The sequence below is a fragment of the Pacificibacter maritimus genome (assembly GCF_003814915.1).
GTDB classification, from domain to species: Bacteria; Pseudomonadota; Alphaproteobacteria; order Rhodobacterales; family Rhodobacteraceae; genus Celeribacter; species Celeribacter maritimus.
This window is the reverse complement of record NZ_RKQK01000004.1, coordinates 229,035-285,758: the sequence shown is the minus strand read 5'-3', so window position 1 is coordinate 285,758 and position 56,724 is coordinate 229,035. Positions and strand designations below refer to the sequence as shown.

The 56,724-nt window shown below is 51.7% G+C and carries 58 protein-coding genes (2 of these 58 running past the window's edge); 28 read left to right on the top strand and 30 right to left on the bottom strand.

Translation table 11 applies throughout. The features are described from left to right. The 8 genes from mutL to EDD53_RS12860 all read right to left on the bottom strand — a co-directional run. Positions 1-666: the beginning of a DNA mismatch repair endonuclease MutL gene (gene mutL, locus EDD53_RS12895; protein ID WP_123793896.1), read on the bottom strand. The gene continues 1,263 nt to the left of window position 1, outside the view; 666 of the gene's 1,929 nt are visible here — the first part of the coding sequence; it begins with the start codon at positions 664-666; its stop codon lies off the left edge, out of view. A gap of 45 nt (positions 667-711) precedes the next feature. Next, positions 712-2,031 (bottom strand): M16 family metallopeptidase, encoded by a 1,320-nt coding sequence (locus EDD53_RS12890; protein WP_123793894.1) that lies wholly within the window; start codon positions 2,029-2,031, stop codon positions 712-714. Further along, the gene (locus EDD53_RS12885) at positions 2,028-3,365 is read right to left on the bottom strand and encodes a M16 family metallopeptidase (RefSeq protein WP_123793892.1); all 1,338 of its coding nucleotides are present in this window, start codon (positions 3,363-3,365) and stop codon (positions 2,028-2,030) included. Before EDD53_RS12885 ends, EDD53_RS12890 begins: the two co-directional genes overlap by 4 nt. Positions 3,366-3,450: 85 nt before the next feature. Next, a complete protein-coding gene (locus tag EDD53_RS12880; protein WP_246002390.1) occupies positions 3,451-3,954 on the bottom strand; it encodes a DUF3035 domain-containing protein in 504 nt (167 codons plus the stop codon). Between the two features lie 53 nt (positions 3,955-4,007). Continuing rightward, the gene (lspA, locus tag EDD53_RS12875; protein ID WP_123793890.1) at positions 4,008-4,481 is read right to left on the bottom strand and encodes a signal peptidase II; all 474 of its coding nucleotides are present in this window, start codon (positions 4,479-4,481) and stop codon (positions 4,008-4,010) included. Between the two features lie 18 nt (positions 4,482-4,499). Then, positions 4,500-6,089, bottom strand: a complete 1,590-nt coding sequence (gene purH, locus EDD53_RS12870; RefSeq protein ID WP_123793888.1) for a bifunctional phosphoribosylaminoimidazolecarboxamide formyltransferase/IMP cyclohydrolase — start codon at positions 6,087-6,089, stop codon at positions 4,500-4,502. 60 nt (positions 6,090-6,149) lie between these two features. Then, positions 6,150-7,895 (bottom strand): heparinase II/III family protein, encoded by a 1,746-nt coding sequence (locus tag EDD53_RS12865; RefSeq protein ID WP_123793886.1) that lies wholly within the window; start codon positions 7,893-7,895, stop codon positions 6,150-6,152. Between the two features lie 97 nt (positions 7,896-7,992). Next, positions 7,993-9,276 (bottom strand): RsmB/NOP family class I SAM-dependent RNA methyltransferase, encoded by a 1,284-nt coding sequence (locus EDD53_RS12860; protein ID WP_123793884.1) that lies wholly within the window; start codon positions 9,274-9,276, stop codon positions 7,993-7,995. A gap of 47 nt (positions 9,277-9,323) precedes the next feature. Between EDD53_RS12860 and EDD53_RS12855 the strand changes: the two genes are divergently transcribed. Next, positions 9,324-9,530 carry a DUF1674 domain-containing protein gene (locus tag EDD53_RS12855; protein ID WP_123793882.1) on the top strand — a complete coding sequence of 69 codons (207 nt, stop codon included), beginning with the start codon at positions 9,324-9,326 and terminating at the stop codon, positions 9,528-9,530. 8 nt (positions 9,531-9,538) lie between these two features. On the opposite strand, the gene EDD53_RS12850 is transcribed toward EDD53_RS12855, so the two are convergent. Both EDD53_RS12850 and dapB read right to left on the bottom strand, forming a co-directional pair. Beyond that, complete coding sequence (locus EDD53_RS12850) at positions 9,539-9,892, bottom strand: dihydrodipicolinate reductase (protein ID WP_123793880.1); 354 nt, start codon at positions 9,890-9,892, stop codon at positions 9,539-9,541. Positions 9,893-9,972: 80 nt separating this feature from the next. Beyond that, entirely contained in the window at positions 9,973-10,782 is an 810-nt protein-coding gene (gene dapB, locus EDD53_RS12845) for a 4-hydroxy-tetrahydrodipicolinate reductase (protein WP_123793878.1), read from the bottom strand. Positions 10,783-10,885: 103 nt separating this feature from the next. Between dapB and rbfA the strand changes: the two genes are divergently transcribed. From rbfA to EDD53_RS12830, 3 genes are read left to right on the top strand one after another with little or no spacing between them, the layout of a single operon-like run. Next, the gene (rbfA, locus tag EDD53_RS12840) at positions 10,886-11,311 is read left to right on the top strand and encodes a 30S ribosome-binding factor RbfA (protein WP_123793876.1); all 426 of its coding nucleotides are present in this window, start codon (positions 10,886-10,888) and stop codon (positions 11,309-11,311) included. Beyond that, positions 11,311-12,216, top strand: coding sequence for a tRNA pseudouridine(55) synthase TruB (truB, locus tag EDD53_RS12835; protein ID WP_123793874.1), 906 nt, complete (start codon positions 11,311-11,313; stop codon positions 12,214-12,216). The genes rbfA and truB overlap by 1 nt, the downstream gene beginning before the upstream one ends. A 49-nt stretch (positions 12,217-12,265) precedes the next feature. Further along, positions 12,266-12,775: a DUF1643 domain-containing protein gene (locus tag EDD53_RS12830; protein WP_123793872.1), complete on the top strand. Its 510-nt coding sequence runs from the start codon at positions 12,266-12,268 to the stop codon at positions 12,773-12,775. 10 nt (positions 12,776-12,785) lie between these two features. On the opposite strand, the gene EDD53_RS12825 is transcribed toward EDD53_RS12830, so the two are convergent. Next, entirely contained in the window at positions 12,786-14,108 is a 1,323-nt protein-coding gene (locus EDD53_RS12825) for a calcium-binding protein (RefSeq protein ID WP_211331622.1), read from the bottom strand. Between the two features lie 194 nt (positions 14,109-14,302). On the opposite strand from EDD53_RS12825, the gene EDD53_RS12820 reads away from it, so the two are divergent. The 3 genes from EDD53_RS12820 to EDD53_RS12805 all read left to right on the top strand — a co-directional run bounded on the left by EDD53_RS12820 (position 14,303) and on the right by EDD53_RS12805 (position 16,205). Beyond that, positions 14,303-14,596, top strand: coding sequence for a DUF5665 domain-containing protein (locus EDD53_RS12820; RefSeq protein ID WP_123793868.1), 294 nt, complete (start codon positions 14,303-14,305; stop codon positions 14,594-14,596). Positions 14,597-14,748: 152 nt separating this feature from the next. Then, positions 14,749-15,018 (top strand): 30S ribosomal protein S15, encoded by a 270-nt coding sequence (gene rpsO, locus EDD53_RS12815; RefSeq protein WP_123793865.1) that lies wholly within the window; start codon positions 14,749-14,751, stop codon positions 15,016-15,018. A 410-nt stretch (positions 15,019-15,428) separates the two neighbouring features. Then, positions 15,429-16,205, top strand: coding sequence for an SDR family NAD(P)-dependent oxidoreductase (locus EDD53_RS12805; protein WP_123793861.1), 777 nt, complete (start codon positions 15,429-15,431; stop codon positions 16,203-16,205). 21 nt (positions 16,206-16,226) lie between these two features. On the opposite strand, the gene EDD53_RS12800 is transcribed toward EDD53_RS12805, so the two are convergent. Then, positions 16,227-16,895, bottom strand: a complete 669-nt coding sequence (locus tag EDD53_RS12800; RefSeq protein ID WP_246002389.1) for an SGNH/GDSL hydrolase family protein — start codon at positions 16,893-16,895, stop codon at positions 16,227-16,229. 355 nt (positions 16,896-17,250) lie between these two features. Here EDD53_RS12800 and pnp point away from each other — a divergent pair, with 355 nt between their 5' ends. Then, positions 17,251-19,380: a polyribonucleotide nucleotidyltransferase gene (gene pnp / locus EDD53_RS12795; RefSeq protein ID WP_123793859.1), complete on the top strand. Its 2,130-nt coding sequence runs from the start codon at positions 17,251-17,253 to the stop codon at positions 19,378-19,380. A gap of 85 nt (positions 19,381-19,465) precedes the next feature. Here the strand turns inward: pnp and EDD53_RS12790 are convergent, their stop codons facing one another. The 3 genes from EDD53_RS12790 to EDD53_RS12780 all read right to left on the bottom strand — a co-directional run bounded on the left by EDD53_RS12790 (position 19,466) and on the right by EDD53_RS12780 (position 22,179). Continuing rightward, on the bottom strand, positions 19,466-20,650 hold the full coding sequence (locus EDD53_RS12790; RefSeq protein WP_123793857.1) for a capsular polysaccharide export protein, LipB/KpsS family: 1,185 nt from the start codon (positions 20,648-20,650) through the stop codon (positions 19,466-19,468). A gap of 137 nt (positions 20,651-20,787) precedes the next feature. Beyond that, complete coding sequence (locus EDD53_RS12785; protein WP_123793855.1) at positions 20,788-21,441, bottom strand: peroxiredoxin; 654 nt, start codon at positions 21,439-21,441, stop codon at positions 20,788-20,790. Between the two features lie 90 nt (positions 21,442-21,531). Next, positions 21,532-22,179 (bottom strand): RluA family pseudouridine synthase, encoded by a 648-nt coding sequence (locus EDD53_RS12780; RefSeq protein WP_123793853.1) that lies wholly within the window; start codon positions 22,177-22,179, stop codon positions 21,532-21,534. 199 nt (positions 22,180-22,378) lie between these two features. Here EDD53_RS12780 and EDD53_RS12775 point away from each other — a divergent pair, with 199 nt between their 5' ends. Then, positions 22,379-22,723: an STAS domain-containing protein gene (locus EDD53_RS12775; protein ID WP_123793851.1), complete on the top strand. Its 345-nt coding sequence runs from the start codon at positions 22,379-22,381 to the stop codon at positions 22,721-22,723. After that, positions 22,713-23,204: an ATP-binding protein gene (locus tag EDD53_RS12770; RefSeq protein WP_123793849.1), complete on the top strand. Its 492-nt coding sequence runs from the start codon at positions 22,713-22,715 to the stop codon at positions 23,202-23,204. The genes EDD53_RS12775 and EDD53_RS12770 overlap by 11 nt, the downstream gene beginning before the upstream one ends. 24 nt (positions 23,205-23,228) lie before the next feature. Here EDD53_RS12770 and hspQ read toward each other — a convergent pair whose 3' ends face one another. After that, positions 23,229-23,555, bottom strand: a complete 327-nt coding sequence (gene hspQ / locus EDD53_RS12765) for a heat shock protein HspQ (RefSeq protein WP_123793847.1) — start codon at positions 23,553-23,555, stop codon at positions 23,229-23,231. 85 nt (positions 23,556-23,640) lie between these two features. On the opposite strand from hspQ, the gene EDD53_RS12760 reads away from it, so the two are divergent. Next, positions 23,641-24,522 (top strand): AEC family transporter, encoded by an 882-nt coding sequence (locus tag EDD53_RS12760; RefSeq protein ID WP_123793845.1) that lies wholly within the window; start codon positions 23,641-23,643, stop codon positions 24,520-24,522. 88 nt (positions 24,523-24,610) lie between these two features. After that, the gene (locus EDD53_RS12755; RefSeq protein ID WP_123793843.1) at positions 24,611-25,195 is read left to right on the top strand and encodes a transglycosylase SLT domain-containing protein; all 585 of its coding nucleotides are present in this window, start codon (positions 24,611-24,613) and stop codon (positions 25,193-25,195) included. A 16-nt stretch (positions 25,196-25,211) separates the two neighbouring features. On the opposite strand, the gene EDD53_RS12750 is transcribed toward EDD53_RS12755, so the two are convergent. The 4 genes from EDD53_RS12750 to EDD53_RS12735 all read right to left on the bottom strand — a co-directional run bounded on the left by EDD53_RS12750 (position 25,212) and on the right by EDD53_RS12735 (position 31,495). Next, entirely contained in the window at positions 25,212-25,823 is a 612-nt protein-coding gene (locus EDD53_RS12750; RefSeq protein ID WP_123793841.1) for a LolA family protein, read from the bottom strand. A gap of 79 nt (positions 25,824-25,902) precedes the next feature. After that, complete coding sequence (locus tag EDD53_RS12745) at positions 25,903-28,842, bottom strand: DNA translocase FtsK (protein WP_123793839.1); 2,940 nt, start codon at positions 28,840-28,842, stop codon at positions 25,903-25,905. A gap of 13 nt (positions 28,843-28,855) precedes the next feature. Continuing rightward, entirely contained in the window at positions 28,856-30,037 is a 1,182-nt protein-coding gene (locus EDD53_RS12740) for an aminotransferase class I/II-fold pyridoxal phosphate-dependent enzyme (protein ID WP_123793947.1), read from the bottom strand. A gap of 129 nt (positions 30,038-30,166) precedes the next feature. Then, positions 30,167-31,495, bottom strand: coding sequence for an amidase (locus tag EDD53_RS12735; RefSeq protein WP_123793837.1), 1,329 nt, complete (start codon positions 31,493-31,495; stop codon positions 30,167-30,169). Positions 31,496-31,590: 95 nt separating this feature from the next. On the opposite strand from EDD53_RS12735, the gene EDD53_RS12730 reads away from it, so the two are divergent. Beyond that, on the top strand, positions 31,591-32,814 hold the full coding sequence (locus EDD53_RS12730) for a UbiH/UbiF/VisC/COQ6 family ubiquinone biosynthesis hydroxylase (RefSeq protein ID WP_123793835.1): 1,224 nt from the start codon (positions 31,591-31,593) through the stop codon (positions 32,812-32,814). On the opposite strand, the gene EDD53_RS12725 is transcribed toward EDD53_RS12730, so the two are convergent. From EDD53_RS12725 to EDD53_RS12705, 5 genes are all read right to left on the bottom strand, one after another. Then, positions 32,815-33,003 carry a Trm112 family protein gene (locus tag EDD53_RS12725; RefSeq protein WP_123793833.1) on the bottom strand — a complete coding sequence of 63 codons (189 nt, stop codon included), beginning with the start codon at positions 33,001-33,003 and terminating at the stop codon, positions 32,815-32,817. Then, positions 33,003-33,638: an LON peptidase substrate-binding domain-containing protein gene (locus EDD53_RS12720; protein ID WP_123793831.1), complete on the bottom strand. Its 636-nt coding sequence runs from the start codon at positions 33,636-33,638 to the stop codon at positions 33,003-33,005. Before EDD53_RS12720 ends, EDD53_RS12725 begins: the two co-directional genes overlap by 1 nt. A 26-nt stretch (positions 33,639-33,664) precedes the next feature. After that, a complete protein-coding gene (locus tag EDD53_RS12715) occupies positions 33,665-34,570 on the bottom strand; it encodes a thioredoxin family protein (RefSeq protein ID WP_123793829.1) in 906 nt (301 codons plus the stop codon). Between the two features lie 56 nt (positions 34,571-34,626). Next, complete coding sequence (locus EDD53_RS12710) at positions 34,627-35,415, bottom strand: exodeoxyribonuclease III (RefSeq protein WP_123793827.1); 789 nt, start codon at positions 35,413-35,415, stop codon at positions 34,627-34,629. A 192-nt stretch (positions 35,416-35,607) separates the two neighbouring features. Next, the gene (locus tag EDD53_RS12705; RefSeq protein ID WP_123793825.1) at positions 35,608-36,294 is read right to left on the bottom strand and encodes a response regulator transcription factor; all 687 of its coding nucleotides are present in this window, start codon (positions 36,292-36,294) and stop codon (positions 35,608-35,610) included. Positions 36,295-36,460: 166 nt separating this feature from the next. Between EDD53_RS12705 and ribA the strand changes: the two genes are divergently transcribed. Continuing rightward, on the top strand, positions 36,461-37,573 hold the full coding sequence (ribA, locus tag EDD53_RS12700; protein WP_123793823.1) for a GTP cyclohydrolase II: 1,113 nt from the start codon (positions 36,461-36,463) through the stop codon (positions 37,571-37,573). After that, complete coding sequence (locus EDD53_RS12695) at positions 37,573-38,070, top strand: L,D-transpeptidase family protein (protein ID WP_123793821.1); 498 nt, start codon at positions 37,573-37,575, stop codon at positions 38,068-38,070. Before ribA ends, EDD53_RS12695 begins: the two co-directional genes overlap by 1 nt. Here EDD53_RS12695 and EDD53_RS12690 read toward each other — a convergent pair. After that, positions 38,067-38,726 carry a YggS family pyridoxal phosphate-dependent enzyme gene (locus tag EDD53_RS12690; protein ID WP_123793819.1) on the bottom strand — a complete coding sequence of 220 codons (660 nt, stop codon included), beginning with the start codon at positions 38,724-38,726 and terminating at the stop codon, positions 38,067-38,069. The genes EDD53_RS12695 and EDD53_RS12690 overlap by 4 nt on opposite strands. A gap of 217 nt (positions 38,727-38,943) precedes the next feature. On the opposite strand from EDD53_RS12690, the gene EDD53_RS12685 reads away from it, so the two are divergent. From EDD53_RS12685 to holA, 5 genes are all read left to right on the top strand, one after another. Further along, entirely contained in the window at positions 38,944-39,972 is a 1,029-nt protein-coding gene (locus EDD53_RS12685) for a porin (RefSeq protein ID WP_170162760.1), read from the top strand. A gap of 156 nt (positions 39,973-40,128) precedes the next feature. Next, entirely contained in the window at positions 40,129-40,695 is a 567-nt protein-coding gene (locus EDD53_RS12680; RefSeq protein WP_123793815.1) for a DUF3576 domain-containing protein, read from the top strand. 105 nt (positions 40,696-40,800) lie between these two features. After that, positions 40,801-43,362, top strand: a complete 2,562-nt coding sequence (leuS, locus tag EDD53_RS12675; protein WP_123793813.1) for a leucine--tRNA ligase — start codon at positions 40,801-40,803, stop codon at positions 43,360-43,362. A 13-nt stretch (positions 43,363-43,375) separates the two neighbouring features. Further along, entirely contained in the window at positions 43,376-43,834 is a 459-nt protein-coding gene (lptE, locus tag EDD53_RS12670) for an LPS assembly lipoprotein LptE (RefSeq protein ID WP_170162759.1), read from the top strand. Further along, positions 43,831-44,853: a DNA polymerase III subunit delta gene (gene holA / locus EDD53_RS12665; RefSeq protein ID WP_123793809.1), complete on the top strand. Its 1,023-nt coding sequence runs from the start codon at positions 43,831-43,833 to the stop codon at positions 44,851-44,853. Before lptE ends, holA begins: the two co-directional genes overlap by 4 nt. Here the strand turns inward: holA and EDD53_RS12660 are convergent. Together EDD53_RS12660 and EDD53_RS12655 are read right to left on the bottom strand one after the other, a co-directional pair. Further along, positions 44,822-46,018, bottom strand: coding sequence for a TIGR03862 family flavoprotein (locus EDD53_RS12660; RefSeq protein ID WP_123793806.1), 1,197 nt, complete (start codon positions 46,016-46,018; stop codon positions 44,822-44,824). The genes holA and EDD53_RS12660 overlap by 32 nt on opposite strands. A gap of 31 nt (positions 46,019-46,049) precedes the next feature. Next, on the bottom strand, positions 46,050-46,805 hold the full coding sequence (locus EDD53_RS12655; protein ID WP_123793804.1) for an SDR family oxidoreductase: 756 nt from the start codon (positions 46,803-46,805) through the stop codon (positions 46,050-46,052). A 112-nt stretch (positions 46,806-46,917) separates the two neighbouring features. On the opposite strand from EDD53_RS12655, the gene EDD53_RS12650 reads away from it, so the two are divergent. The 6 genes from EDD53_RS12650 (at position 46,918) to lpxK (ending at position 53,253) form a co-directional block, all read left to right on the top strand. Further along, entirely contained in the window at positions 46,918-48,432 is a 1,515-nt protein-coding gene (locus EDD53_RS12650; RefSeq protein WP_123793803.1) for a hypothetical protein, read from the top strand. 57 nt (positions 48,433-48,489) lie between these two features. Beyond that, positions 48,490-49,836: a TldD/PmbA family protein gene (locus EDD53_RS12645; protein WP_123793801.1), complete on the top strand. Its 1,347-nt coding sequence runs from the start codon at positions 48,490-48,492 to the stop codon at positions 49,834-49,836. Beyond that, positions 49,823-50,608 carry a 3'(2'),5'-bisphosphate nucleotidase CysQ gene (locus EDD53_RS12640; RefSeq protein WP_123793799.1) on the top strand — a complete coding sequence of 262 codons (786 nt, stop codon included), beginning with the start codon at positions 49,823-49,825 and terminating at the stop codon, positions 50,606-50,608. Before EDD53_RS12645 ends, EDD53_RS12640 begins: the two co-directional genes overlap by 14 nt. Positions 50,609-50,704: 96 nt before the next feature. Then, the gene (locus EDD53_RS12635; protein WP_123793797.1) at positions 50,705-50,950 is read left to right on the top strand and encodes a DUF4170 domain-containing protein; all 246 of its coding nucleotides are present in this window, start codon (positions 50,705-50,707) and stop codon (positions 50,948-50,950) included. 12 nt (positions 50,951-50,962) lie between these two features. Further along, complete coding sequence (locus EDD53_RS12630; protein ID WP_170162758.1) at positions 50,963-52,264, top strand: 3-deoxy-D-manno-octulosonic acid transferase; 1,302 nt, start codon at positions 50,963-50,965, stop codon at positions 52,262-52,264. After that, on the top strand, positions 52,261-53,253 hold the full coding sequence (gene lpxK / locus EDD53_RS12625) for a tetraacyldisaccharide 4'-kinase (protein ID WP_123793793.1): 993 nt from the start codon (positions 52,261-52,263) through the stop codon (positions 53,251-53,253). Before EDD53_RS12630 ends, lpxK begins: the two co-directional genes overlap by 4 nt. A gap of 2 nt (positions 53,254-53,255) precedes the next feature. On the opposite strand, the gene EDD53_RS12620 is transcribed toward lpxK, so the two are convergent. Together EDD53_RS12620 and EDD53_RS12615 are read right to left on the bottom strand one after the other, a co-directional pair. Continuing rightward, a complete protein-coding gene (locus tag EDD53_RS12620; protein WP_123793792.1) occupies positions 53,256-53,927 on the bottom strand; it encodes a DsbA family protein in 672 nt (223 codons plus the stop codon). Beyond that, complete coding sequence (locus EDD53_RS12615; protein WP_123793790.1) at positions 53,924-54,487, bottom strand: DUF721 domain-containing protein; 564 nt, start codon at positions 54,485-54,487, stop codon at positions 53,924-53,926. Before EDD53_RS12615 ends, EDD53_RS12620 begins: the two co-directional genes overlap by 4 nt. 104 nt (positions 54,488-54,591) lie before the next feature. On the opposite strand from EDD53_RS12615, the gene mutY reads away from it, so the two are divergent. Both mutY and EDD53_RS12605 read left to right on the top strand, forming a co-directional pair. Beyond that, positions 54,592-55,653 (top strand): A/G-specific adenine glycosylase, encoded by a 1,062-nt coding sequence (gene mutY, locus EDD53_RS12610; protein ID WP_123793788.1) that lies wholly within the window; start codon positions 54,592-54,594, stop codon positions 55,651-55,653. A gap of 20 nt (positions 55,654-55,673) precedes the next feature. Further along, positions 55,674-56,724: the 5' portion of an alkane 1-monooxygenase gene (locus EDD53_RS12605; protein ID WP_123793786.1), read on the top strand. 89 nt of this gene lie beyond the right edge of the window; the window shows 1,051 of its 1,140 coding nt (coding positions 1-1,051); its start codon is at positions 55,674-55,676; the stop codon falls past the right edge of the window.

The window sequence follows — 56,724 nt, the reverse complement described above, 5'->3', positions numbered from 1 at the left end:
ACCAGATTGCGGGTCCGCACGAAACGTTACACGCCCTTCGCCACCACCAGACACATCGCGCAGCGTGAACCCGACAAATGGCTCTGCCATGGCCAAGCGTTTGACCACATCAGAAATGGCCTGCGCTTCAGCGCGGTCTGTGCGCAGAAATTTCAAGCGCGCAGGCGTGGCGAAAAACAGATCGCGCAGCTCAACCACTGTGCCTTTGGTCAATGCGGCGGGTTTGAGCGGTTCGATATGACCACCAGAAACAGATAAAGTCACCCCGTCATGACCTTCGGCCCGTGAGGTGATTTTAAGACGCCCAACAGCGCCAAGCGAAGGCAAGGCTTCGCCCCGAAATCCAAACGTGTGAATGTCTAGCAGGTCAGACCCATCGATCTTCGATGTCGCGTGACGCGACAAAGCCAAGGGCAAATCATCGCCCGTCATCCCACAGCCATCATCCGTGATACGGATTAAGGTTTTCCCCCCGTCCGCATAGTCAACCGTGATGCGGCGCGCGCCAGCATCGATGGCGTTTTCAACCAGTTCCTTAACCGCAGAGGCGGGGCGTTCAACCACTTCGCCCGCTGCGATACGGTTGATTGCCCCCTCATCCAATTGGCGAATGACAGGGCGTTGCGGCGTGGCGGGTTGGCTTATATTGAGGTCTGTAGAGTTCATACTACTAGAAATAGCATGAACTCCTCCGATTCGACCATGCGCAAATCATTCAGATTTTAGGCCTTCGGGTTGCCCAACAACAAAGAAAGTTAATTCGTCGGGCTTGTAGAGATCTTGAATGACAGCATTGATCTCATCCACAGTCACCGCGTTGATGAGATCGTTGCGATGCAAGATATAGTCGCGCTCTAGCCCAGTCATTTGCATACCGACTAGAATGCTGGCAATCGGCGCATTACCGTCAAACCGCAGCGCGTAGGCGCCTGTCAGGTAAGTCTGAGCCGCTTCAAGTTCCGCTGCAGACACACCTTCACGTGCGAGGCGCGCCCATTCTTGTTGGACCACATCAATAGATTCACGCACGACGGAATTGCTGGACGAAAACTGCCCCAAGACCACTTCGGAATGATCATAGGGGACAAGATAAGCCCCGATACCGTAGGTCAAACCCCGCTTTTCACGCACCTCTTGCATCAAACGCGACTCGCGCGTACCGCCTAGTATTTCGTTTGCAATATAGGCTGGGATGAAGTTGGGATCATCGCGGGGGATACCCGAATGCCCGAACATGACAACAGATTGCGGCGTGTCGAATGGGATAACGTTGATCCCACCCTGCAAATTTGGTGTGATCTGTTCTGGTAGATCGGGGCCGCCCTCAGGCAGGTCTCCCAACAATTTATCGAGCAAGATCGCAAGCTCCGACCCAGTAATATCGCCAACAGCGGCCACATAGAGACGATCTTTAACTAAGGCGCGTTTATGCGCCGTGCGCATATCGTCTGGCGTTAAGCTGGCGACCGTTTCAAAGGTGCCATTGCTTGAGGTCCCGTAAGGGTGATCCCCAAAGGCCTGCGCATTCAAGGCCTTTGAAGCGATATCATTGGGCGATGTCATATTGGATTGAATGATTGATTCAACCTGCCCGCGCACGCGATCCACCGCAGTTTCGTCAAAGCGGGGCTCTAACAAAGCTGTGCGTAACAAAGCCATGGCTTCGTCGCGGTTTTCAGTGAGGAATTTGGCTGAGACTGAAACACTGTCGGCATAAGAATCGAATGTAAATCCTGCCGCGAGACTGTCGCGCGCCTTGGCGAAACCCTGTGCATCTAAATCGCCCGCGCCTTCTTCCAAGGTCGCCATCATGAGGTTGATTTCGCCACGCTTGCCTTCACGGTCTAAGGATGTGCCGCCCCTAAAACGCAATTCCAAAGCCGTGAACGGAATTGTATGATCTTCGACCAACCAAGCTGTGATGCCCGAATCAGATGTAACTTCTTGCACCTCATTCATTGCGACCGCAGGATTGACAAGACTGGCACAAAGCAAGGCTGCGCCTAGAATAGGTTTGAATATCTGTCTCATTCGCCTGCCTCCTGAGATGTTTCATCTGGCAATAAGAAACCTGTAACAGAATTCGATTTGTCGAATACCCGCTGCGCAGCTTTCATCACATCATCGGGCGTCACGGCCTCCAAAGCATCAGGCCAAGACTGCACATCATCAATCGACAAACCGATGGTCAATTCTGCGCCGTAGCGGCGCGCCAAGCTTTCCACGTTATCAAGTTGATAGATCCGTGATGCGCGCAATTGCGTTTTGAGGCGTTCGAATTGTTCTAGATCCACACCTTCAGACAGAAATGTTTCAATAGCATCATCGACAGCGATTTCAGCATCTTCTAACGACACGCCAGGAACGGGCGCGATGACCAGACCAAATGATCCGATATCTAGCGATGCGCCATTGTAGAAAGCAGACACAAAAATCGCTTTTGGATCGTCAAACATCAGCTTTCGCCCCAAATAAGATGTTGCACCATCACCGCCCAAAAGGCTTGCTAACACCTCTAACGCGGCAGCTTCTGATTGATCACCAGGATTGCGTTCTGTCGCTAGATAGCTGCGCGTCATGTAGGGCTGAGACACTTGCGGGTCGATCATCGTCATACGGCGTTCAACAAGTTGAGGTGGCTCCGTCGGGCGCATGCGTTCGGGCAAATCGACGGTTGGCTCTATTGGTCCATAGTGGGTCTCGGCCAGCGCCTTGACCTCTTGCGGGTCAACATCCCCAGCAACAACCAAAATCGCATTATTCGGCGCGTAATATTGGCGATAGAAAGCAAAAGCGTCATCACGGTTAAGTTGCTCGATCTCATGGCGCCATCCGATGATCGGCGTTCCATAAGGGTGATTTAGGAACTGTGCTGCGCGCATTTGCTCTCGAAACAGCGCACTTGGGTCACTATCGGTGCGTTGATTGCGCTCTTCGAGGACAATATTGCGTTCTGTGGCAACATCATCTTCGGTCATTTGCAAACCGCGCATACGATCGGCTTCCATTTCCATCATGAGAGGCAAACGATCTGCGGCTACACGCTGATAATAGGCCGTATAGTCCCAACTTGTGAAGGCATTGTCGGATCCGCCATTGCGCGTCACCGTGGCAGATAATTCACCAGCATCAAGGGTATCAGTTCCTTTGAACATCAGATGTTCTAGAAAATGCGCAATACCACTTTTGCCTGCAACCTCATCTGCTGCACCAACTTTATACCAGACCGTGTGAACAACCACGGGGGCGCGGTGATCTTCGATCACCACCACATCCATGCCATTTTCGAGCTCGAAGTTTGTTACATCCGCCGCCAGCGCTGGCGCGCTTAGCCCCAGAACAATAATACTCAAAAGAGATTTCATGCCGTTCCCTTACACCTTTGTTGTGCACATAGTTGCGCTTGAAAGGACTAAGGGCAATAGGTCATGACGGGGACGTGATCACAGGTCAGCGCTGCGAGGGGGCAGAGGGCACGGAAACGCCCTTGGCTTGCAAGCGCTCAAGCTCTTTCCACGGGTCTAAAGCAAGGCGACGGTACGCGCGCTCGTATAGGTTTTTAGTCCATGGAAACCTTGGGGCCGCAGACTTGCGTTTCAAAAAGCGCTGATCAGCCTGAGCGAGATCAGAACGGATCGCAGGATCGACACCGTAACGCGATGCATAGGTCACAATCCCCGCATCGGCGCCTGATTGCGTAGGTACACGTCCACCCAAAGCAACCACAGCATCCGCTTTTGGTGTCGCATCGGTGCGATTGCTGCCACCAGGTGTTGGGGTCGGAAGGCTGGCAAAGCTATTTGGCGCCTCCAAAGGTTTAGCCACCGAAATGGCGAATTCATCGGGACCAACACCATCTGAGTTCGGCGTCAAGTTTGCCTTAGGCGAACAGGCGCTAACTGTCATCACAAGCGCCGCACAGATCACCATTTTCATTTCAGTTCGATGCAACATTGCTCACCTCTGGCCCATTCGTAAACTGTTTCTAACGCAAGACCGCGATAAGGTCACGTAGGCTTTTTCGCTTCGCCTGTGAAAAGAATAAGGCCAAAAGCGCCTGCAAAAATAGATATGTCGGCGACATTGAACGAATACGGATTGGCAAACCCGCAACACGACATGTTGAGAAAATCAGCAACAGCCCCGTACAGGATACGGTCAATTGCATTCCCCAAGGCCCCGCCGACCAACAGACCTGCGCTAATCATACCCGTTTTGCCGAACTGGTCTCGACGCACCCACGACAACACCCAGATTGACATAACGATCGCCAAAGCCACCCAGCCCCAGCGCAGCATAGTCGCATATTGTGAAAACAGACCAAAATTGATGCCTGTATTCCACGCCATACGAAACACAAGATACGGGGGGAACACTTCGATTTCCCCCACTGAACGCAGGTTGAATGCATGCACCACCACCCATTTCGAAAGCTGATCGATCACAAAAATGATGAAAGCAGTCAGAGCAGTGGTGCGCATGTTTGGTCCTAACTTAGATTAGTGGCGGAAGTGGCGCATGCCGGTAAAGACCATCGCAATACCCGCTTCGTCAGCCGCATCGATGACTTCTTGGTCGCGCATTGAGCCACCAGGCTGGATCACACAGGTCGCGCCAGCAGCAGCAGCTTCTAACAAGCCATCCGCAAATGGGAAGAACGCATCAGACGCGACAGCAGAACCGATTGTCAAAGGCTCATCCAAGCCCATTGCATCGGCCATACGTTTTGATTTTGCCGCTGCAATCAACGCAGAATCAAGGCGCGACATTTGGCCAGCACCAACACCAACTGTTGCTTGATCTTTCACGTAAACAATTGCGTTAGATTTGACGTGTTTAGCGACTTTCCATGCAAACAATAGATCTTTCATTTGCTCAGGTGTTGGCGCTTTTTTGGTCATGACTTTCAAGTCATCCATATCAACAAAGCCTGCATCTTTGTTCTGCACCAATAGACCGCCAGCCACTTGGCGCACGGTGTGTGAAGCTTCCAAAACATTCGGCAAGCCGTCAGTGGTCAACAAGCGCAGGTTCTTTTTCTTTGCAAAAATTGCTTTTGCTTCATCAGTCGCACCGGGCGCAATCACAACTTCGGTAAAGATCTCAACAATCGCTTCGGCTGTTTCAGCATCCAGTTCTTTGTTTAGGGCAACGATGCCACCAAACGCGGATGTGCGGTCACAATCGAACGCGTTTTTATATGCCTCAAGCAGCGTCGCACCTTTCGCCACACCACACGGGTTGGCGTGCTTGATGATGGCAACGGCAGCTGTTTCAGCTGGATCAAATTCCGCGACCAGCTCAAACGCCGCGTCTGTGTCGTTGATGTTGTTGTAAGACAGTTCTTTGCCTTGATGCTGGGTTGCTGTTGCTACACCTGGACGGTTTGAGCCATCTGTGTAGAAAGCAGCAGACTGGTGTGGGTTTTCACCATAGCGCAGAGTTTGCTTGATGGTGCCTGCAAAAGCACGACGACGCGGAGCGGTTTCGCCCAAAGCATCAGCCATCCAGTTGGAAACCGCCGCATCGTAAGCGCCTGTGCGCGCATAGGCGATTTGTGCGAGTTTTTGACGGAAGGCATATGAAGTCTGACCATCATTCGTTTCAAGTTCTTCCAGCAAGGCATCGTAGTCTTCAACGTCGACCACAGTCGTTACAAAACCGTGGTTTTTCGCAGAAGCGCGGATCATCGCTGGGCCACCGATATCGATGTTTTCGATCATCTCATCGTATTCAGCGCCACGCGCCAAAGCTGCCTCAAATGGGTACAAATTCACAACCAATAGGTCGATGCCGAGTATGCTATGATCGGCCATTGCTTTAACGTGGTCATCGTTATCGCGTAGGGCCAAGAGGCCGCCGTGAACCTTGGGGTGAAGTGTTTTCACACGACCGTCCATCATTTCTGGAAAGCCTGTGACCTCGGCCACGTCTTTCACATCCAAACCAGCGTCGCGCAGAGCTTTAGCTGACCCGCCAGTGGACAGCAGCTCCACACCGCGTGCGGCAAGCGCCTTACCAAGGTCAACAAGACCCGTTTTGTCAGAAACAGAAAGAAGTGCGCGGCGCACAGGATAGAGATCGGTCATTTAGAAGTCCCCAGATTGGCAGTCATTTGGGTGATCCAGCAAGCCAGACCACAATTTAGATCAGGTCATAATGTCGTCGTCTCGTTCGAGATCTCGCAGTGTTGTCGGCGTTTCTTGTGCCTTTGCCAGAGTCCAACGGACGCGCGTCGCATAATCCATTGCGACGGCAGATAGAACCACTTGTTTGCTTGCGCGGGGCTTTAATCGCCCTTTTTCCAGATAAACCGACCGATCTAGGCTTAGTTTTGCCTGACCGTCGTGGCGAAACACCCAAATTTCACCAGATTTAAGCGCCATCGACACCGCAGCGCCCCCCATGTCCAGCTCGACATCGACATCAGGATGCAGGTGGAACCGTACGTGAAATGGGATACCTTGCAGCTTGCGTTTATCCATCATCTTATCGAACTGCTGCTCATTGGCGCGCGTAATGGTGGCAAGGGTATCTTCGCCAGCGATGCCGCGTCCATCGGCTGAAAGATCTATTTGTCGAATATGCGTCAGACCGTGCGTCGATAGATATCCATCGTGGGCCGCAACGAATCCGACATCCAAATCGCTTGATCTCATTTCCAAACGCACGTCGCGCGGCGTGTCGATCAACAGTTCGCGCAGGTGGCCGCGGATCAAACGCTTTGGCCCAAGACGAGAGGACGAGAAACCTTCAACGCCAAGTGTAGAATGTGACGGCGTAGCACGCCCAGCGCGGCGCCAATCCTCACCAAAACTAGACCCTGCCCCACAATTCACGATCAAAGGCCGACGTCCTGATGTGAGTTCAAAGGCCAAAGTGGAGGCATGGGCGTTAAAAGAATTCTCGCGGGCAGGCGGGGCTGAGACATCTGTAACAATCGACGTGCGTCCAGCGCTTTGACGCAAATACCCCATGTGCAAAGTATCATCGGGGCGTGACGTATTGCCCGAACTGGCCAAGGCTTGATCCAAACGCCCCTCTAGCCCGCGCCCTCCACCATGAAACCGCGCCAGCCCACCATCAGAGTGACGCAAAGCGCGTAAGGTAGGCGCGATTCGCGCGATGGCATTGGAATGCGCTTCATCGACGATTCTGCCCCCTTCTGATAAGGCGGCGGCGGCCCATGTCAAAAGAGTGAAAACTTCTAGCAGCTCCTCGGGATTGCGCGTGGGCAAGCCCCCGTCTGCATCAATGCTGTCAACACACTCTGCGGCCAAAGCTTCGACGGCTGGCCCGACATGGTTTGCCATTCCATCAAGTGACAAACCTGCGTAAATAAGTCCTGCCAAAGCTTCAAAACGCGCAAGGCCTTGCGATGCGGTGTGCCAACGTTTTGATAGAAAAACCGTTTGATGACCAAGTGTTTTGTAAAACGCCTTTGATGTGTCGACATCAAGTCCCGATAGGTAAAACAAGGCATGGTTGATCCAGCGAATAAGTCGCCGCCCCGTCAGGTCTGGCGTCCATCCTGCCCCACCGCCTTTGGCATATAGGCGAACCCAGTCTGTCATCCAATCTTGTGCAGTTTTACGCGCTTTGGCATCGCCTACCGCGGCCAAATCATCAAGCCATGTACACCCTTGAATTTCTTCAACGAAGGCCGTCGAGCTGCCTTCTAACGTCCAGATTGAATGTTGGGGTGCCTCAATCAGCTGACCTGCGAATAAATAATTCCCTGCAATTAATTGGCGCCCCTTGGCGAAAGAACCCATCGACTTTGGTTCTGGCTGCCATCGAAACCCCGTTGCAGCTGGTCCACGCGTGGCACGCCACGCATGAAACTTGTTCATGCGGCGTGTCATCTGTGCGCGCCAGTCTTCGGATTGGGACATTCTAGGCCTGCCTCGCCCTGTTTCGCTCAACGTGTTCTTATTCGTTCAAGTGATACAACCTCAGGCCAAGACTGTCATCGAAGATTTTCGGCAAAAATTATGAGCGGCGGAAAAGCGTTACAAAAAATCCATCCATACCGCCCGCTTCAGGCCAGAAATCAGGCCGTGTGCGCAACCCTTCAGGGCCAATCCAGTTCGGATCAACGCCCGGAATCTTTAGAGCCTCAAGGTCAACGCGAAGATCAGGATGACGCGCCAGTGCATCGCGCACTTGCTCTTCACCTTCGTCGATCAGCAACGAACACGTACAATAGACCAAGCGCCCTTCGGGCTTCAAAAGAGACAAAGCCCGATCAATCATAAGTTCTTGCAACTCAAACAAGCCCGGAAAGTCAGAACCGTCCTTTGCATAGGGCAAATCAGGGTGGCGGCGAATGGTCCCTGTTGCGGTACAAGGCGCATCCAGCAAAATTGCATCGAACAGATCCTTAGTTTCATACTCGAGCGCATCCATGACAACAGGGATCGCAGGCAGGTACATGCGCTGCAGGTTTTCCACCACGCGCTTCATGCGACTTTCCGAGATATCCAAAGCCGTCACTTCAGCGCCAGCGGCTGAAATTTGCATGGTTTTGCCACCTGGCGCGGCACACATATCCAAGATGCGTTCACCTTTTTGCGGTGCCAAAATACGCGCTGGCAAAGCGGCAGCAGCATCTTGCACCCACCAATCGCCATCTTCAAAACCAGCCAACTTGGTGACCTGCGATACATTTGGCACCCGCAGACTGCCTGTTGGCAATAGGTCTGCAGAAAGCGCCATCAGTGTATCCACATTGGTGTTCTTCAGCGTCACGTCCAAAGGCGCACCTTGAGCGTGAGCCGCCTCGATTGCGACAACTACCTCTTTTCCGTAGTCAGCCAACAGTGGTTTTCGCAACCACTTCGGTAACATAGGTGCAGGCAGACGATCCCACTTCGCACCTTCATCTACGACTTTGCGCAAAACAGCGTTGACCAGCCCCTTAAAGTGGCTCGATTTTTGGCGCTCTTGCATCAAGGACACGTAGGAATTGACCACACCATGTGACGCTTCGCCAGCTCCGCAAATTTCATACACCCCTAAGCGCAGCGCATTCATAACATGCGGCGCAGGGCGTTTCGATAAATGCGGCCCGAGCATACGGTCACACCGGTCCAAAACACGTAAAGCTTCAGTCACCAGCCGTTGCGCACGTGCGCGATCACTTGGCTCGAGGCGCGCCGTTTTTGCAGGCAGCACTTCGGACAGCAAACGATTTTCGATGGTCACTGCATCCAGCAGGGCAAGGGCGGTGCGGCGCGCATCAAGGCCCGCGTCTTTTGAAGAACTTGTTTTCATGGCTTTGCGTCGTATATCACTCTTGTGAACCGAACAAGGATTTACCGATGTCAGATGACACTTCACCGAATGTAACCCGTGATATAAGCGAACTTCCCCCCGCAGCGCAGCGCGCACTGGCGGAAGCCGAAGAGCGCCGCATGAAACGCGACGCCGAACTTAAAGCCATGCCACTTGAACTTGGCGGGCGGGACGGACCAGAGCCCGTACGCTATGGCGACTATGAGAAAAAAGGAATCGCTGTTGATTTCTAGGTGTTTTCTTATCGCAGTTTGAAGCCTGCCGATTGGCCAGCACCACGGTCAGATGTAAATCTGATAGTGTCTTTATGCGCTGATACCAGTTGACAATTTGGACCTAAATTTTCGTCACCAAAATAAAGATCACGACAAAAGTAGCCGTCTTGCCAACGCCATGTTCCGACAACAGGTTTACCAAAAGCGTGGCCACGAATGTCGCCTGATGGGGAGACTGTGAGCTTGATCCCTAACCGCGTCAATTCTCGCCCTTCGACGGTTTCGACGAAGCCTTCAACAGATGAAACACGTTCCAAGGATTGAGATACAGCTGGGGCTGAGCTCAAAAGTAGCGACAAAACAACGAATACGCGAAGCATCTATCTCTCCTTTTAATCATTCAAAGGAGAATACGCTTAAGACGTAAAAACAGTTTAAATTTAGATTCAGAAAGTAGACTTTAGAGGCCCAGAACATCCATCATGTCATATTCACCGGGTTTTTGCGTTTGCCCCCAAAGCGCCGCTTTTACAGCGCCTTTGGCGAACAAAGATCGGTCTGAGGCCACGTGACGCAAAACGATTCGCTCACCATCACCTAGAAACATGACATCGTGTTCGCCCACAACATCGCCGCCACGGATTGCAGAAAACCCGATATCCCCACGTTTGCGTGCGCCTGTGATGCCATCACGGCCAGAATCCGTAACCTCTGACAGTTTAACACCGCGTCCTTCGGCTGCGGCTTCGCCCAACATCAAAGCTGTCCCTGAGGGCGCATCCACCTTGCGGTTGTGATGGGACTCGACGACTTCAACATCAAAATCTGCATCCAAGGCTTGAGCAACCATCTTGGTCAATTTCGTTAAAAGGTTCACGCCCAACGACATATTGCCAGCACGGACGATCGTACAATGATTTGCCGCATCACCCAATTTGGTGATATCTTCATCGCTCATACCTGTAGTGCCAATTACATGGACACAGCCTGCCTGCGCTGCCAATGCTGAAAAGGCCACTGTTGCTGCGGGCGCTGTAAAGTCGATAACCGCCTGTGCTTTTGAAAACGCCTCAAGTGCATCATCCGTCACGGTTATCCCATTGCTCGCGCCCCCCATGGCGAGCCCGACATCTTGACCAATCCAGTCATGCCCAACACGCTCAACAGCACCCACAAGCTTACATTTGTCGGATGCCAACACTGTATTGATGAGCATCTGCCCCATACGTCCAGATGCGCCAGTGATTACGATACCGGGAAGATTGGTCATTTGGGTGCTCCTATGCATAAATTTGCGCCGAGGTTTACCCTGCCTTTGCAGCTTTGGCAAAGCCTCGCTTGCAACGCAGTGCAATCAATACTATTTCGCTATCATGGCTAAACGTACAAATTCAGGCGGACAAAATGGTTCGCACCGCACCCTTCGCGTTGGCGAAGCTATCCGCAGACGTTTGTCTGAGATGCTTGCACGCGGTGAAATTCATGATCCAGCGATCTCATCACTGTCGATCACTGTAGGTGAGGTGCGCGTAACAAACGACATGCGTATCGCCACCGCATATATTCTACCGCTAGGTGGTGAAGGCGCTGATGAAGCCTTGGCTGCTATGCGCAAACGTCAGGGGCTTATTCGGCACCACATCGGAAAAGCATTGACCATCCGTCATATTCCAGAATTACGGTTTGAATTGGATGACACATTCGACCGCATGGATGCGACGCGAAAACTGTTCCAAGACGAACGCATTCAACGCGATCTGAACAAACCTGACACAGATGAAGAAAGCGGCACGGAATAATGGCTCGGACTAAAAAAGGCCGCGCCCTACATGGTTGGTTGATCGTTGATAAACCTGCAGGCATGACATCCACCGCAGTCGTGAACAAAGTTAAGTGGGCAATGGATGCGCAAAAAGCAGGTCACGCTGGTACACTTGATCCCGAAGCAACTGGCCTTTTGGCCGTCGCCTTGGGCGAAGCGACAAAGACCGTGCCTTACATTACCGACGCGTTAAAATGCTACCGCTTTTCTGTACGCTTGGGTCAAGCGACGAACACAGATGACGCAGAAGGCGAAGTGGTTAACGAAAGCGACCTGCGCCCGAGCACCGCTGACATCGAAGCCGCTTTGCCGCAGTTCGTTGGTGACATCATGCAGGTTCCCCCAAAATTTTCTGCCGTGAAAATTGATGGCGAACGTGCATACAAGTTGGCACGTGACGACGAAGATTTTGAAATCGCGGCGCGACCTTTATATGTCGATGAGATGCTCGTCATAGAGCGTACAGATACGGATCATGTGCTTTTAGAAATGACTTGCGGCAAGGGTGGCTATGTTCGCTCTATCGCACGGGATTTAGGTGAAGCTTTGGGCTGTTTCGCTCACGTTGAATGGCTGCGTCGCGAATGGTCTGGCCCTTGGGAAACTGATGATGGTGTGACAATCGACGTCATCAACGACTTAGCAAAAACCGAAAAGCTAGATGAATATCTCTTGCCCGTCAGCGAGGGGTTGGGCAGCTTAGAAGAGTTGCGCGCAACGCCCGAAGGCGCTGCTAAACTGCGCAACGGGAATCCAGGCATGGTTTACAACGGCAACGCGGAATTCGGCGATGAAGTCTGGGTTTCCTTCGAAGGTCAGCCAGTAGCGGTGGGTATTTACAGGTCAGGCGAGGTGCACCCTTCGCGGGTTTTCAACCTGTAACGGGTTGATTGTTTGGGCAAGGCAGCGTTTGGAAAGCATAGTTCGCAGCATGATTGTACGTTCTCACACCAAAGGTGACGCACCTTCAACCGCCTACTATTCAGACTGCGAATCGTATCGCTATGCCTTAACGCGTGAATGGGATCCCGCGGGTCGCAAAGTTCTGTTTGTGATGTTGAACCCCTCGACCGCCACTGAAATTCAGAACGATCCAACAGTTGAACGCTGTGAACGACGCGCACGCAGTTTAGGATTTGGCGCGTTTTGCGTTACTAACATATTTGCGTGGCGGGACACTGATCCACGTAAAATGCGGTTAGCCGCAGATCCAATCGGGCCAGAAAATGACACAACTATTCTGAAATACACAGACTGGGCTGATGTGATCATTTGTGCGTGGGGAACTCACGGCGCACATCGCGGACGTGGAGCAGATGTTGAGGCGCTTTTGCGAGGAACAAACCGCCCCTTGTATCACTTGGGGTTATCCAAAGCGGGGCACCCCAAGCACCCTCTTTACATCGCTTACAGCGAGCACCCACAGCATTGGGAAACCTGATGGTCGTTATTTAAGCGTTAAAATCAACGATGATGTCGCTGGCAACAATATTGGAAACACCATGCAGCAAGGCAATCGTTTCGCCGTTAACCGTGACTTGCGATGATACACCATCTTCTGCCAGCGTCACCTGAACATCAACACCTGAACTCAATTCAGAACTTGCTGGCATACTGACGTGTAACATGTCTTGCCCTTGCTGAAAGTCAGTGATCTGCGCAAAGTCTGTGCCCGAATCCGATGTGTCGTAAACCCAAAACGTGTCTACGCCAGCACCACCTTCAGCGACATCAAACGAGTCAAGAACGAGCGTATCATCACCAGCGCCGCCGACCAATGTATCGGTCCCCTCACCGCCGACCATGAAAGCTGCAGCTTCACCTGCAGCCAGAGTATCATTTCCCTCACCACCATTGAGAAGATAGTCAGAGCCTGTGTCATTACCCCCAACAAGCAAATCATTTCCTGCTCCGCCAGATAGAATGGCAGTGCCATCGCCAGAAAATACTTGATCATCGCCAGCCCCAGCATCGACAATGGCCGCTGCATCACCAAGCCCGACAGCATCAGCACCATCCGTCCCAGTGATCCGGTGCACTGACGACGTAGCTTCGATGGTGACGATCCCGTCAACATTGACGATTGACGCATCAGCGCCCCCCTCAAACGGGCTGTCAGGCAAAACAAGCGTCGTATTATCGGCAGTCATCACATGATCGACAAAACGAGGTTGCGGTGAATCGTCAGGCTCATTGGGCGCAAGTACAACATCGTCCTCATTGCCTGCAACAGCTGTCGCAGGTTCTTCAGGGTCGGAAGGCGCCAAAACTTCCTCATATAAATCCTGCGATGGAGTCGCTGTATCTGGCTCTTCAGGGTCATTGGGTTCAATAGCCCCAAAATCTCCTAGTTCAGTGAGCGAGTAGAGCGTTTCAAAGCCTGTATCTTGCGATGTAATACCGACTGAAATATCGTCGGCAGGGACTTCGTTCATCCCAAAGAAGTTCAGTGTGGTTTCGGTATCGCCATCAAGGTAGCTCAAACTCACACCTATTGCGTCACCCGATTCATCTTGCATCGGCTCCACAATAAATTCACCACTACCGCCGTCCGTGAGATGCAATGTTAGGGTGTCTTCGCCCGCAACGAAGCCTTCAATGTCAGTCTCTTGCCCATCGGTAACAAAATCAAAAGGTTCATCCTCTTGCGTGTCGTCATTAGAGGTGGTGGATTGCCCTTCATCGGAGGCATCCAAGGCTTCCGCTTGAGATATCTCTGAATCAGCTTCAGTGCGGTCTTCCGCGTCTTCACTCTTTTCAGACTCCGTGAACATGCCCTCGCTGAAAACGAAAGCTGCCGGCAACATACCTAGGAGCGCTAATGCAATTAGCATTTCTCACCTCTTTAAAATACACGTTTGACGTTTAGCACGAATCATCCACTACTCAAAATAAATTGTTTGGACAGTTTTATCTAAGCATTTACAAATAAAGGTTAATTCCAAAACCGATTACACAGAAAGCGCATATGACCACACCACAAGACACTTTTGAAACTCTCGCAAACCAAGTGACGAGCTTGAATGCCGAGCTTTCTCGATTGAACCAACATCGGTTCGTTCAACTGCACGACTCGACATGGAAACTTATGTGGTTCAATATGTTACGCGGTTTGGCCTTTGGCTTTGGTTCGGTCGCAGGGGCCACTATTGTGGTGTCTATTGTTGGGTTTTTCTTAAACCAAATTGAAGTCGTTCCCATTATTGGGGAATGGGCCAAACAGATCGCAGCAGAAATTATGATAGAAGTGCCTGACCGGTGACATCGCGCAGGTACGATCAAATGACTTCCCTTTTATAGAGAATCCGCCTATACGCCCCCATCCGCGTAGAAATGCACGGATAATTCATGGGCCTTGCTGGACGACATCCCGGCACGTGCCGTCTTCGTACCCTAACCTAAAAGGAGATCCCGATGTCGATCACTGCAGAAGAAAAAGCACGCGTTATCAAAGAATTCGGAACGAAAGAAGGTGACACTGGTTCACCCGAAGTTCAAGTTGCGATCCTTTCCTCACGCATCGCGACACTTACTGAGCACTTCAAAACACACAAAAAAGACAACCACGGTCGCCGTGGCCTTTTGAAAATGGTTGCGTTGCGCCGTAAGCTTCTCGACTACGTAAAAGCAAAAGACGTTGCACGTTACCAGTCGCTCATCGAGCGCCTCGGCCTACGCCGCTAATCGGTCTGCTTTACAGCAATACGACTACGAAAACGCGTCCCTTGGGGCGCGTTTTTTGCATTTGTATTTCACAATTTTTCCTACCCAGCCGTGCGTTGTGATACCCCGTCTTTGCAACTTTTACACAGCTTTGTGGCGCGTGTTTGCAAAAGTTTAAACCTTTCGGCCTGCCCCACTTTACATGTTTTAAAGGCATTTTAGCGCAAGCGCCCTGCCCTTTGAGCTACCCCGAGGGCTGGTTTGGACAAGCTTTGACGGCGGAAGGTGCCGCGCCATTCCAAGGCGCAAGCACATCTGTGCCAGCGCTCAATGCTCCAGATTTGTGGTAAGGCGTATCGCATGTGTTGAGCCGTTGAAATAATCTGATTTGCACCCAGATATAGGATGTCCCAATTAAGAAAGTTCGCATCATGCCCCATACTGCTCTCATAACAGGCGCCTCCTCTGGCATCGGTAAAGAACTCGCGCGCTATCATGCCTCTTTGGGGGGCGATCTGATTTTGACGGCGCGCCGCAAGGGCGAACTTGAGGCGCTGAAATCTGAACTGGAAGCAAAGCACAGCATCACCGCGGATGTGTTCGCCATCGATCTTGGCGCCAAAGGCGGCGCAGAGGCTTTGATCAAAGCTGTTGGTGACGCGGGGCTACAAGTCGATATCCTGATCAACAATGCGGGATTTGGCGGGCATGGACTGCACGTTGAGCGCGATCTCGATGCCGAACAGGCAATGATCGATTTGAACATCCGCGCGCTGGTCACCTTAACCCATACATTTGGCAGAAAGATGTGCCAGCAAGGCAGTGGAAAGATCTTGAATGTCGGCTCAACCGCAGGGTTTCTACCTGGCCCCAATCAAGCGACCTACTTTGCGACCAAGGCTTTCGTAAATTCCTTTAGTCAAGCTATTGATCAAGAACTGCGCCCAAAGGGGGTCACCTGTACTGTACTCGCGCCAGGCTATGTGGAAACAGGATTTGCAACGGCCGCGAATTTAGAAGGAACACAGATGGTCAAGGGGGGCGGTGCCTCCGCTGCAAGCGTTGCAAAGCATGGCTATGACGCGATGATGAATGGCAAGCTGGTTACGGTCAACGATCCAAAATTCAGCTTTTTGGTCAACTGGATCGTTCCACTGCTCCCACGACGCCTTGTGTTAAAACTGGCGCAGAAATCCCAATCAAAATAGCTTTAGGTTCAGGGTGTTGGCTTACCGCGTTTTGTCTGCTTTTTGGATAAGCCGCGCGATGTTTTCCCCGATGATTTTAGACGCTTTACGAGATGGGTGGATCATATCTGCGCCATGCATTGAACGATCGCCTGACGCCGTAAAGCCATCTAACGATAGGAAATGAACCCCAGAGTCGCGTTTGGCCATCAAGGCTAGACGCGCTTCAAGTTCATTGCCCATAGGCAGGCAAGCGTCGATCAGGGAATCCACACCAGGACTGCGCAAATAGCCGATATAGACGACGCGCGCCCCTGTTTGTCGGATCTGCGACACTAAGCGCGGAATTTCACCAGCCGCACCCTCGGGATTGATCATCCGCGCCATACGGCGATCACAGGCATTGCACCCACAGCCTAGAAACAGGTCATTGCCGCCGCCATTCATGATCACCCAATCTTGTGGGCCAAATCTTTTAGAAGCATTTGAAAATTGGCTGGCAATTTTCATGCCAAGCGCACCTGTGATGGGCAGCGCATGAATGATTTTGGCGCCGCCGACAGATTTGTTGATCACGGGTTCGCCCAAAACCTCGGCTGCGGCATCGGCAATAGATGCACCAGAGGCCATGTGCCAAGCCATCAATGAGTCGCCAATCGCTAGGATTCTGCTTTCAGCTTGAACTGCCTGAGCCTGCGCGAAAAGGGGCATGAAAACGCCCGTGAATAGCACGCATAGGCACAACACCATCGATCGCATAAACACAGATTCCTTTCAATGAAGACGAACAGCTCAAGTCGTATTCTAAGCTAAAGGTCTTCTATCAAGCTAGAGTATAGATCAAAAACAGATTGTTTATCGGAACAGGGCCATGCTCCTTAGCCCCTATTGGCATAGATTACTTCCCAAACCGCATGAATTAGTATAAGGGCGACAGTATCTGAGACGTAGCGCGACGGTCCCCGCGCTGTGAAGTAAAGATAGAGGGATCGGCGGCAATGGGGCCGCCATATATAACGGGAGACCTGACAGGGGTCAGGGCACTCCCAATTAGGATGCTGAATTCATGTTCAATGAAGTGAAAAAATCAATCCAGTGGGGCGAAGAAACGCTGACACTGGAAACAGGTAAAGTTGCGCGTCAGGCTGACGGCACAGTGATCGCCACTTTGGGCGAAACATCTGTCATGGCCAACGTGACCTTTGCTCGCAAACAAAAGCCTGGTCAGGATTTCTTTCCTCTGACTGTGCACTACCAAGAGAAATACTACGCGGCTGGTAAAGTTCCAGGTGGCTTCTTCAAACGCGAAGCACGCCCAACTGAAAAAGAGACTTTGACAGCGCGTCTGATCGACCGTCCGATCCGTCCTTTGTTCGTTCCAGGCTTCAAAAACGAAGTTTTGGTGATGTGTACAGTTTTGTCACACGATCTTGTCAACGACCCTGACGTTGTTGCGATGATCGCGGCCTCTGCTGCTTTGACAATTTCTGGCGCGCCGTTCCGTGGCCCGATTGCTTGTGCGCGTGTTGGTTTTGAAGATGGCGAATACATCTTGAACCCGACAGTCGACGACATGCAGGACCTACGCAACAACCCTGATCAACGTCTTGATCTGGTTGTGGCTGGTACCAAAGATGCCGTGATGATGGTTGAATCCGAAGCTTACGAGCTGAACGAAGAAGAAATGCTCGGCGCTGTGAACTTTGCCCACGAGCAAATCCAGCCTGTGATCGACTTGATCATCGACTTGGCTGAAGATGCCGCCAAAGAACCATTCGAATTCGAAGCGCCTGAGTACTCTGAGTTGTCTGCTGCTGTCGCAGCGGCTGGCACAGACGCGATGAAAGCGGCTTACGCGATCACAGACAAACAAGAACGTGTTGCGGCTGTTTCTGCTGCAAAAGAAGCGATCTTGGCGACTTTGACCGAAGATCAGCTTGAAGATGCGAACCTTGGTTCCGCTTTGAAAGGCCTTGAGTCTTCCGTTTTGCGCGGTGTTGTTGTGCGCGAAGGCAAACGTATCGACGGTCGTGCGTTGGACGAAATTCGTCCTATCGTTTCTGAAACTGGTATTTTGCCACGCACACACGGCTCTGCTTTGTTTACACGCGGCGAAACACAAGGTTTGGTTGTGACCACATTGGGCACAGGCGACGACGAGCAATTCATCGACGCGTTGCACGGCAACTTCAAATCTAACTTCATGTTGCACTACAACTTCCCTCCCTACTCTGTGGGTGAAGTTGGTCGTGTGTCTGGCCCAGGTCGTCGTGAAATCGGTCACGGTAAACTGGCATGGCGCGCGCTTCAGGCTGTTTTGCCTGCTGCAACTGATTTCCCATACACTGTTCGCGTTGTGTCCGAGATCACTGAATCAAACGGTTCGTCTTCAATGGCGTCTGTTTGTGGTGGCTCCTTGTCCATGATGGATGCGGGCGTTCCGCTTAAATCTGCTGTGGCTGGTGTTGCTATGGGTCTTATCATGGAAGACGACGGCGAATACGCTATCTTGTCTGACATCTTGGGTGACGAAGATCACTTGGGCGATATGGACTTTAAAGTTGCTGGTACTGAAAACGGTATCACATCTTTGCAAATGGACATCAAAATCGCGGGCATCACACCTGAGATCATGGCAAAAGCCTTGGCACAAGCCAAAGAAGGCCGCATGCACATCTTGGGCGAAATGAACAAAGCTTTGTCTGGAGCGTCTGGCTTCTCTGAGCACGCACCAAAAATCGAAACCATGCAGATCCCAACGGACAAAATCCGTGAAGTGATTGGTTCCGGTGGTAAAGTGATCCGTGAAATCGTTGAAACATCTGGCGCGAAAGTCGATATCAACGACGAAGGCATCATCAAAATCGCATCTTCTGATGCGGCTGCGATCAAAGCTGCCTACGACATGATCCACTCCATTGTTGCAGAGCCTGAAGAAAACAAGATCTACAAAGGTAAAGTTGTCAAAGTTGTAGACTTTGGTGCCTTTGTGAACTTCTTCGGCAAACGCGATGGCCTTGTGCACGTCTCTCAAATCGAGAACCGTCGCTTGAACCACCCATCTGACGTTTTGAAGGAAGGCCAAGAAGTCTTCGTTAAACTCTTGGGCTTTGACGACCGCGGCAAAGTGCGTTTGGCCATGAAAATGGTTGATCAAACAACTGGCGAAGAAATCGTTGAAGAAAAAGCTGAGTAATCAGATCGCTCTTTAAGACTAAGAAAGCCCCGCAGACGACTGCGGGGCTTTTTGTTTGTCTGCAGCTGATCTTCAGAAACAATACTCAGCCTAAAGACGCCAAAATTCGGTCGCGGTCCCGATCCCGCGCGATCATATCTTGCAAAGTATATTCGCCGTTTTTGACGGCCTGCTCATCTGGCAAATAGCTATGGTCGAGATAACTCATCAACCCATCTCGGGTTTGCGCGTTATATCCAAGATCCTCAGGCGCACATAGCAATTGACCGAGTTCCGCGACGGATGAAACCTCTGTCGCAGTCCCGTCAAAGGCATAAAACGCGTGCCCCAACACCAACACAGGCTTGTCGAAAAAGAAGCTTTGCAACCCCACAGAGGAGTTCACATTTATCACAGCCTTAGAGGCAGCGACCTGCTCAAACGTGTTTGTAACATTGTCGACGCGGAACTTATCGGTCGTCAGCGTTGTCAGTTTGTCGCCAAACGACACCCGCGCAGAGGGATGTTCTTTGATCCGCAAATGCCAACCGTCTGGAAGCGATTTGGACGCTTCAGACAGCACGTCGATCATGTGCTCGACCGACGAAATCCATTTGCCATAGATGCTAATTTGGCTATCGCCGGGCACTTGAAGTGGGCAAAAGATGAAATTTTCTGACGATAGGCTTGCATCCGCCGCCTGCTGCGCCACATCCGCACGCGCGGCGCCACGTGGCTGCATCGCCGCACCCAAGCGACGCCAATGCGACAGGTCGATCTGTTTCTCCAGCGCCCAAGCGGTGTAAAAATCTGCGCGTCGCGGAAGACTATTGCCATAGTTTACACCCACGAAATCAACTGTGACACGTCCGGGAAGAGGCGCCTCTTCGAAATAGACGATGGGTACGTTGCGTTGCATTGCAGCCTGAGCAAGAACACGTCGATGGCCTTTGATACCGTTCCAAACCACAACAAAGTCAGGATCGTGCTGTGCAATAAGGTGGTCTGCCCAATTGAACTGGCCTTTCAGAAAGCGCGTTTTTAAACTGAGTGCCAAGCCTGATTTTTTGACTTTATTGCCAGAGGCAGCAGCCAAGCGAAGGGCGACTGGATCGCATGGCGGGCCAAATAAACGCAGGCCGATATCTTGTGTCGCGAATTGTTCAGTTGCCTTTGGGAGAAATCCGTCGAAGATCGCATTGATACGGTCTTTACGGGATCGATGCACAAAGACCTTAGGTTTTTCTGGATTATCGATATGCGGTAAAACTGCTGAACACTGAGACGTCATAACCCATCCAAAATCGAGACAAATGAAGTTAAGTTTCCTTGAGGCATACCACTTTGGCAAGAATATTGTACACCTCAACTTGCCTCAAAACAGGCGGGACGCTCCCCCGCACAGGGCGGGGGAACACATCTTTATCTTTACGCTGGATCTTTAGCCATACGCAGGTAAGGCAGCTTGATGTCTAGCTTGCCGTATTTGGCTTCTGCCGCTTCATTGTCCAAAGACAAAGCCACGACGACATCTTGGCCTGTTTCCCAATTCGCAGGGGTCGCAAGTGGCGCGCCGAATGTTTTTTGTAGCGCATCCAAAGCCCGCAAGATTTCAGCAAAATTACGCCCCACAGACATAGGGTATGTCATGATCAGCTGTACTTTTTTATCCGGAGAAATGATGAAGACAGAGCGTACAGTGGCGCTGTCAGCAGGCGTGCGACCATCGGGCATATAGGCGTCTTCTGGCAGCATATCAAAGGCTTTTGACACAGCCAAATCACTGTCCGCGATGATCGGGAAACCCGCAGCGCAACCTGCAAAAGATTCGATGTCTTTCTTCCAGCCGTTGTGCTCTTCAACGCCATCCACTGACACGCCAATGACTTTGGTGCCGCGTTTTTCCCATTCGGCGCTCAGCTGAGCGACAGCGCCAAATTCGGTGGTGCAAACGGGGGTGAAGTCTTTGGGGTGCGAAAACAAAATCGCCCAAGAGTCACCTATCCAGTCATGAAACTTAATCGTCCCATGATCTGTTTCAGCGGTAAAGTTTGGAACTACAGAATTGATACGAAGACCCATGAGCCGACTCCTTTTTGACTATCTATCATGTAGAGATAGACACTCTGTCGGGGATTTACACCCCTGTTGTACGCCTAAGCTCCATGCAGCTTAAAACGGACATTTCGCCGTATAGCTCATCCCTGCCCCACCATCAGGATGGCGGAACTTTAGGTTTTCGGAATGCAACATCAAACGCGGCGCATTGCGGGCATCGCCTGAGGCATATAGCGGGTCGCCCACAATTGGGTGTCCGAGAAACAGCATGTGCACGCGCAACTGATGCGATCGACCTGTATGCGGATACAAACGCACCCGCGTGCCCGTATCGTCATAACGCAGCACCCGCCAATCGGTTTGCGCCGCACGCCCCGTTTCATGACAGATTTTTTGCAAGGGGCGGTTTTCCCAATCAACGATAATGGGTTGATCAACGGTTCCCGTTTTTTGCTCTAATCGACCCGCGATACGCGCCACGTAGGTTTTCTTGGTCCGCCGTTTTTCAAACTGCTGCCCGATGTGTTTTTGCGCATGTGGCGTCAAAGCAAAGACCATGACACCGCTTGTGTCGCGATCAAGGCGATGGATCAGTAATGCTTCGGGAAACACCTTTTGTATGCGCGCCATCAAACAATCTGAAAGATGCTCGCCTTTTCCAGGCACCGAAAGCAACCCTGCGGGCTTATCGACAATCAATATCTGGTGGTCGGCATGGATCACCACAAGCGGGTCTTGGGGGGGATTGTATGTATCACTCATGCGCTGGCGATAACATGTTCTGCAATCTCGAACCAATAGGTCATTGCATCTTGTTCGATGAAAATAGGCTGACGCGGCGGGGCGTTCGATAAAATTCTAAAGACTTCGCACAAGTTTATCTCAGGTACAGCTCATTCACAAACGCACTGGTAACGTTTGTCGAATACGGTGGCCTCATGAGAGAACAAAAGGTGCAAACATGAAATTGAACCATAAAGATTTCGACGGCAGTCGTTTGGTAACCGTCTGTGAGAATCGTATTGATGCATTAAGCGCGATCCAATTTAAAGACGAGATGCGCAAAATGATCGACGATGGCCCCAATCGTGTCGTCATCGACCTATCTCAGGTCGAATTCTTGGATAGCTCGGGCTTGGGCGCTGTCGTTGCTGCGCTTAAATCGAAAAAATCTGATCAATCGCTAGAGCTGGCTTCACTGCAACCCGCTGTTGAAAAGGTTTTTCGCCTCACTCGTATGGACACAGTGTTTTCAATTCATGATAACGCAAGCTCTGCGATTGAAGGTGCCGCCGATGCGTCATGAGAAACTTGCTGACGCGACCTTCGAAAGCATCGTAAGGCAACGCGCCACCGATCACAGCCTACGCCTCATCATTCCTGCGAACGAACGCGCTGTGCGGCGCGGCCTATCTGGAATCAAAGCGGGGCTTTCCAGTATCAATCTGGTGGATGACGACTGGAGCACAATCGAGATCGTTTTGGCTGAGGTTCTCAACAACATCGTTGAACACGCCTATAGTGATGGTGAGGTTGGCCTTATCGAAACCCAACTCGACTTCGATGGCAAATACTTGTGGTGTACGACTATTGATTCTGGGCGGCCTATGCCCAACGGGAAGCTGCCCGAAGGCGCACAAAAGGATCTTAACTGTAATCTAGAAGATCTGCCTGAAGGTGGCTTTGGTTGGTACTTGATACACAAACTCACTGAGGATCTGCACTACGGTCGTGACCAAGGACGTAACATGGTGACCTTCAGGTTGAACATTCAAAGGCGCCAATAGCGATTAGAATTAATCGCTTTCGTCCTAGTTCAACTGAAAATGCAAGGGGTATGTACCGTCTTCAAAAGGGCCAAACAGATCAGGCACATCAGGGTGTTCGACAGGAACTCCAGAATAGTCTGCAATCAGATTTTGCTCTGACACATAGGCGACATAGAAACTCTGGTCGTTCTCGGCCAACAAATGATAGAAAGGTTGATCTTTCTCAGGTCGACTTTCTGCGGGAATGGACTCATACCATTCATCAGAATTCGCAAACATAGCATCCACGTCAAACACTACGCCACGAAAAGGGTGCTTTCTGTGGCGAACGACCTGTCCCAAATGATACTTGGCGCGCGTCTTCAACATGACATTGCAACCCCCTTGAGTCGTTATTAAGCTTTTCAAGCCAGCGCTGTCCACGGGGGAGAGCCATTTTTTGTGGAAACAGTCTGTGAACCTAATCCTGACAGTCTTAGAAATTGTGTCTCCAGTCTTTCTGCTCGCAGCCATAGGTTTTATCTGGGTTAAGACCGGCAATGAATATCGGATTGAGTTTGTCACCAAGCTCACAATGACGCTATCCGTGCCTGCATTGATCTTCACAGCTTTGACAAATGCCCAGATCGATCCCGCCGCTTTGACCAAATTGTCTATCGCCACAATTGCGTGCTACGGCATTGCCACAGTTGTGATGTATGTCGCGGTGAAACTGCTCAAACTTGAAATGCGCACATTTCTCAATCCTCTGATTTTTGGAAATGTTGGAAACTTAGGGCTTCCACTCGCTTATTTTGCCTTTGGAAATGAAGGGCTTAGCTATGCCGTAATTGTATTTGCAGTCATGGCAATCTGGTCGTTTACCTTTGGCGTGTATATCACCGCAGGCGGTGGATCAGTCTGGACCGCGGTTAAAGAGCCTTTGGTCGGCGCTACGGTTTTAGGCACAGCCTTCTTATGGCAAGGGTGGACACTGCCCAAGTTTGCGATGAACACCTTGGAACTTTTGGGGCAAGTCGCCATCCCTATCATGCTGATCACGCTCGGTGTCGCGGTCGCGCGCTTGGCCCCGAGTAGGTTGGGGCGCGCCATGGCACTTTCGATTTTCAAGGCGTTGATTTGCACAGCAATTGCCGTTCTGCTTGGACGGGGATTTGGACTTACATCCACGCCCTATGCCGTTTTGATTTTGCAAATTACCACACCCGTTGCCGTCACATCCTATCTTTTGGCGGAAAAATACGGCGCTGACGCCAATGAGGTGGCTGGATTAGTGGTCGCCTCAACCGTGCTGTCTGTCTTCTATCTTCCACTGCTGCTGGCTTTTGTTGTGTGATCGGGAATTCGCCTGATCACGGGAAAGCCATTTTACGACAGCTAAAAAACGCGTTATTATTGGAAAAAATAACAAAGTGAGAGCAGTAATGAAAAAAGGGTTTCGCGCGATCGCGTTATTGGTGTTGGTTGCGGCCTGTGGCAGCGGCAACTTTTCTGCCCCCCGCAATTTAGATGATGCGTGTTCAATCGTCAGTCAACGGCCGGCCTATTTGCGCGCGATGAAGGCGTCTGAGCGTAAATGGGGTATTCCCGTGAATGTGCAGATGGCAGTGCTGTATCAAGAAAGCAAATTCATCGGCAATGCACGCACGCCGTATAAATTTGCTTTGGGCGTCATTCCTATGGGCCGCCAGAGTTCTGCCTTTGGGTATGCACAGGCGCTAGATGCGACATGGGATGAATACCGTGACGAGCAGCGCAAATTTGGCGCAAAGCGCGACCGGATCACCGATGCGACCGATTTCATGGGATGGTACATGAATGAATCCACGCGCGCCCTTGGCATTTCAAAAACTGACGCCCTATCGCAGTATCTTGCCTATCACGAGGGCCGTACAGGCTACAGTCGTGGCAGCTACAATGCCAAACCTTGGTTGATCCGTGTTGCATCACAAGTGAACCAAAGATCTGCTGCATACCGCGCACAACTCATAGCCTGTCGCAAAATTTAAGGCAGAGCCCTAAATTCTAGTTCAGAGGCGTGCCCCGTTCGCTCGCCTCTGCACGGATATTGAATTCGCGGTCGCGAACAGATCCACCGAGCTGCATTTTCGTCAATTGAACAGTGGTTGACCCACCAGTATCATCATTGATGACCCAAGCTTTCAAAATCGGCCGATCCCCAAACACCAAATCGATGGATCCGTATTCGGGATGCGCAGGGTCTTGTGCCCGAACGATTGTATCGCCGTTTTCTTCGGTATGTGAGACAACCATTTTGGCCGTGGTCAAGTCGACGTTTTTAGCCAAAATCAACGACAAAGGTGTCTTGGACATCGGAAAGCGCTGAGGCGGCTCATTGGAGGCAGGGTCAAAGATGGCAACTTGCCCACCAGATCCAAGCACCAACGCATCGTTGCCCCCACCATATTCCAAACGCATCCGACCGGGGCGTTTGAGCGTTAAGATCCCGTTGGACTTTGATCCATCGTCATTGGTTTGAACAAAATCAGCCTGCACTGTGCCAAGCGAATTGAGATAGGCAGACAAATCTTGCAATGACAGCTTTTCAGCCATTGCAGGCATGGCAAAACAGACAGAGGCGATAACGGGCGCAAGTGCGAGGCGAAGTGTTTTCATGCAACAAACATATGCGCTTTCGCGCCTAATACCAGCGGGCAAACGATCACATAAAACGGATTTCTATGTGATCGGTTGTTTATTGCTCAGGCACCAGAATATCACGCTTGCCCACATGGTTCGCCGCTGAAACAACGCCTTCGTCTTCCATCTGCTCAACAAGTCGTGCGGCTTTGTTGTAGCCGATCGCCAATTTACGCTGAATGTAAGACGTGGAACATTTACGATCTTTAATCACAATCGCCACAGCCGTGTCGTAAAGAGCGTTTTCGGTATCGGTATTGCCGCCAGTTGACAGGCCAAGCACCGCATCGATGCTGCTTTCCTTGTCAGAGGGCGGTCCTTCCACAACACCCCCCACATAGGAAGGAGGCCCGTAAGACTTGAGATAAGACACGATTTTTTCGACTTCTTCATCGGAACAGAAGGGGCCGTGCACGCGGGTGATTTTCGATCCGCCCGCCATGTACAACATGTCACCCATGCCCAAAAGCTGTTCCGCACCTTGTTCGCCCAAGATCGTACGACTGTCGATTTTCGAGCTCACTTGGAAAGAAATACGTGTCGGGAAGTTGGCCTTGATCGTACCTGTAATAACATCCACAGACGGGCGCTGCGTGGCCATAATGATATGAATCCCAGAAGCCCGCGCCATCTGCGCAAGGCGCTGAATACAGGCTTCGATTTCTTTGCCTGCAACCATCATCAAGTCGGCCATCTCATCGACGACGACAACGATGTATGGAATTGTTTCGGGCTGGAATTCTTCGGTCTCGAAAATGGGATCGCCAGTTTCTTCGTCGAAACCCGTTTGCACAGTGCGCGAGAACATCTCGCCCTTGGCAAGCGCTTCTTTGACGCGACCGTTGTAGCCGTCAATGTTCCGCACGCCCATCTTGGACATCTTGCGGTAGCGATCTTCCATCTCGGCCACGGTCCATTTTAACGCGACCACAGCCTTTTTGGGATCGGTCACAACAGGTGACAAAAGATGCGGAATGCCATCGTAAACAGATAATTCCAGCATCTTCGGATCAATCATAATCATGCGGCACTCATCAGGCGTGAGCTTGTACAGCAATGACAAAATCATAGTGTTGATCGCAACAGATTTACCCGAACCGGTTGTCCCCGCAATCAGCAAATGCGGCATCTTGGCAAGGTTTGCAACGATGGGATCACCGCCAATATCTTTGCCCAAGGCCAGCGGCAATTTCATGTTGCTATCGCCAAAATCACGCGCAGACAGAATTTCACGCAACACAACTTTTTCACGGTTTTCATTTGGCAGTTCGATACCGATTACAGTACGACCAGGCACAGTTGATACACGTGCAGAGAGCGCTGACATTGAGCGCGCGATGTCATCGGCCAAGCCAATTACACGCGAAGCTTTCAAACCAGGCGCGGGTTCAAGTTCGTACATTGTCACAACTGGACCGGGGCGCACAGAAACGATCTCACCTTTTACGCCGTAGTCATCCAAGACGTTTTCCAGCATGCGTGCATTTTCTTCCAGCGCATCATCAGACAATGTATAGCGCACAACGGAGTCTGCGCTTTCCAGCAAAGACAAGGGCGGCGTCTGATATTCTGCCTCTTTAGCGTCGAATTTTAACGCAGGCTGAGCTTCTTGCTGGGCTTGCTTGGATGTCGCAGCAGGTTTGCGCACTGGATGCTGAACGACTCTTTTAGGTTCAGGTGCAGCAGTTTGCACAGGCTGGTAACGTGCCGCATCGGGTGCGGTGTATTCTGGCGTATCAAGCTCTAACGGATCGTCGTAAACCAAAGTATCAGCATCGTCGGTCCCGTAGCCATGGGTATTGTCATCAGCCATTTGCGCAAACTGGTCTTCAGCATAGCCCGCCGCATAGGCAACTTCTTGCGCTGCTTCAACCGGTGCAGGTTCTGAGAAGACCATCGGTTTGGGGCCTTTCTTATACTTCGCAACGGCAGCCTGAGCAGCAGATAAAGGCGGCTCAACACGACCTGAACCTGGTATAATCGCGCGCGAACCAGCCCGCGCCCGAGCATTCACAACATTCGAGATTTTGCTACGGATTCGATCATCAAACCCGCTATCAAACTCAACGTCGGGAGCAAGATCAGGTTCGACCAGTTCGGATTGCACATCCGGATCTTGCGCACGTTTCAACAGCGTTGGCATTTTGGCGAACAGGCCAGATTTTTCCGCATGCGCAGTCTGAGTGGCGGCCACATGCGGTTGGTCATCATAAGCGTGATCCGCACGCACAACACGGGGGGCAACAACCTGTTCCGCCTCATGATAACTCTGGTACTCTTCTTGCTGCCGCTGCTTCTGTGCACGGCGTTCCGCTTGATTTTGCGCAAAGCGCTGGCCCGTAACAATAGATCCTTTGGCGGCTTTGCCCATCAGATGTAGCACCAAAGAATACAGGCCGATCACACCAATCAGCATGAAACGAAGCCCAATTTTGACTTCTTCGCGCGTGAAGCCACAAACACATAACAACAACGCCCCCGTCGCAAAGAAGCTAATAAAAGACAGGAACTTTAGGGCAAATGCTTGGCTCATCGGCATAAGATGGATCAGCGCCGCGAGAACAGTATCGCCGAATAACCCGCCGTAGCTTTGCACGTTTGCGCTGGCATATGTCGATGCGTAGACGGCCATAACAGCCACAGCAATCGGCGCAAAAACCACACGCGACACAGCACGGTTTGCGCCATAGTGCAGGACACAACGCAGGCCCCATGCGGCAAAAATACCGACGATCGCCCAAGACGCTACTCCGACAATGATCATCAAAGGCGAGGCAATAGACGCGCCCAAGCGACCCAAAGTGTTGTTCACAGGCGCATCTGTGGCAGACAACCAACTGGGATCTTCAGGCAGATATGACCCCAGAATGAGCGTCATGATCACAGCAACAAGCAACAGGCCAATGCCGACCAACTCACGCCCCCTGCGCTCCAAGATAGCTTGGGTGTTTTTGTCAAAAAGTGGGTCGCGACCACGTGCCTGATAGGATGCCATTTTTTGCCTCTTTCTATCCGTACAAACAGTCGCGCAAAGTTGTAAGTGCGCGCTGTGTCTCTTCTTTTGGGGCCACCAAAGCAACCCGAATGTAATCTTTTCCTGGGTTTTCGCCTGCAACATCGCGCGACAAATAGGCCCCTGGCAACACCCGAATACCTGTTTGCGTCCAGAGCTTCAGTGCTGCTGCCTCACCATTTTTCACGGGAAGCCATAGGAAAAATCCAGCTTGCGGCGCCTTGGCGCCATCAATGCCTGAAAAGACTTTATCAGCCATGTCAAACTTTTCGGCGTAAAGCGATCTTGAAGACACCACGTGATCCTCATCGGCCCAAACCCGCGCAGAAACGGCCTGTGTTGGTAGCGATAAAGGCGCACCAGAATAAGAACGTAGACGTTTGATATGCTCAATATTTTGCACGCCAGAGGCCACGAAACCAGAGCGCAGGCCTGGCAGATTTGACCGCTTTGAAAGCGAATGGAAAATCACCACACGTTCAGGGTCTGCCCCCATTTCTTGTGCAACTTGCATAGCTCCCACTGGCGCCGACCCACGATAGATTTCCGAATAACACTCATCCGCAAAAATTTTGAAATCATGTTTCTCTGCAAGTGCAATCAGATCGCGTAGATAGTCTCGCGGTGCAACGGCACCTTGCGGGTTGGAGGGGCTACAAATATAGGCAATCGCCGTGCGATTTAAAATCTCATCGGGCAAATTTGCGTAATCAGGCAAATACCCAGTTTCTCGCGTTGCTGGCACGAAAATTGGTTCAGCACCAACGGTGACAGCGGCCACTGCATATACTTGGTAAAACGGGTTCGGGGTTAGAACGACAGGCACTTGGCTGCGCTTTGTCTCAGGACATAAGGCAATGCAGGCATTCATCAAACCTTCGCGCGTACCATTCAATGCCATGATCTGGCTCGATGCATCAACCGTCACTTCAAAGCGCATTTTCAACCAATCCGCGATGGATGAGGTTAGGTCTGAGGTGCCGTAGTTGTCGGGGTATTTTGCAAATAAATCAACATTTTGTGTAAAAACGTCACCCACGAAATCAGGCATCGCATGACGCGGCTCACCGATCGTCATGTGGACTATGTCACCACCTGGTTTATGCATATCCAAAAGGGTCCGCAAACGCGGAAACGCATATTCAGGCAGGTTCGAAAACCGCTCAGGAAACGTCATGATTACTGCTACTGCCTCGTTATTGCGGATCATTTTGCCCGCTTAATTACGATCATGTTACCCGTTTGTGCACCGCCGGTCCAGAAAAAGACATCTCTTTTTTCCGGACCATGTGTCGACCTGTGACTTTTAGGCCAAGACGGATTCGCAAGCGCTGCCAAGCCTTAGGAGTTTTTCTTCGGTATTTGGCGCGGTTTGTATAAGAAAACCGCATGATGGAACACCCGTCGGAAGGGTCAATCCCGTCAACCCCATCAGGTTTCCGATCCGCGTATTGCGCAAGGCCAATAGATTTTCGGTCACGTAGTACTCGTTGTCGGACAACAAACGCTCAACATTTGGTGGCAAAATCGGAGCGGTGGGTAAAATAACCGCATCATAGCCCGCGGTCTGCGCCAGATATTCTGCACGGTACTGCCGAAGCTTCTGCCAGCCCGAGATAAAATCAACCGCAGACACAGCCCCACCCGCACGAAACCGTTCCAAAATCGGCTTAAACATCGCATTTGGATTGGCCTCGATTTCGTCACGCCACTCCGCGTAAGCTTCTGCTGGGAATAATGTGGCAGATAGTTCCATCGCCTGCTCAACACTTTTCACAGTCCCGCGTTCGATGATTGCCCCTGCATCTTGCAAACGCGCCACAACGCTTTGAAAGCCAGCAAGGGGCTCTGCACGAATGTCATCAAAGGCTACAGATTCAAGGATTAAAAACCTCTTACCCTTGACCTCCGCTCCACGTAGATCCACCACGGGCGCCCCATCTAGGATCGCAAAAACATGCGCAGCATCTTCAACAGATTTGACCAAAGGTCCAACAGTATCAAACGATGCAGCAAGAGGCACTGTGCCCTTCAACGACAGTCGCGCAGCTGTGGTTTTTAGACCGACCAAATCATTCCACGCGGCAGGAATACGCACAGATCCGCCTGTGTCAGATCCGATAGCACCAGGTGCAACATTGAACGCAACTGAAGCAGCAGCCCCGCTGGATGATCCACCCGACACAGCACCAGCATCATTAATACAAGGCGGCGTTGCGGTGATTGGATTAAGCCCCAAGCCTGAAAAAGCCAATTCACTCATATGCGTTTTTCCCAAGCCCACCAAGCCCGCAGAGCTCGCACGGCACACCATTTCAGCGTCATGCGCTGGAACCCGCCCTTTTAGCAAAGCACTGCCTGCTTCCGTCGCTGTACCCGCCGTATCAAACAGGTCTTTCCACGATACGGGCACCCCATCCAGCAGGCCACGCCGCACCCCTAGTTTTGCACGTGATGATGCAGCTTGTGCCTCAGCCAGCGCGCGATCTTTGGTTAGGCGGGCATAAATGCGTGTGCCATTTGGGTGGCTTTCCGCTGCGTCCAAATAGGCGGAGGTGATATCGACAGGGTCAAGCCCCTCTGTCTCAATCGCACGGCCCAGTTCACACATGGTTTTTTTCAGCAAGTCAGTCATCATGGGCCTCAAATTTTATGAAGGATTGTTCTAATCCGCACGCTAGCGTCACAAGATCGCATGGACAATCCCACAATCAGCCCCATATTAGCGCTATGAAAAATTCTTGTGATATTGTGATCGTTGGTGGTGGGTTAAATGGCCCAGCTTTGGCTTTGGCTTGTGCGCAATCAGGGCTAACGGTGCGCCTTATCGACCGACTTGAGGCCAGTGAATTAACTGATGAGGCATTTGATGGGCGTGGTTATGCACTGTCATTGTCATCCCAAAGATTGCTGAAAGCCACGAAAATCTGGCCAGCTGTGGCCAGCCAAGCCCAGCCTATCCTTGAGGTCAAAGTAACCGATGGCAAGGCTGGCGAGGGCCCTGCGCCGTTTATGTTGGCCTTCGATCACGCGGAGACTGATGATGGTCCAGTCGGGTTCATGCTGGAAGATCGTTTTTTGCGCCGCGCATTGTTGGCCGCAGTCACAGCAGAGCCAAATATCACTCAACACCACGGCAACGTGACCGCACAGTCCATCACGCCTTGCGCAGCTGACGTCACACTCGACACGGGTGAAGTTGTCTCAGGCAAGGTTTTGGTCGGGTGCGATGGACGCAACTCTGGCACAGCGACACGCGCTGGAATCGGGCGCACTGGCTGGGGGTATAAGCAGACCTCGTTGGTGTGCGCCATTTCTCACGAGCGTCCCCACAACGGCTGCGCACATCAATATTTCATGCCCTCTGGGCCTTTGGCTATCTTGCCACTCGCCGGCAACAAGAGTTCTATCGTCTGGACAGAAAAGGATGGCCTAGCGCGAGATATCCAAGCCCTATCTGATTCAGAGTATCTAGATGTTTTGCGCCCACGGTTTGGCGATTTTCTAGGCGACATCACCCTAGTTGGTAAACGGTTCACCTATCCGCTAGGGCTGTCATTGGCCAATGCCCTTGCAGCAGATCGCCTCGCTTTGGTCGGGGATGCCGCGCATGGGCTTCACCCGATTGCAGGCCAAGGTCTAAACGCAGGCTTTAAAGATGTTGCCGCTTTGGCTGAGGTTTTGATCTTGGCGCATCGCCGAGGTGAAGACATTGGGCGCAGCGATGTTTTAGACCGTTATCAGCAGTGGCGCCGCTTTGATGTTGCAGCACTTGCAGTCATGACCGATGGCTTCAACAAGCTGTTTTCAAATGATAATCCGCTCTTGCGCTTTGGGCGCGACATCGGGATGGGTGTGGTAAATTCTATGCCTGCGCTGCGACGCGCTGCGATGCGCGAAGCGGCTGGGGTCAGTGGCGACCTGCCCCAATTACTTCAAGGCAAGTCGCTATAGTCAGTCTTCTAAAACGCGCGCTTCATCAGGCAGCATGATCGGAATTCCGTTGCGGATAGGGTAAGCTAGCCCAGCGGATTTCGATACAAGCTCCTGCGCCTGAGCATCATAGCTTAGAACGCCTCGCGTGCGCGGGCACACTAGGGCTTCGATCATCCTACGATCAAATGGGATTGTTTCACTGCTCATTACATCATTTCCTCGTTGGATCCACCGCGTAGCGTGAACTCCATTAGTGTTACAAGTGTTTCGCGTCGCGTTGACAAAGACGGCGCTTCAAGCAGTGCCTGCTTGTCTTCGGGTTCAAACGGGCAGAGCATTGATACGGAATTGATCAGTGTTTCATCATCTGCCGCCTCGATCCCATCCCAATCTGTGCTGAGCTCTTCTTCGGCAAAATAACGTCGCAAGACTTGGATCAGCACATCGCGATCCAGTGCCTCATCGCGCTCGGCGGGGCCGAGGTCGCGTTCAAAACCAGACCAATCTACATTGACGCGCGTGTAGGGGGTGAACCCTTCTACTTGCTCACCGATACGGCAGCGCGACACACCTGTCAGGGTAATCATATAGCGCCCGTCATGGGTTTCTGAAAATGCCGTCAATCGCCCAGCGCAACCGATGGTGTTTAGGCGGTCACCCGCCTGCCCCCCACGTGGTTGCGCCATGACGATCAAGCGCTCTGGCGTTTTCATGCAGTCTTCGATCATCTGCAAATAACGCGGCTCAAAAATATGCAGCGGCAAAGGGGTGCGCGGCAGCAAAAGTGCGCCCGTTAAGGGAAAGACAGGCAACACAGTGGGCAGATCATTTTTTATATTCATGACGCTTACCTAGCCCGATCCCTCTATCAGACAAATATCATTGACGACAACTTCCGCCGACCGTCTAAAACAATTGGGTCATTGGGCTTTAAGCTATCGAAAACTTGAAAAAGCTGCTCTTTTGCAGCCCCATTATTCCATTCTCGATCTTGTTGGAACGCCGCCAAAAGTGCGTCAACAGCGGCCCCGACCTGACCGTCAGCATGCAGGGCTGTGGCCAGATCGAGCCGCGCTTGCATATTGGATGGGTCCGCCTCAACGGCGGCAGTCAAATCGGCCACAGGGCCAGCGTTTTCGGCCTGTCGCGCCAAGGCAATTTGAGCAAAGACAGCTTCGATTGCAGAATTGCTTGAGATATCAGCAGGTACACCGTTTAGCACAGCTTCGGCTTCGTCAATTGCCCCTTGGGCCACGTGACATTTCGCAAGGCCTGCAAAAGCTGCTGCATTTTTGGGGTCTTCTTCGACAATCGCTGCAAAGGTTTGCGCGGCATCGTCAATATCGCCAGCTTCATACATTTCTTCTGCAGCTTCAACCGCGGCATCAAGGCCGCCATCGTCACCAAGCTCCAGAAGCTTGTTCATGAAAGTGTCGATTTCAGATTGCGGCAATGCGCCCTGAAAGCCATCAATTGGCTGACCTTGCCAGAAGGCAAAAACAGTCGGCACGGATTGCACGCGCATTTGCCCCGCTAGCATCTGGTTTTTATCAACGTCGATTTTGGCCATGCGCACTTTGCCACCCGCTTTGGCAACAGCCGATTCTAAAGCGGGGCCTAGTGTTTTGCATGGACCACACCAAGGCGCCCAAAAATCGACGATTACGGGCACGGTATTTGACATCTCAACAACTTCAGCCATGAAGTTATCTTCAGTCACATCGACAATATGCGCGCCACCGTTGGCGGATTGGGATTGCCCGAGTTCAATCATCTGGGTCTCTCCTATAGGTATGAGTTTGTCTTTATATGCAGGTGTTCGCGTCTGATTTAAAGGTCAAACGTCGCAAAGACTGGCGCGTGATCTGACGGCTGCGTCCAACCACGGGCATCACGTAAAACACGGCTGGAATGGGCGGCATTGGAAATATCTGATGTGCCCCAGATATGATCCAGACGGCGACCTTTGTCAGCGGCATCCCAATCTTTGGCACGATATGACCACCAGCTGTAAAGGAGACCTTCGGGAATATCCTGACGCGTGATGTCAATGAATCCGCCTGCCTCTTGGGTTTCGGCCAGATGTTCGATTTCGATTTCTGTATGTGACACGATTTTGCGCATCTTTTTGTGATCCCAAACATCATCCTCGCGTGGGGCAATATTGAGGTCACCAACCAAAATAGACTTTTGCAATTTCTCAGCCCGAAATGCATCGCGCATTTCAGTTAGGTAATCTAGTTTCTGGCCAAATTTTTCATTTATCTCGCGATCTGGTTTGTCCCCGCCCGCAGGTACATAAAAGTTGTGGATGGTTACGCCATTTTCCAACTGACCAGCAACGTGACGCGCATGGCCTAGGCTCGCGTAATCTGCACCGCCTGCATCTTTGATCGGCAATTTCGACAAAATCGCCACGCCATTATAGCCCTTTTGCCCCCGCGCGACCATGTGGGTGTAGCCCAGCGCGTGAAAGCCCTCGAGGGGAATCTTTTCCACAGGGGACTTACATTCTTGCAAACACAAAACATCAGGGGATTCTTCTGCGAGAAGCTTTAAAACAAGTGGTTCGCGCAGACGCACTGAGTTGATATTCCAGGTGGCGAGTGTGAATGACATGTGCTGCCCTTTCAAAAAGATACCTATGCGAAGCGCAAGCTTTGGGCTTCGCTAATTTACGCATAGACTAGGCTTTGCGCCCCACTATGACCAGCAAGAAGCATGGGCTTTCAGGATTAGCTTGTGCTGCCCCCTCACATAAAAAAGCCCCACAGGTTATGCGGGGCTTTGGTCGTCAACATTATACTGTCGTTAGGCTGAAAGACGATATCCACCAGACTCTGTAACAAGAATGCGCGCGTTTGAGGGATCAGGTTCTATCTTTTGACGCAAGCGATAGATATGCGTTTCCAAAGTGTGGGTCGTAACCCCCGCGTTATAGCCCCAAACTTCGTGCAACAGCACATCGCGTGGCACCACTGTTTCGGTCGAACGGTACAGGTACTTTAGAATATTAGTTTCTTTTTCCGTCAGGCGAATTTTCTTTTCGTCTTCGGTGACCAACATTTTTTGCGCTGGCTGGAACGTGTATGGCCCGAGCTGAAAAACAGCAGATTCGGACTGTTCATGGGTGCGAAGCTGCGCACGAACGCGCGCCAAAAGCACAGGGAATTTGAATGGCTTAGTGATGTAATCATTGGCGCCCGCATCGAGGCCTAAAATCGTATCAGCATCGGTATCATGGCCTGTGAGCATCAAGATGGGGCACTTCACACCACTTTTGCGCATCAATTTGCACAACTCGCGGCCATCAGTGTCAGGTAAACCGACATCTAACATAACCAAATCATAATGCTGATCTTTGATTTTTTCCATACCGCCAGCGCCGCTGTCCGCTTCGAACACATCGAAGTCTTCGGTCATGACAAGCTGTTCACTTAACGCTTCGCGCAGGTCGTCATCGTCATCAACCAGCAAGATCTTTTTGAGAGTGGTCATTTTAAATGCCCTCCTTTTGTTTAACTCTGACAATCATGTGATGTCATTTTTTCTCACGACAAGTTTTGCAACAGTGATGTCACGCAACCGTGTGAAATTTCCGTCGAATGTTTCATATTCTTTCAAAGCCCCTTACATAGGGGCGAACCTACCGATGGAAATATACATGATTTCGTTAGACTCCCTTGCCGCAAACCTAGCACCTAGCTTGGCCGAAGTGATCGCACGCGCACGTGCAGATCTGCGTATGGGCGTGCCCATCGTGTTAAAATCGCAAACTGGGATGTCTTTGGTCGCAGCAGCGGAAGGCCTGACTCCCGATCGTTTTGAGGCGTTGAAAGCGGCTGGTCCTGTTGTCTTGGCCATCACAGCGCGCAGAGCACAAACGCTAAAGGCCTATGCCCATGATGGCGATGTCGCGCGTCTTAGTTTGCCCGCGCGCGCAACAACGGACTGGATCAAAGCTGTCGCCAACCCTGAGGGCGACTTTGCAGCCCCGTTAAAAGGCCCCTTCCCGACCGCAACGGAAGGTTGCCCTGTACGTCACCGCGCAGCAATTAAACTGGCAAAGTCTGCGCGGCTTTTGCCAGCCGTTGTTGTTACCGACACGCCCGAGGCCCTAAACTTGGCAACGACCTATGGGCTCACTGTGGTTTCTGTAGAAGCGGCTGATCCTTACATGGCCCTGTTGGCGCCTCTAAATGATGTCATTCACGCACGCGTACCACTTGCGGCCAGTGATGCAGGCCGCGTTCATGTTTTTCGCCCAGAAGATGGTGGCGAAGAACATTTTGCGATTGAGATCGGTAAGCCTGATCGCGATGCGCCTGTTTTGGCGCGCTTGCATTCCGCCTGTTTTACGGGCGATTTGTTTGGATCCTTGAAATGTGATTGCGGCCCACAACTGCACGCTGCGCTTGCGGCAATGGGTGAAAACGGCAGCGGAATTTTGTTGTATTTAAATCAAGAAGGGCGCGGCATTGGCCACGCCAACAAGATGCGCGCCTATTCACTACAAGACCAAGGCTATGACACTGTCGAAGCCAACCACCGTTTGGGCTTTGAAGATGACGAGCGCGACTTTCGAATCGGAGCGGCTATTTTGAAAGAACTCGGCTTTAAGTCCGTCAAGTTAATGACCAATAACCCCGCAAAGATCGCGCGGATGCAAGATCAAGGCATAGAGGTCACCCAACGGGTCGCTTTGCAGGTTGGTGAAAACCGCCACAATACAGCCTATTTGGCGACCAAAGCAAAAAAGTCAGGGCATTTGCTATAATGCGCCCCGCTTGCGCCAGTGATATCGTTGTAGGTGATTGGGGCGCGCGCTTTATGGGACGGCGCTTTCCCTGCTCTGTCGGCAAAGGAGGCATCACCAACAGCAAGATCGAAGGTGATGGCGCCACGCCGCGCGGTACACATTATATGCCCCAGATTTTATATAGGGCCGATCGCATACCTGATATAAATGGCACAGCTATATTGCCACGCGATCTTTGGTGCGATGCTTCTAATGATCCAAATTACAACCAAGCGGTAAAAGCCCCCTATGCTGCCAGTCATGAAAAACTGCGGCGCGGGGATCGCCTATATGACCTTATCATTATAACCGACTGGAACTGGCCGCAGGCCGAAACAGGCAAAGGGTCTGCCATTTTTATACATCGCTGGCGTAAACCACGCCACCCGACCGAGGGCTGCGTGGCGTTCCGCCCCGATCATCTGCGTTGGATTGCCAAGCGGATCACCCCCAGAACGCGCTTAATCGTGCGCTAGTTGATTTTATAGGCGCGTGCACCAAACAACGCAGACCCAACACGCACATATGTTGCGCCTTGTGCGATGGCTGTTTCAAAATCACCAGACATCCCCATCGACAACCCCACAACACCATTGCGCTTAGCTATTTTTGCAAGCATTGCAAAATGCGGCGCAGGATCTTCGTCGGCTGGCGGAATACACATCAAACCTTCGACTTCGAGACCCAATTCACGACATTGCGCCACAAAGCCGTCCGCATCCTCTGGCAACACACCTGCCTTTTGCGGCTCCGCGCCAGTGTTCACCTGTATATAGAGTCGCGGACACGCGCTTGTTTCCTCTGCAATGCGTGCAATTGTTTTGGCCAGCTTGGGGCGATCAAGGGTTTGAATCACATCAAACAGCTCCATCGCTTGGCGTACCTTGTTGGTTTGCAGGGGCCCAATGAGATGCAACTCGATATTTTCATACTTATTTTTGAAATCGGGCCATTTTCCAGCAGCCTCTTGCAACCGATTTTCGCCAAAAATACGCTGCCCCTGTTGTAAAACGTCTTCTACACGCGCGTTTGGCTGCACCTTCGAAACCGCGATAAGCTGTGCATTTTGGGGGTCTCGGCCCACTAAAATGGCTGCTTTTTCGATTCTTTTCTTGATATCTTGCAATCCCATATCGGCCTCAAACCCCAATAAAACTTGACTATAATCGTATATTTAGGCCAGAGCTAACAGGGGATGCAACAGGTGTGTGACCAACTTGCATCATTTATTCCCAGACCGTTACGAGTAAAGCCAGATCTCTTGACCCATCTCACGTTTCGACCCAAAAGTCTGTGCATGTGCTGGACGACCTAGCATGAAAAGTTTTTTCAAATCCACGAGGGTAACAATGAAAAAGATTCTTCTCTCCTCCGCAGCCATCGCCGCCTTCGCTGGCGCAGCAGCTGCTGAAGTAACATTCTCCGGTTCAGCTCAATTGGGCTACAACGACACTGAAGTTGAAGGCCTATACGCTGACGCTGACCTTGACATCAAAATGTCACAAGAGCTGGACAACGGCTGGACAGCATCTTTGACATACGGTGTTGAGCTTGAAGACCTGAACAAAGGTGTGAACCAAGACTTCAACGCTGACAACAACGTGTTGTTCTCTTTGACAAGCGATTCATACGGCATCTACTACGGTAACACAGACACAGCTGCCAACTCTCTTTGGACTGGCGCTGGCGATATGGCCAACGACGGCTTCTCTGAGCAAGACGCTGAAGAAGTTTTGAAAGCAACTGCAAACGTTGCTGGTGTTGAAGCTGCGGTTTCTACAATCATCGAGCCTGCAACAAACGAAGATGCGCAAACATCTGTTGCAGCTAAAGGTACATTCGGCAACTACACAGTTGGCGTTGCATACCAAGAAGAAGGCGACGTATTGTCATACGCAGCTGGCGACCAAGAAGACTACAACTCTGACGAGCTTTACGGTCTCTTCGCGTCTACATCTTTCGCCGGTGCTGAAGTTACTGCTGCATACGCATCAAACGAAACAACTGGCGAAGATTCTTTCGGTCTTGAAGTTGCATACCCAGTTGGCGACGTAACAATCGGTGCATTCTACGTAGCTGAATCACTCGGCGACGACTCATACGGTGTGTCTGCTGACTACGCTGCTGGTGCATTCGCTGTATCTGCATTCTACGAAGACGTTCAAGGCGTTGAAGATGGCGGCGTTGAAGGTTCTTACGACTTGGGCAACGGCCTAGTTGTATACGCTGGCTACATCGACTCAACTGAAGGTTATGTTGGTGCTGAGTACGACCTCGGTGGCGGCGCATCCATCATCGCATCTTACGCTGATCAAGACGAAGAAGGTGAGAAAGAGTACGACGAAGGTACTTCTTTGATCCTTAACTTGAAATTCTAAGTCGTTAAGACTTTAGATTTTGGGGCCGCTCCTTTTGGGGGCGGCCCTTTTCGTTTGTGCTGATCTTCTTGGAACTGGCAAAGTCGCGCCAAGGCTCTTGTTCATCATGCATTTGGGCGATACGGTTGGCGCGATTGATTGTTAGGGAACCATCTCATGCCGCGCCTAAACCACACCGCTTTGCTTGGCCTTTGCGCCGCTTTAACACTGACAGCTTGTGGCAATGGCAGCCTTGGGTCATCCACGGGCAGCTTTGGGTCACTCGGCGTAGGTTCTCTATCTGGTAGTCGGACGCAAACGTCAGACACCGCCGCGCCTGTTGTTGATAATCGCAAAACAGCACAGGCTGTAGAATTGTCGAACGGCGAAGTGATCGTTTTGGAACAAGCCAAGCGCCGCACCGTTTTGGGCGGAGGGCGCGGGTCTATTGAAGACAGCGCGCAGGTGAACAAATACATTTGGAATGCTGCATTGGATGTTCTGTCATTTTTACCAGTGCAAACCGCTGATCCTTTCACAGGCGTGATCGTTACAGGATATGGCACACCACCTGGTGGCAGCCGCGCCTACCGCGCGACCATCCATGTGACTGATCCAGCCCTTGATGCGCGCACGCTAAACCTGTCGCTTTATACCCGCGGTGGCGCCGCAAGTGAGCAAACGGTGCAAGCTGTAGAAGACGCTATTCTATCACGCGCGCGTCAACTGCGCAGCGGCAAATAAAAGATACAAACTGACCGCCCCACTGGACCGACAGTCCCAGACGTTTTATGACCACGCCGGGCCGATGCGCTCGGCGTTTTGATGACCACCCCGAAGGATACACACATGAGCAGCTATTCTCCTGCCGATCTCGAACCTAAATGGCAGCAAGCTTGGAACGAGGGCGACGTTTTTTTGGCCAAGCGCGATGAAAGCAAACCCAAGTATTACGTGCTTGAGATGTTCCCCTATCCTTCTGGTCGCATCCACATTGGGCATGTGCGCAACTACACCATGGGCGATGTTGTCGCGCGGTATAAGTCGTCAACGGGCCACAATGTCTTGCACCCGATGGGGTTTGACGCTTTTGGCATGCCTGCGGAAAACGCGGCGATGGCGTCAGGCGGGCACCCGAAAACATGGACCTACGCCAATATCGACACCATGGTCGACCAAATGAAACCGCTGGGTCTGTCGATCGATTGGACGCGGATGTTTGCGACCTGTGATCCAGAATATTACGGTCAGCAGCAAGCGATGTTTATCGATATGCTCGGCAAAGGGTTGGTTTATCGCAAGAACGCCGTGGTCAATTGGGATCCCATTGATATGACGGTTTTGGCCAATGAACAGGTTGAAGACGGGCGCGGCTGGCGCTCTGGCGCTTTGGTTGAGCGCCGCGAGTTGACCCAGTGGTTCTTTAAAATTTCCGATTATTCGGATGATCTTTTGAGTTCCATCGACCACTTGGACAATTGGCCCGATAAGGTCAAAACCATGCAAAAAAACTGGATTGGCAAGTCCCGCGGTTTGCAGTTCTCGTTTTCTTTGATCGATGGCCCTGCCAACCAAGATCGTGTCGAAGTCTATACAACCCGCCCCGATACATTGAATGGCGCATCTTTTGTAGGTATTTCAGCAGATCACCCCTTGGCCAAATCCTTGGCCGAGGAAAACCCAGAGATCGCAGCCTTTTGCGAAGAGTGCCGCAAGGGTGGCACCACAGCGGAAGAGATCGAAAAAGCGCCAAAGCTCGGGTTTGATACCGGCCTAAAAGTGCGCCATCCGTTTGACACTGCATGGGAATTGCCAGTCTACATCGCCAACTTCATCTTGATGGATTACGGCACAGGCGCTGTGTTCGGTTGTCCTGCTCATGACCAACGCGACTTTGAATTTGCCACCAAATACGACTTGCCGATCAATGCGGTCTTTGAACCCATTGAGGGTGAAGCCCAATCAGGCGAAGCATATGTGCCGATGAAAACCGACAAAGTCCGCTACACGCGCGGCTTTAGCGGCGAAGATATTCAAACTGGTGACGACGCTGTAAACGCCGCAATTGATTTTTGCGAAGCCAATGGCGTTGGAACGGGTGTGACGAAATATCGCCTGCGTGACTGGGGCCTGTCGCGTCAACGCTACTGGGGCTGCCCAATTCCTGTTGTGCATTGCGAAACATGTGGCGTTGTCCCTGAGAAAAAAGAAAACCTACCTATCGAGCTGCCCGATGATGTGTCTTTTGACATTCCAGGCAACCCGTTGGACCGCCACCCAACCTGGCGCAACTGTGCCTGTCCAACATGTGGCGCGGATGCGCTGCGCGAGACCGACACCATGGATACCTTCGTGGACTCCAGCTGGTACTTCGCCCGCTTCACTGCACCGCGTGCAACCACGCCCACGATTGCCGAAGACGCGGATTACTGGATGAATGTCGATCAATACATCGGCGGCATCGAGCACGCGATTTTGCACCTGCTTTACTCGCGCTTCTTTGCCCGTGCGATGAACGAAACGGGCCACCTGCCAGACAGCGCGCGCGAGCCGTTCAATGCGTTGTTCACCCAAGGCATGGTCACCCACGCGATCTATCAAAACGCCGAGCGCACAGATGACCACGGGCGGGCGATTTACCACTATCCCGAAGAAGTGGAAGAGCGCGACGGCGAAACCGTCGTCAAAGCAACTGGCGAAAAGATCAAAGTGATTCCCTCTGCCAAGATGTCGAAATCCAAAAACAACGTGGTCGATCCTGTTGAGATCATCAAACAATACGGCGCGGACACCGCGCGTTGGTTTGTACTGTCCGACAGCCCCCCCGAACGCGATGTGGAATGGACAGCCTCAGGCGCGGAAGCGTCGGCCAAGCATTTGACCCGCGTGCACCGTTTGGCGGCAGAGCTTGATGCCCAACCCGAGCAGGGCCAAGGTGATGAAGACCTGATACGCGCAGCCCATAAAGCCATCGTTGATGTCACTCTTGGTATTGATAGCTTTGGCTTCAATGCCTCTATCGCCAAGCTCTACGGCTTCACAAATGCGATCGCCAAATCCAAAGCTGGTCGTGATGCCAAACGCTTTGCGTTGAAAACTTTGGCCCAATTGATGTCTCCGATGACACCGCATTTGGCCGAAGAAATGTGGTCACTGCTCGGCGGCGAGGGCTTGATCGTACACGCCCCTTGGCCCGAGGCAGACGAAGCCATGCTCGTCGAAGCGGCGGTCACAATGCCGATTCAGATCAATGGCAAACGGCGCGCTGAAATCACCGTGCCCAAAGATATGCCAAAAGAAGATATTGAAAAGCTTGCTCTAAAAGCCGACGTTGTTGTTAAGGCGCTCGATGGTGGGCAGCCAAAGAAACTCATCGTCGTTCCGGGCCGTATCGTAAATGTCGTTATTTAGTCGCCGAATTTTCATGATCACCGCCGTAGCCCTTGCGGGCTGCGGTTTTCAGCCTGCCTACGGCCCCACATCAGCCGCCTCGCAATTGCGCGGGGCCGTGCAGATTGACGCGCCACAAGACCGAAACGCCTACACTGTTGCGCGCCGATTAGAAGACATTTTCGCCCGACCGCAAGACCCGCAGTACAGTTTAAAGTTTTCTGTACAGACAGATGACGAATCCGTTGGCATCACGCCAGACCAAGAAATCACCCGATACCATATAACGGGGACTGCAACCTACACCTTGGCAGATGTCACAACAGGGCGAATCCTCGCTTCGGGGACGGCACAAAGTTTCACAGCCTATTCCGCCACGGGGTCGACGGTGTCATCGGTTACCGCCACGCGCGATGCGACGACACGCCTGATGAACATTCTTGCCGATCAAATCGCAACGGATGCATCAAGCAAATTTGCGGCGAGCGAATGAAACTATCTGCCCGTGAAGCCGCTGGATATTTCGCAAAACCCGACCCAAGCAAAGCGGGTGTCTTGCTGTTTGGCCCTGATGCAATGCGAATCTCACTGCGCAGGCAAGAGCTGATCGAATCTCTTATTGGCCCTCAGGGCGAAGAAGAAATGCGCCTCACGCGGATGTCCGCATCTGAGTTGCGCAAAGACAAAGCATTACTGGCAGACGCGATTAAGGCGCAAGGCTTCTTTCCTGGCCCGCGTGTTGCTTTTGTTGACGACGTCACAGAACAACTGGCCACGGTGATCATCGACTCCATGGCGAATTGGCAGGTCGGTGATGCACAGGTTGTTGTCACCGCTGGTAATTTGAAAGCTACCTCCAAGCTACGCAAGTTTTTCGAAACACATCCCAACGGATATGCAGCAGCGATTTACACCGATCCACCTTCGCGGGCTGAAATCGAAGCCACTTTGAAAAAGTCAGGATTGGGCGACATTACGCCAGATGCTATGACCGATATCGAAGCGCTATCCCGCAACCTTGACCCGGGTGATTTTCGCCAAACCATGGACAAGTTGGCGCTTTATAAAATTGGCGACACAACGCCTGTTAGCAGCGAAGATATCTTCAACTGCGCTCCAGCGACGACCGAAGCCGAAGTGGATGATGTTCTAAACATCGTCGCCGAAGGTCGAACCGTAGAACTGGGACCAATCATGCAAAAGATCGAAGGCCAAGGGATTGATCCTGTCACCCTATCGATTTTCACCATGCGCCATTTCCGCGCTTTGCACGCCGCGGCAGCTGACCCAGGTGGCGCCGCATCTGGTATCGCACGCGCACGCCCCCCTATCTTTGGCCCACGCCGTGATAAGATGACCCGCCAAGCGCAAGGCTGGGGGTTACACAAACTGGAAGTGGCTTTAGGTGTTTTAACCGATACGGATTTGACCTTACGCTCCGCCTCCAAAGCGCCAACAATGGCCGTTATGGAGCGCGCGCTTATACGTCTTTCGATGCTCGCAAAACGTTGAGTGCGCCAAGCGCTGCACGACGACCTGTGGCAAAGCAAGCCGTCAACAGATAGCCACCTGTTGGCGCTTCCCAGTCAAGCATTTCGCCGCAGGCAAAAACGCTTGGATATTGCTTGAGCTCCAACCAATCCGTCATCTCATCAAAGCGAATCCCGCCCGCAGTTGAGATCGCTTCATCCATAGGACTGATCTGCACGTCTTTAATTGGAAGCCGCTTTAATATGGGGGCGATATCTTTGGGTAAAGGGTGCACGAACTCCATCAGCAACGCGATTTTTTCTGGCCCCAACCGCAGTGTTTTGCGCAAGACATTTGTAAAGCTATCTTTCGCTTTTCGCTGGTTTAGACTCTTATTTATGTGCTCAAGCGGCATATTTGGCAGCAAGTCGACGTATAAGTTATGCCCTTCGCGCAAACCACGCGATACAGCGTAAATACCGCCGCCCTCTAGCCCGCCTTTTGAGATCACAAACTCTCCTTGTGAAGTATATGGTCCGCAGCTCAGCGAAACACCCTTGATCGGTTTGCCAAAGTGGCGCTTCATATGCTGCGTCCAATCGACAGTCAGTGCGGCATTCGCTGGCTTAAAGGGCGCGATTTTGACCTGATCTAAGGAAGTCATCCATGCGCCATTCGAGCCTAATCTGGCCCAGCTAGCTCCTCCAAGCGCCAAAACTGTGACCTTAGCATCCACGCGGCGCAACCCGTCAGGCGTCTCAAAAACGGCCCCATCATTAAAATGCGACCAGCGCCACTTTCGTCGCAGATCAACACCCGCTTGATCCAGCCGCGAAAGCCATGCACGTAAAAGTGGCGAGGCCTTCATAGCGACAGGAAAGACCCGCCCTGTCGACCCCGTGAACACAGTCTGACCCAGTGTCTGCGCCCAAGTCATAACCTCTGTTGGCCCAAATTCATCCAACGCCTGCCTTAAGGCTTTGGGCAAGGGAGTGAAATTGGTTCGGAATGCCGCGAAATCTTCATTTTTCGTCAGGTTTAGACCCGACTTTCCAGCCATCAGGAATTTCCGCGCAGGCGATGGCATCGCATCTGCAAGGATAACGCTATAGCCTGCTTGAGACAGCAAATCAGCGGCCATCAGACCAGCGGGGCCAGCACCAATAATCAAGGCATCCGTGCGTTCGGTTTGCGTTATATCGTTCATGAGATCGGCACAAAGTGAGGGCTGATTGCGATCATGTAATAACACCAATTTTGCGACGCAGGGTTTCATCACGCAGCTGTAGTTCTTGACCTAGATGACTATCTGCTTTTGTTCCGCACATCCAAAGCAAAGCTTTTGCGGGCCACTCGGCAGGAATATGATCATCCCAGTCTAGGCGGCTTACTGGGTTTATGCCTGACCGCTTAATTTGCCTTTGCATATCGGTCGCGACGGTTCCAGGAGAAAGCCCAATTGCACGGATGCCTGAGCTGCGCTCTTCGAGATCCAGCATACGTGTCAGCATCGCCGCGCCTGCTTTCGAGGCACAGTAGGCACTCCACCCTTCTACAGGGCCATGCGCAGCGCCCGAAGATACAGTCAACACAGTTCCACCACCACGCTTGACCATATCAGGAACAATGATCGACATCGCATGAAAGACGGCTTTCAAATTAATATCGATAGCGCGGCTCCAAGCGTCATAGTCAGCCTCAACCAGCTTGGAAATAGGTTCGATAGACCCTGCATTATTGATCAAAATATCGATCGGACCAAGCGCATCTACGCTATCGGATATCGCAGATTTCAAAGCAGTTGGATCGGAGATATCACAGGGAGCCGCAAAAGCATTTGCACCCAAATCTTGCATCAAACTGGTCAGATCATTCGCATTGCGTGCGAGCAAAGCGACCTTGGCACCTGCCGCAACAAAGGTCTTGGCAGTCTGTGCGCCGATGCCGCGACTTGCGCCCGTGATCAACGCGGTTTTTCCTGTCAGGTCTGTCATATCCATCTCACCTTTTTATCAACCTTATTACGCATTTGTGTTGGCTTCCAGCCTTGACCATCCTCTGAATCCCGTGAAACTCTTTAGCAAATTTTTAGGATTGGATATCGGTATGTCTCTACGGACATCGTTTGTTGTTGCGTCTTGTTTAATGCTACCTGCCCACATTGGATTTGCAGATGTTTCCCCGCAGCATGTTTGGGAAAACTTGCAACTTTTCGGACAAAGCATCGGGCAGTCCTATACTGCGGAACTCGAGCAGAACGGCGACACCTTGGTTGCGCGTGACGTGGCTATTGAATTTACGGGACAGTCCAGTGAATTGGTCACGCTGAACGGTTACTTTCCTGAAATCCGCTTCAAGGCCCTCAAACGTGGCGCTGTTGAAATAACCTTTCCTGCTGCGGGCAGGTATACTTCCTCTATCGCGGGAAACCCCTCATTAGACATCTCACCTTTGGACATTGAAAATACAGTGACGATCGGCAACACGATCATTGCCACAGGATCGCCCGACGATATCACTTTTACCGTAGCGCCTGGCACCGTTAGCTATGTCACCCATGAGCAAAGCAAATCTGGAATGACACTCGTGCCAGAAAAAGTCATGACGCTGTCAGACTTTAAAGGTGAACTCACAACAGTTCAGAAAGATGGCGCACTCTTGTCGGACCTTGATGTTAGCGCTCAGTCGATAAACGTCACAAGCAATGGGTCAACCGATGATGTCGCTATGGAAAGCACCTTCCATTCGGCGCCTATCGCCATTACCGCCGCGTTTAGCACCGCCGCAAATGTCGCCAAAGATCGCAAGCGTTTTTTAGAAAGCATGCAAGGGGATGTGCGATATAGCTTGGGCGAAACCCATTTTGAAACCAAAACAGGCAGCGCGGAGCGGCAACTTCATATCTTGGGCGATGTTCAAAACGCCTTTATAAATACATCAATTATAGATGGATCACTGGAGTATGGGGGACGTGCGACGCAGACCGAGGTCACTGTTGGTGGGTCGGCGGTGCCGTTTCCCTCAGTCGATTTTGGCATCCAATCCGCAACATTCGGCATAACGGCACCATACCTTGCCAGCCCAGATCCACGGCCCGTTGGTATTCAGGTCGCTTTCGAACAGGTGCGCCTGCCAGATGTCGCTTGGTCAATGTTGGATGCTCTTGGAGAATTACCGCATGAACCTGCCACACTGCGCCTTGACCTAGTAGGCAATGTGATTTCAGAAATTGACCTGATTAATCCACAATCAATGCTAGAGGCCAAATCGGATAACTTGCCATTTCAACCGCTGGACCTGTCGTTGAACGATCTTTTTGTGTCTGTCGGAGGGGCCACTCTGGCCGGTGAGGGCACTGCTACTTTCGTAGATAACTTAGCAACATCTAACAAACGCCTGCCTTTCAAATCTGGCGAAGCCACATTGGCTTTGACAGGCGGCACTGCCTTGATCAATGCCATTACAGCATCGGGCTTGGTCGCCCCACAAATGGGCGCGACCGCGAAAATGTTGTTGGGCGTGTTTGCTCGCTCTGGCGAAGGGGAAGATTCCTACATCACAGATATTGAGCTACAAAAAGGCAAGTCAGTCACAGTGAACGGACAAAAACTGCCATTTTGATGGACTTGTGCGCTGCATGACATAAAACAAAAGAAACAAAGTCATAACGAGGCCCATATGCAAAAAGATCTGTCGCAACTTACGCAAGCCTTGCTGCATGCAGCACAAAAACACGGGGCTGATAACGCGGATGCGATTGCAGTCACAGGGACCTCTATATCGATTGATGTGCGCGCTGGTGCGCTGGAGCATGCCGAACGTTCTGAAGGTGTCGACATCGGCTTGCGCGTTTTTGTAGGACAAAAACAAGCCTGCGTTTCGGCGTCTGATGTGCGTGATGAAACCTTAGAAACTATTGCGGAACGCGCCGTGGCAATGGCAAAGCTATCGCCAGATGACCCTTACATCGGATTGGCAGACGCTGATCAACTTGCCGAGGATCGCGATTGTGGGAAGTTGGAATTATTCGACGCCACAGCTGAACCTGCAGCGGCTGATTTGGAGGATGACGCACGGCGTGCGGAAGCAACCGCGCTTGAGCACAGCGGGATTTCCAAAGTTCAAAGCGCATCCGCAGGCTATGGGCGCCGCCAAGTTCACCTTGCCGCCAGCAACGGATTTTCAGGGGGATATGAACGCTCTGACCGCGCCATAAGCTGTGTGGCGATTGCTGGCTCTGGGACGCAGATGGAGCGTGATTACTTTGGTGACAGTCGCATCTTTCAAGCGGATTTGATGACCCCCGAAGAGGTCGGCCAGCGCGCGGCAGAAAATACTCTGGCCCGCTTGGGCGCACGCAAACCTAAAACAGGTACATTCCCAGTTATCTTTGATGAGCGGATCTCATCCACTTTGCTCGGTCACCTCATGGCTGCGGTAAATGGCAGTATGATTGCGCGGGGGTCTAGTTGGCTGCGTGACGATTTGGGGCAGTCCATTTTACCATCGCATATAAGTATTATCGAACAACCGCACCGCAAACGCACATCAGGGTCACGACTTTTCGATAGCGAAGGATTGCCCACAAAAGAACGCCACATTGTTGAAAATGGTACCTTGATGGGGTGGACGCTTGATCTTGCAACTGCCCGACAATTGGGTCTGACCAGCACAGCAAATGCAGGGCGTGGCGTCGGTTCCCCGCCCTCGCCCGCGCCGACAAATTTGGCAATGACACAGGGCCCGCAATCACAAGCAGACTTGTTGAAAGACATGGGCACAGGGCTTTTGGTCACCTCGCTCATCGGATCATCAGTCAACCCCAATACTGGGGACTATTCGCGCGGCGCTTCAGGGTTTTGGGTCGAAAATGGCGTTTTGGCCTATCCTGTGAACGAATGTACGATTGCTGGCAACCTTCGCGATATGTTGAAAACCATCGTGACAGCAAATGACGCACGCATGCACCTGAGTCGTGTGGTGCCCTCTATTTTGGTGGAGAGCATGACACTTGCAGGCGCTTGATGATCTACCCCTTTTGATCGACGCGGCGCGGCGTGCAGGTGACATCGCCCGCAAATTTTGGCGACACGATCCAAAAGCATGGCACAAGGCCGATGACGCAGGCCCTGTGACAGAAGCAGATATGGCCGTCAATAATATGCTATTCGCAGATCTGATGGCCGCACGTCCTGACTATGGCTGGTTGTCCGAAGAGACCCTCGACACGGATGCACGCCTCACAAAAGACCGCGTGTTCATCATTGATCCGATTGATGGCACGCGCAGCTTTATCGAAGGCGATCACAATTGGGCGCATTCGCTCGCTATTGCCGAACACGGTGAAATCATTGCAGGTGTTGTTTATTTACCAATTAGAGATCGCCTATTTGCAGCAGCCAAAGGCCAAGGCGCGTCTCTCAATTCAATGCCTCTCAAATGTGATCACCGCAAAGAAATCGATGGGGCGCGGGTTTTGACTCACAAGCATAATATGGATCCAAAGCTATGGAACGGCGGATGTCCTGACTTTGTGCCTAAATTTCGATCCTCACTGGCCTATCGAACGGCTTTGGTTGGGCAGGGGCGGTTCGATGCAATGATTTCGTTACGCAATACTTGGGAATGGGACGTTGCCGCAGGCAGTTTGATTGCCCAAGAAGCGGGTGCAAAGGTCATTGATCATTTAGGCGCGCCGCTAAGTTTCAACAAACCAACACCCGCTTTCGCCGGTTTCATCGCCGCCAATCGGGAACTGGCCACATCAATTGTGCAACGCCTTGCAATCACATCATAGCGATTTTTGCCAATCCGTTGTCTGCAAATAGATCGGGCGGCTTGACCACACAGGGCATTCGGCTAGGGTGCGAATACACCATTGACGGAGAAAATAATGACACAACGTTTGCATTTGGTATTTGGCGGAGAACTTGTTGACCCCTCAACGACAACATTTCGCGATGTCGATGATATTCATGTTGTCGGTATTTTCCCAGATTATGAGACAGCGAGATCCGCATGGAAAGCAGAAGCCCAGCGCACTGTAGACAATGCACATATGCGGTATTTCATTGCAGACCTTCACAGCCTGCGCGACGTTGAAACAGCCGTTCAATCTGCTGAACAATTCGGAAAATAAGCCATGGGCCGAATGGCCAAGCCGCTTTCTTTACTTGCGTATAGAGCTTTTACCTCTCGTCCAGAGTCTGCGGTTCACCAGAATTTAGCTGCACAACAGACTGCGCATGTCATCAGTCATGATGAGTACAGCCAAAGGCTTGCACTGGATGCGCCAGTCCTATCAAACGCGCCTGTCTTATGGCTCAATGCAGGGTCACAGCAGGCCATTTCGCCTGCCATAAATTTATTTCGTCAACTTCAAGCCGACCGACCAGATCTCAAGGCAATCTTGACATTTACTGTCAAGCCAACCGTTGACCATGCTGTGCCAGACGGCTTGATTATGCAGCATGCACCTGATGAACGCCTTGGAATAATTTCACGTTTTTTGGCCCATTGGACGCCAGAATGTTTGATTTGGATCGGTGGAGGGTTTCGTCCTGCCTTGCTCGAACAGGCCAAAGCTCGCGATATTCCATTGATCTCAATCGACGCACAAGACAACACCAGTGCCTTGTCGATTCCACAAAAGATATTGGGCCTGCGCTCAGCAACGATGGCTTTGTTTGATCATGTGTTTGCAGAAAACGCCACCAAAGCGATGGCGTGGCGACGCGCGGGTTTGGGGACCGACAGTATAGAAGTTCTTGGTTTTCTGGAAGACGGCGCAAAGCTGCCGCATGTGAACGAAGATGAACTTGAAGCGCTCAAACGTGAAACAAGCACGCGCCCAATCTGGTTCGCATCGCAAGTGGCAACTGGCGAAATTCCGGATGTGATCCGCGCCCATAAAAGCACATTACGCCGTGCGCATAGATTGCTTTTGGTGGTCTCCGTGCGTGACCAAACAACCGCCGAGCTGATTGAAAAGTTTTGTATTGGTCAAGGCTTACGTCCTGTGTTCCGCGATGATGCAACACCAATTTCTGAAGGCGTGCAGGTTCTCATTGTGGTCGGATCAGAAGAAGACGGATTGTGGTACAGGCTGGCACCAGTTACGTTCCTTGGGCAATCATTGACCCCTGGCAAAGGCAGTGATCCCTTCGCAGCCGCACATTTTGGATCAGCAATTGTGCACGGACCAAATGTTTCAGATTACGCAGAAACCTATAAAAGGTTTCAAACTGCCAAGGCCACCTATCCAGTCAAAGACTGCCAAAGTCTAGGGTCAGCGGTGACAGCATTGCTCGCCCCTGACAAAGCTGCAGAAATGGCCAATGCAGCGTGGCAAGTCTGTTCACAAGGCGCAGAAATGACAGACCGCGTCGCCGCATTGGTCCACGATATTCTAGATAAGCGCGAAGAAACACGCGCCGAGGACACAGCACAATGACACCTCCTGCATTTTGGTCCCGCCCCCCATCTGCCGCTGGCTGGCAAGCGCTGCTGCTACAACCTTTAGCTGCGATTTATGCGCGCGGCACGGCGCGTAGGCTGCGTCAAACTGGCTACAAAGCCTCGGTGCCTGTGATCTGTGTTGGCAACATAAATGCGGGTGGCACTGGCAAAACCCCTACGGTCATCGCGCTTGTGCAAAAATTGCAGGCGATGGGCAAAATTGTGCATGTCGTGTCACGTGGCTATGGGGGCAAATTAGCTGGCCCTGTGCAGGTCGACCCTCATGATCACTGTGCAGATGACGTAGGCGATGAGCCACTTTTGATTTGCGCCTTTGCACCCGCTTGGATCGCAAAAGATCGCGCGCTTGGAGTGCAAGCTGCTGAAGCTGCGGGGGCTGACGTCATTTTACTTGATGACGGCATGCAAAATCCATCTGTTGTAAAAGATGCAACGTTTGTAGTCGTTGACGCCCACCGCGGATTTGGCAACGGACATGTGTTGCCTGCTGGACCCTTGCGTGAACCTGTTACGACAGGATTGGCACGGGGGGATGTCGTTATTTCAATCGGCGATAAGAAAGCACAAGAGAAGTTTAAAAGCACTTGGGGCGGATTTGTATCACTGCCGCAGGTGACTGCGGCTCTTTCTCCTTTGGAAACAGGGATGGACTGGAATGGTCTTCGCACGCTCGCCTTTGCTGGAATCGGGCACCCTGAAAAGTTTTTCGCAACCCTTAAAGGAATGGGCGCAATCTTGATTCGCACTGAAGCGCTGCGGGATCATCAACCCTTGTCTCTCGCCTTAATGAAGCGTTTAGAAATTGAGGCCACCACTTTTGATGCGCAGCTCGTCACAACAGAAAAAGACGCGGTGCGTTTGCCCCGCGCCTTTCAAATGAAGGTACTGACCTTGCCTGTGCGCCTTGAAATTGACGATGACGGCCCGATCTTTGAGACGTTCAAGCGCCTTGGACTAACCTAGTTTTAGGCGTCAAGAATCGCATCAAGCTTTGCAGACAAGTCAGCATATGACATGTTCTTGTTCACTTCGCCGTTGATGACCAAGGTTGGTGTGCCCGAAACATCATATTCTTGCATTTCATTTTCGAACTTTGCGACCATTGCCTGCGCCATATCACCGTCGTTCATGCAAGCATCCAAATCAGCATCAGAAAGCCCTGCTTTTTTGCCGATAGTACGCAGGTTAGAAACGATTTCCATCGCATCTTTACCACCACCGATCCAATCGGATTGCTGTTCGTACAACATACCTTGGATACCAAAATAGCGCAGATCGCCACCACAGCGCGCCACCATCGCCGCCCACAAACCGTACTTGTCAAAATACACTTCGCGGTAAACAAATTTCACTTTGCCTGTATCGATATAGTTTTCTTTTAACTGCTTGAAAACATTAGAATGAAAATTCGCACAGTGCGGGCATGTGTAGGACGCATACTCGATCAATTCAATCGGCGCATCAGCATCACCCATGATCAAATCAGGTACCATCGATGTATCGATCTCAACGCCATCTTGCGCATTGGCGGGCGTCACCACGATATCGGTCATGTTGGGCTGTGAGGTGTAAAGATACGCGCCCACGCCACCCAAAGCGGCACATGCGGTCGTTGCCAAGAAAATACGTCTGTTCATAAGTTTACCTTTTTCACTGTCTCGCCAGAGCGGCTTAAAAAGCTACTGGCCAATTTTTCAAGCGCCTTGCGCAGATTTTCATCCTGCGCCCCTTGTGCCAAGGCATTTGCCTCTTGGCGCACCTGAGGCGTAGGCACGGGGCGTTTTTCTTTTTCGTTATGTTCAAATTGAACGCGCCCTTCGGCAAACCCAGTCGGCGCTGTCTGCGTGATATGAATGCGGCTGATAGCATTATATCCATATACCGCATTCACACGATTTTGGATTTTTGGCAGCTCAGCTTGTAACATCGGAGCAAAAGCACCAGTGGTCAAAAGCACCAAAGTTGCACCAAAACCACCCTTGGCATAAGTGACCTTTACTGGTCGCGCCATCGCAGCTGTTTGCGTGCCAACGATTTCAGACCAATGCGTCAACAGGCGCATTTCTGAAAATCCACGCGTTTCTGTTGCCTCGCGAATACGCGCCTGCAAAAGCCCTGAAGTCATTTCAAAGCCTTTTTTGCGCCGCTTGGGACGAAACCCTTGTGGTTTTTTCTTTTGATCTTTTGCGTTCGACATCTGGTCTATCCAATCTTACGCTCTATTCTATCTGTCGCGCACCACGATACCAGACAAAACCCGATGACATGCGCTAAAGATTACGTGACGGAGTGAAACACGCTATGAATCATCAAAACTTAGCGCTGTCCCTGTTGAACTGGTACGATGAAAACGCGCGTGAGATGCCTTGGCGGATTGGCCCGCAAGCCCGCGCAGCTGGCGCGCGCCCTGAACCATATCGAATCTGGCTGTCGGAGGTCATGCTACAACAAACGACCGTAGCAGCAGTGAAAACGTATTTTGAACGCTTTACACATCTTTGGCCCACAATTTCAGATTTAGCCGCTGCCCCTGATGAGCAAGTTATGGGCGAATGGGCGGGGCTTGGATATTACGCACGTGCCCGGAACCTACTGAAATGTGCGCGCATTGTTGCACAAGATTTCGGCGGGGAGTTTCCACGGGATCGTAAAACGCTTTTATCCTTGCCGGGCATTGGGCCATACACAGCTGCATCCGTGGCCGCAATCGCGTTCGATTTGCCCGAAACTGTCGTCGATGGAAACGTAGAGCGCGTGATGTCACGTTTGCATGATGTGCATGAACCAATGCCCCTGTCAAAACCGCTTTTGACGGACCTCGCACGTCAGACGACACCCAAAAATCGTCCAGGCGACTATGCGCAAGCGATCATGGATTTAGGGGCTACTATTTGCACCCCTAAATCGCCAAAATGTACAATTTGCCCATGGTTAGACCCTTGTTTGGCCTATAAGAATGCGACGGTTACTCAGCTCCCTAAAAAGGTGCCCAAAGCGGTCAAACCAACACGTTATGGTTTTGCCTATGTCGCGCAGTCTACGTCTGGCGCTTGGATATTAGAGCGCCGCCCAGACAAAGGTTTGCTCGGTGGAATGCTTGGTTGGCCAGGCTCGGAGTGGAGCGTGGCCCCAGAAAACACCCCGCCATTCGAAGGCGAGTGGGCGCAACAAGGCAACATCAAGCACACATTTACGCATTTTCACCTCATCCTAACCGTCGTTACAACCAAGACCGCTATTGCGCCGCCAAGCCCGTACCTGACCTTGAGTGCGAACGAATTTCAAGCATCAGACCTGCCCACTGTGATGAGAAAAGTCTTTGATTCAGCTCAGATACATTTTACCGATACCCGTGTAGCTTGACCAAAAGCGAAGGACAGCACATGAATATATCGACCATCAGCCCTAAGAACGCGATCCCTTTCTGGCTTTCGTTGGGTGTTGTTCCTCTGTTGATCCTTGGAGCCAAACTGGGCGGGTTTTGGGTCGCTTTAGTGCCTCTCTATGCGTGGTATATGTTCTCGATTTTAGACCGCTTGCTTGGCATGAATACAGCCAATCCCGACACTGAAACGCCTGACGGCGACTTGTTGTGGTATCGGCTGATCACGTTGATTTGGTTCCCTGTACAGTTCGTGATGATCTTTGGGCTAATTTACTACGTCACCCATAGCACGCACCTGAATGGCTTTGAAATTCTTGTGCTATTTTTCAGTGTTGGGGTCTCATCTGGCACCATCGGGATAGTTTATGCTCATGAGTTGCTGCACCAACGCAACCGACTAGAGCGATGGTTGGGCGATTTACTGTTGAGTTCAGTTCTTTATTCACACTTTCGCACCGAACACTTACTGGTGCATCACAAACATGTCGGTACCCGCCGAGACGCTGTGACTGCATTATATAACGAGGGCTTTCACCATTTTTTCTGGCGTGTTTTGCGCGAAGGGCCCGTGTCGGCATGGGAAGCAGAGAAAGCACTTTTGGCACGTCGGGGCCTGCCTGAATTACATCCGCGCAATCCGCATTTCCGATACTGGATTTTGCAGCTTTCCATGTTGATTTTTGCGACACTGCTGGGGGGCGCTATGGGGTTTGCTCTTTTTTTGTGGCAGGCGTTTATCGCAATTTGGCAGCTTGAATTGACAAACTACGTTGAACATTATGGCCTAACCCGCAGGCATTTGGGCGACGGAAAATATGAACACGTCAAACCCCACCACAGTTGGAATGCGGCTCAAATGGCGACCAATTGGTTATTGATCAATCTACAGCGTCACTCTGATCATCATTACAAGCCTGATCGGCGTTTCCCATTGTTGCAAAACTATTCTGAAGAGGAAGCGCCACAACTGCCCTATGGGTATCCTGTGATGACTTTTGCAGCCATGGTGCCGCCTTTGTGGCGGCGGATCATGAACCCGCGCGTCAAAG

Bases quoted from the DNA above. Each gene is read 5' to 3' on its own strand.
- EDD53_RS12890 (WP_123793894.1), bottom strand. From the start codon at position 2,031: ATGAGACAGATATTCAAACCTATTCTAGGCGCAGCCTTGCTTTGTGCC.
- EDD53_RS12885 (WP_123793892.1), bottom strand. From the start codon at position 3,365: ATGAAATCTCTTTTGAGTATTATTGTTCTGGGGCTAAGCGCGCCAGCG.
- EDD53_RS12880 (WP_246002390.1), bottom strand. From the start codon at position 3,954: ATGTTGCATCGAACTGAAATGAAAATGGTGATCTGTGCGGCGCTTGTG.
- lspA (WP_123793890.1), bottom strand. From the start codon at position 4,481: ATGCGCACCACTGCTCTGACTGCTTTCATCATTTTTGTGATCGATCAG.
- purH (WP_123793888.1), bottom strand. From the start codon at position 6,089: ATGACCGATCTCTATCCTGTGCGCCGCGCACTTCTTTCTGTTTCTGAC.
- EDD53_RS12865 (WP_123793886.1), bottom strand. From the start codon at position 7,895: ATGTCCCAATCCGAAGACTGGCGCGCACAGATGACACGCCGCATGAAC.
- EDD53_RS12860 (WP_123793884.1), bottom strand. From the start codon at position 9,276: ATGAAAACAAGTTCTTCAAAAGACGCGGGCCTTGATGCGCGCCGCACC.
- EDD53_RS12855 (WP_123793882.1), top strand. From the start codon at position 9,324: ATGTCAGATGACACTTCACCGAATGTAACCCGTGATATAAGCGAACTT.
- EDD53_RS12850 (WP_123793880.1), bottom strand. From the start codon at position 9,892: ATGCTTCGCGTATTCGTTGTTTTGTCGCTACTTTTGAGCTCAGCCCCA.
- dapB (WP_123793878.1), bottom strand. From the start codon at position 10,782: ATGACCAATCTTCCCGGTATCGTAATCACTGGCGCATCTGGACGTATG.
- rbfA (WP_123793876.1), top strand. From the start codon at position 10,886: ATGGCTAAACGTACAAATTCAGGCGGACAAAATGGTTCGCACCGCACC.
- truB (WP_123793874.1), top strand. From the start codon at position 11,311: ATGGCTCGGACTAAAAAAGGCCGCGCCCTACATGGTTGGTTGATCGTT.
- EDD53_RS12830 (WP_123793872.1), top strand. From the start codon at position 12,266: ATGATTGTACGTTCTCACACCAAAGGTGACGCACCTTCAACCGCCTAC.
- EDD53_RS12825 (WP_211331622.1), bottom strand. From the start codon at position 14,108: ATGTTCACGGAGTCTGAAAAGAGTGAAGACGCGGAAGACCGCACTGAA.
- EDD53_RS12820 (WP_123793868.1), top strand. From the start codon at position 14,303: ATGACCACACCACAAGACACTTTTGAAACTCTCGCAAACCAAGTGACG.
- rpsO (WP_123793865.1), top strand. From the start codon at position 14,749: ATGTCGATCACTGCAGAAGAAAAAGCACGCGTTATCAAAGAATTCGGA.
- EDD53_RS12805 (WP_123793861.1), top strand. From the start codon at position 15,429: ATGCCCCATACTGCTCTCATAACAGGCGCCTCCTCTGGCATCGGTAAA.
- EDD53_RS12800 (WP_246002389.1), bottom strand. From the start codon at position 16,895: ATGCCCCTTTTCGCGCAGGCTCAGGCAGTTCAAGCTGAAAGCAGAATC.
- pnp (WP_123793859.1), top strand. From the start codon at position 17,251: ATGTTCAATGAAGTGAAAAAATCAATCCAGTGGGGCGAAGAAACGCTG.
- EDD53_RS12790 (WP_123793857.1), bottom strand. From the start codon at position 20,650: ATGACGTCTCAGTGTTCAGCAGTTTTACCGCATATCGATAATCCAGAA.
- EDD53_RS12785 (WP_123793855.1), bottom strand. From the start codon at position 21,441: ATGGGTCTTCGTATCAATTCTGTAGTTCCAAACTTTACCGCTGAAACA.
- EDD53_RS12780 (WP_123793853.1), bottom strand. From the start codon at position 22,179: ATGAGTGATACATACAATCCCCCCCAAGACCCGCTTGTGGTGATCCAT.
- EDD53_RS12775 (WP_123793851.1), top strand. From the start codon at position 22,379: ATGAAATTGAACCATAAAGATTTCGACGGCAGTCGTTTGGTAACCGTC.
- EDD53_RS12770 (WP_123793849.1), top strand. From the start codon at position 22,713: ATGCGTCATGAGAAACTTGCTGACGCGACCTTCGAAAGCATCGTAAGG.
- hspQ (WP_123793847.1), bottom strand. From the start codon at position 23,555: ATGTTGAAGACGCGCGCCAAGTATCATTTGGGACAGGTCGTTCGCCAC.
- EDD53_RS12755 (WP_123793843.1), top strand. From the start codon at position 24,611: ATGAAAAAAGGGTTTCGCGCGATCGCGTTATTGGTGTTGGTTGCGGCC.
- EDD53_RS12750 (WP_123793841.1), bottom strand. From the start codon at position 25,823: ATGAAAACACTTCGCCTCGCACTTGCGCCCGTTATCGCCTCTGTCTGT.
- EDD53_RS12745 (WP_123793839.1), bottom strand. From the start codon at position 28,842: ATGGCATCCTATCAGGCACGTGGTCGCGACCCACTTTTTGACAAAAAC.
- EDD53_RS12740 (WP_123793947.1), bottom strand. From the start codon at position 30,037: ATGACGTTTCCTGAGCGGTTTTCGAACCTGCCTGAATATGCGTTTCCG.
- EDD53_RS12735 (WP_123793837.1), bottom strand. From the start codon at position 31,495: ATGACTGACTTGCTGAAAAAAACCATGTGTGAACTGGGCCGTGCGATT.
- EDD53_RS12730 (WP_123793835.1), top strand. From the start codon at position 31,591: ATGAAAAATTCTTGTGATATTGTGATCGTTGGTGGTGGGTTAAATGGC.
- EDD53_RS12725 (WP_123793833.1), bottom strand. From the start codon at position 33,003: ATGAGCAGTGAAACAATCCCATTTGATCGTAGGATGATCGAAGCCCTA.
- EDD53_RS12720 (WP_123793831.1), bottom strand. From the start codon at position 33,638: ATGAATATAAAAAATGATCTGCCCACTGTGTTGCCTGTCTTTCCCTTA.
- EDD53_RS12715 (WP_123793829.1), bottom strand. From the start codon at position 34,570: ATGATTGAACTCGGGCAATCCCAATCCGCCAACGGTGGCGCGCATATT.
- EDD53_RS12710 (WP_123793827.1), bottom strand. From the start codon at position 35,415: ATGTCATTCACACTCGCCACCTGGAATATCAACTCAGTGCGTCTGCGC.
- EDD53_RS12705 (WP_123793825.1), bottom strand. From the start codon at position 36,294: ATGACCACTCTCAAAAAGATCTTGCTGGTTGATGACGATGACGACCTG.
- ribA (WP_123793823.1), top strand. From the start codon at position 36,461: ATGATTTCGTTAGACTCCCTTGCCGCAAACCTAGCACCTAGCTTGGCC.
- EDD53_RS12695 (WP_123793821.1), top strand. From the start codon at position 37,573: ATGCGCCCCGCTTGCGCCAGTGATATCGTTGTAGGTGATTGGGGCGCG.
- EDD53_RS12690 (WP_123793819.1), bottom strand. From the start codon at position 38,726: ATGGGATTGCAAGATATCAAGAAAAGAATCGAAAAAGCAGCCATTTTA.
- EDD53_RS12685 (WP_170162760.1), top strand. From the start codon at position 38,944: ATGAAAAAGATTCTTCTCTCCTCCGCAGCCATCGCCGCCTTCGCTGGC.
- EDD53_RS12680 (WP_123793815.1), top strand. From the start codon at position 40,129: ATGCCGCGCCTAAACCACACCGCTTTGCTTGGCCTTTGCGCCGCTTTA.
- leuS (WP_123793813.1), top strand. From the start codon at position 40,801: ATGAGCAGCTATTCTCCTGCCGATCTCGAACCTAAATGGCAGCAAGCT.
- lptE (WP_170162759.1), top strand. From the start codon at position 43,376: ATGATCACCGCCGTAGCCCTTGCGGGCTGCGGTTTTCAGCCTGCCTAC.
- holA (WP_123793809.1), top strand. From the start codon at position 43,831: ATGAAACTATCTGCCCGTGAAGCCGCTGGATATTTCGCAAAACCCGAC.
- EDD53_RS12660 (WP_123793806.1), bottom strand. From the start codon at position 46,018: ATGAACGATATAACGCAAACCGAACGCACGGATGCCTTGATTATTGGT.
- EDD53_RS12655 (WP_123793804.1), bottom strand. From the start codon at position 46,805: ATGACAGACCTGACAGGAAAAACCGCGTTGATCACGGGCGCAAGTCGC.
- EDD53_RS12650 (WP_123793803.1), top strand. From the start codon at position 46,918: ATGTCTCTACGGACATCGTTTGTTGTTGCGTCTTGTTTAATGCTACCT.
- EDD53_RS12645 (WP_123793801.1), top strand. From the start codon at position 48,490: ATGCAAAAAGATCTGTCGCAACTTACGCAAGCCTTGCTGCATGCAGCA.
- EDD53_RS12635 (WP_123793797.1), top strand. From the start codon at position 50,705: ATGACACAACGTTTGCATTTGGTATTTGGCGGAGAACTTGTTGACCCC.
- EDD53_RS12630 (WP_170162758.1), top strand. From the start codon at position 50,963: ATGGCCAAGCCGCTTTCTTTACTTGCGTATAGAGCTTTTACCTCTCGT.
- lpxK (WP_123793793.1), top strand. From the start codon at position 52,261: ATGACACCTCCTGCATTTTGGTCCCGCCCCCCATCTGCCGCTGGCTGG.
- EDD53_RS12620 (WP_123793792.1), bottom strand. From the start codon at position 53,927: ATGAACAGACGTATTTTCTTGGCAACGACCGCATGTGCCGCTTTGGGT.
- EDD53_RS12615 (WP_123793790.1), bottom strand. From the start codon at position 54,487: ATGTCGAACGCAAAAGATCAAAAGAAAAAACCACAAGGGTTTCGTCCC.
- mutY (WP_123793788.1), top strand. From the start codon at position 54,592: ATGAATCATCAAAACTTAGCGCTGTCCCTGTTGAACTGGTACGATGAA.